General features: G+C 64.0%; 51 protein-coding genes, 5 tRNA genes and 2 pseudogenes (2 of these 58 running past the window's edge). 31 read left to right on the top strand and 27 right to left on the bottom strand.

From position 1 onward, the window contains the following. The 6 genes from tatB to AC07Y0_RS09635 all read left to right on the top strand — a co-directional run. Positions 1-323 carry the final stretch of a Sec-independent protein translocase protein TatB gene (gene tatB / locus AC07Y0_RS09660; RefSeq protein ID WP_498676731.1) on the top strand. Its footprint begins 328 nt before the window's first position, so the window shows 323 of its 651 coding nt (coding positions 329-651); its start codon lies beyond the left edge, outside the window; it ends in the stop codon at positions 321-323. Beyond that, positions 320-1,138, top strand: a complete 819-nt coding sequence (tatC, locus tag AC07Y0_RS09655) for a twin-arginine translocase subunit TatC (RefSeq protein WP_498676729.1) — start codon at positions 320-322, stop codon at positions 1,136-1,138. Before tatB ends, tatC begins: the two co-directional genes overlap by 4 nt. 105 nt (positions 1,139-1,243) lie before the next feature. After that, positions 1,244-2,527: a serine--tRNA ligase gene (serS, locus tag AC07Y0_RS09650; RefSeq protein WP_498676727.1), complete on the top strand. Its 1,284-nt coding sequence runs from the start codon at positions 1,244-1,246 to the stop codon at positions 2,525-2,527. A gap of 16 nt (positions 2,528-2,543) precedes the next feature. Further along, complete coding sequence (gene surE, locus AC07Y0_RS09645) at positions 2,544-3,317, top strand: 5'/3'-nucleotidase SurE (protein WP_498676726.1); 774 nt, start codon at positions 2,544-2,546, stop codon at positions 3,315-3,317. An 8-nt stretch (positions 3,318-3,325) separates the two neighbouring features. Then, the gene (locus AC07Y0_RS09640) at positions 3,326-3,967 is read left to right on the top strand and encodes a protein-L-isoaspartate(D-aspartate) O-methyltransferase (RefSeq protein ID WP_498680206.1); all 642 of its coding nucleotides are present in this window, start codon (positions 3,326-3,328) and stop codon (positions 3,965-3,967) included. 143 nt (positions 3,968-4,110) lie between these two features. Next, positions 4,111-5,655 (top strand): peptidoglycan DD-metalloendopeptidase family protein, encoded by a 1,545-nt coding sequence (locus AC07Y0_RS09635; RefSeq protein ID WP_498676725.1) that lies wholly within the window; start codon positions 4,111-4,113, stop codon positions 5,653-5,655. A 57-nt stretch (positions 5,656-5,712) separates the two neighbouring features. On the opposite strand, the gene AC07Y0_RS09630 is transcribed toward AC07Y0_RS09635, so the two are convergent. After that, a complete protein-coding gene (locus tag AC07Y0_RS09630) occupies positions 5,713-6,585 on the bottom strand; it encodes an ATP-binding protein (RefSeq protein WP_498676724.1) in 873 nt (290 codons plus the stop codon). A gap of 204 nt (positions 6,586-6,789) precedes the next feature. On the opposite strand from AC07Y0_RS09630, the gene yajC reads away from it, so the two are divergent. The 5 genes from yajC to AC07Y0_RS09605 all read left to right on the top strand — a co-directional run bounded on the left by yajC (position 6,790) and on the right by AC07Y0_RS09605 (position 11,588). Next, on the top strand, positions 6,790-7,137 hold the full coding sequence (gene yajC, locus AC07Y0_RS09625; RefSeq protein ID WP_028735792.1) for a preprotein translocase subunit YajC: 348 nt from the start codon (positions 6,790-6,792) through the stop codon (positions 7,135-7,137). Between the two features lie 75 nt (positions 7,138-7,212). After that, complete coding sequence (secDF, locus tag AC07Y0_RS09620) at positions 7,213-9,765, top strand: protein translocase subunit SecDF (protein ID WP_498676720.1); 2,553 nt, start codon at positions 7,213-7,215, stop codon at positions 9,763-9,765. Between the two features lie 5 nt (positions 9,766-9,770). After that, positions 9,771-10,175, top strand: coding sequence for an Mth938-like domain-containing protein (locus tag AC07Y0_RS09615; protein WP_498676717.1), 405 nt, complete (start codon positions 9,771-9,773; stop codon positions 10,173-10,175). A gap of 52 nt (positions 10,176-10,227) precedes the next feature. Continuing rightward, a complete protein-coding gene (locus tag AC07Y0_RS09610; RefSeq protein ID WP_498680205.1) occupies positions 10,228-11,046 on the top strand; it encodes a phytoene/squalene synthase family protein in 819 nt (272 codons plus the stop codon). A gap of 83 nt (positions 11,047-11,129) precedes the next feature. After that, complete coding sequence (locus AC07Y0_RS09605; protein WP_498676713.1) at positions 11,130-11,588, top strand: hypothetical protein; 459 nt, start codon at positions 11,130-11,132, stop codon at positions 11,586-11,588. Positions 11,589-11,594: 6 nt separating this feature from the next. On the opposite strand, the gene trmFO is transcribed toward AC07Y0_RS09605, so the two are convergent. The 3 genes from trmFO to AC07Y0_RS09590 all read right to left on the bottom strand — a co-directional run bounded on the left by trmFO (position 11,595) and on the right by AC07Y0_RS09590 (position 13,696). Then, complete coding sequence (gene trmFO / locus AC07Y0_RS09600; RefSeq protein WP_498676711.1) at positions 11,595-13,016, bottom strand: methylenetetrahydrofolate--tRNA-(uracil(54)-C(5))-methyltransferase (FADH(2)-oxidizing) TrmFO; 1,422 nt, start codon at positions 13,014-13,016, stop codon at positions 11,595-11,597. Between the two features lie 140 nt (positions 13,017-13,156). Continuing rightward, on the bottom strand, positions 13,157-13,300 hold the full coding sequence (locus AC07Y0_RS09595) for a DUF1127 domain-containing protein (RefSeq protein ID WP_084638459.1): 144 nt from the start codon (positions 13,298-13,300) through the stop codon (positions 13,157-13,159). A 249-nt stretch (positions 13,301-13,549) separates the two neighbouring features. Then, positions 13,550-13,696, bottom strand: coding sequence for a DUF1127 domain-containing protein (locus AC07Y0_RS09590; protein ID WP_454745683.1), 147 nt, complete (start codon positions 13,694-13,696; stop codon positions 13,550-13,552). 662 nt (positions 13,697-14,358) lie between these two features. On the opposite strand from AC07Y0_RS09590, the gene AC07Y0_RS09585 reads away from it, so the two are divergent. Together AC07Y0_RS09585 and AC07Y0_RS09580 are read left to right on the top strand one after the other, a co-directional pair. Further along, the gene (locus tag AC07Y0_RS09585) at positions 14,359-15,462 is read left to right on the top strand and encodes a DUF2157 domain-containing protein (RefSeq protein ID WP_498676708.1); all 1,104 of its coding nucleotides are present in this window, start codon (positions 14,359-14,361) and stop codon (positions 15,460-15,462) included. Then, on the top strand, positions 15,459-16,061 hold the full coding sequence (locus AC07Y0_RS09580) for a GDYXXLXY domain-containing protein (protein ID WP_498676706.1): 603 nt from the start codon (positions 15,459-15,461) through the stop codon (positions 16,059-16,061). Before AC07Y0_RS09585 ends, AC07Y0_RS09580 begins: the two co-directional genes overlap by 4 nt. A gap of 53 nt (positions 16,062-16,114) precedes the next feature. Here the strand turns inward: AC07Y0_RS09580 and AC07Y0_RS09575 are convergent, their stop codons facing one another. Together AC07Y0_RS09575 and AC07Y0_RS09570 are read right to left on the bottom strand one after the other, a co-directional pair. Then, positions 16,115-16,759, bottom strand: a complete 645-nt coding sequence (locus AC07Y0_RS09575; protein WP_498676705.1) for a hypothetical protein — start codon at positions 16,757-16,759, stop codon at positions 16,115-16,117. 212 nt (positions 16,760-16,971) lie between these two features. Beyond that, positions 16,972-17,099 (bottom strand): annotated as a pseudogene (locus AC07Y0_RS09570) (SDR family NAD(P)-dependent oxidoreductase); the annotation flags it as partial. 204 nt (positions 17,100-17,303) lie between these two features. On the opposite strand from AC07Y0_RS09570, the pseudogene dmeF reads away from it, so the two are divergent. Then, a pseudogene (gene dmeF, locus AC07Y0_RS09565) lies at positions 17,304-18,189 on the top strand (CDF family Co(II)/Ni(II) efflux transporter DmeF). 182 nt (positions 18,190-18,371) lie between these two features. On the opposite strand, the gene AC07Y0_RS09560 reads toward dmeF, so the two are convergent. Next, complete coding sequence (locus AC07Y0_RS09560; RefSeq protein ID WP_498676704.1) at positions 18,372-19,160, bottom strand: MauE/DoxX family redox-associated membrane protein; 789 nt, start codon at positions 19,158-19,160, stop codon at positions 18,372-18,374. A gap of 52 nt (positions 19,161-19,212) precedes the next feature. Here AC07Y0_RS09560 and AC07Y0_RS09555 point away from each other — a divergent pair, with 52 nt between their 5' ends. After that, positions 19,213-19,617, top strand: coding sequence for a MerR family transcriptional regulator (locus AC07Y0_RS09555; RefSeq protein WP_498676702.1), 405 nt, complete (start codon positions 19,213-19,215; stop codon positions 19,615-19,617). A gap of 73 nt (positions 19,618-19,690) precedes the next feature. Here AC07Y0_RS09555 and AC07Y0_RS09550 read toward each other — a convergent pair whose 3' ends face one another. From AC07Y0_RS09550 to AC07Y0_RS09505, 10 genes are all read right to left on the bottom strand, one after another. Beyond that, entirely contained in the window at positions 19,691-20,140 is a 450-nt protein-coding gene (locus tag AC07Y0_RS09550) for a DUF411 domain-containing protein (RefSeq protein WP_498676701.1), read from the bottom strand. A 119-nt stretch (positions 20,141-20,259) separates the two neighbouring features. Beyond that, positions 20,260-21,330: a copper-containing nitrite reductase gene (nirK, locus tag AC07Y0_RS09545; RefSeq protein ID WP_498676700.1), complete on the bottom strand. Its 1,071-nt coding sequence runs from the start codon at positions 21,328-21,330 to the stop codon at positions 20,260-20,262. Positions 21,331-21,566: 236 nt separating this feature from the next. Next, positions 21,567-21,941, bottom strand: coding sequence for a hypothetical protein (locus tag AC07Y0_RS09540; protein WP_498676698.1), 375 nt, complete (start codon positions 21,939-21,941; stop codon positions 21,567-21,569). A 19-nt stretch (positions 21,942-21,960) separates the two neighbouring features. Beyond that, positions 21,961-25,113 carry an efflux RND transporter permease subunit gene (locus tag AC07Y0_RS09535; protein ID WP_498676696.1) on the bottom strand — a complete coding sequence of 1,051 codons (3,153 nt, stop codon included), beginning with the start codon at positions 25,111-25,113 and terminating at the stop codon, positions 21,961-21,963. A gap of 7 nt (positions 25,114-25,120) precedes the next feature. Next, positions 25,121-26,800 (bottom strand): efflux RND transporter periplasmic adaptor subunit, encoded by a 1,680-nt coding sequence (locus AC07Y0_RS09530; RefSeq protein ID WP_498676695.1) that lies wholly within the window; start codon positions 26,798-26,800, stop codon positions 25,121-25,123. 82 nt (positions 26,801-26,882) lie between these two features. Further along, positions 26,883-28,250, bottom strand: coding sequence for an ATP-binding protein (locus AC07Y0_RS09525; RefSeq protein ID WP_498676693.1), 1,368 nt, complete (start codon positions 28,248-28,250; stop codon positions 26,883-26,885). Beyond that, on the bottom strand, positions 28,243-28,953 hold the full coding sequence (locus AC07Y0_RS09520; RefSeq protein WP_498676692.1) for a response regulator: 711 nt from the start codon (positions 28,951-28,953) through the stop codon (positions 28,243-28,245). The genes AC07Y0_RS09525 and AC07Y0_RS09520 overlap by 8 nt, the downstream gene beginning before the upstream one ends. A 144-nt stretch (positions 28,954-29,097) precedes the next feature. Next, complete coding sequence (locus AC07Y0_RS09515; protein ID WP_498676691.1) at positions 29,098-31,326, bottom strand: copper-transporting P-type ATPase; 2,229 nt, start codon at positions 31,324-31,326, stop codon at positions 29,098-29,100. A gap of 10 nt (positions 31,327-31,336) precedes the next feature. Beyond that, positions 31,337-32,794, bottom strand: coding sequence for a multicopper oxidase family protein (locus AC07Y0_RS09510; protein WP_498676689.1), 1,458 nt, complete (start codon positions 32,792-32,794; stop codon positions 31,337-31,339). A gap of 811 nt (positions 32,795-33,605) precedes the next feature. Further along, positions 33,606-33,688: transfer RNA gene (locus tag AC07Y0_RS09505), tRNA-Leu, on the bottom strand. Positions 33,689-33,703: 15 nt separating this feature from the next. On the opposite strand from AC07Y0_RS09505, the gene AC07Y0_RS09500 reads away from it, so the two are divergent. The 5 genes from AC07Y0_RS09500 to bioB all read left to right on the top strand — a co-directional run bounded on the left by AC07Y0_RS09500 (position 33,704) and on the right by bioB (position 38,602). Next, the gene (locus tag AC07Y0_RS09500) at positions 33,704-34,117 is read left to right on the top strand and encodes a tyrosine-type recombinase/integrase (RefSeq protein ID WP_498676687.1); all 414 of its coding nucleotides are present in this window, start codon (positions 33,704-33,706) and stop codon (positions 34,115-34,117) included. Positions 34,118-34,521: 404 nt separating this feature from the next. Next, a complete protein-coding gene (gene tig / locus AC07Y0_RS09495) occupies positions 34,522-36,003 on the top strand; it encodes a trigger factor (RefSeq protein WP_498676686.1) in 1,482 nt (493 codons plus the stop codon). Between the two features lie 277 nt (positions 36,004-36,280). Beyond that, on the top strand, positions 36,281-36,907 hold the full coding sequence (locus tag AC07Y0_RS09490; protein ID WP_498676685.1) for a GntR family transcriptional regulator: 627 nt from the start codon (positions 36,281-36,283) through the stop codon (positions 36,905-36,907). Positions 36,908-37,043: 136 nt separating this feature from the next. After that, complete coding sequence (locus AC07Y0_RS09485; RefSeq protein WP_498676683.1) at positions 37,044-37,619, top strand: biotin transporter BioY; 576 nt, start codon at positions 37,044-37,046, stop codon at positions 37,617-37,619. Then, positions 37,616-38,602, top strand: a complete 987-nt coding sequence (gene bioB / locus AC07Y0_RS09480) for a biotin synthase BioB (protein ID WP_498676680.1) — start codon at positions 37,616-37,618, stop codon at positions 38,600-38,602. Before AC07Y0_RS09485 ends, bioB begins: the two co-directional genes overlap by 4 nt. A 166-nt stretch (positions 38,603-38,768) precedes the next feature. On the opposite strand, the gene sthA is transcribed toward bioB, so the two are convergent. The 5 genes from sthA to AC07Y0_RS09455 form a co-directional block, all read right to left on the bottom strand. Beyond that, on the bottom strand, positions 38,769-40,172 hold the full coding sequence (gene sthA / locus AC07Y0_RS09475; protein ID WP_498676676.1) for a Si-specific NAD(P)(+) transhydrogenase: 1,404 nt from the start codon (positions 40,170-40,172) through the stop codon (positions 38,769-38,771). A gap of 156 nt (positions 40,173-40,328) precedes the next feature. Continuing rightward, on the bottom strand, positions 40,329-41,183 hold the full coding sequence (gene radC, locus AC07Y0_RS09470) for a RadC family protein (protein WP_498676674.1): 855 nt from the start codon (positions 41,181-41,183) through the stop codon (positions 40,329-40,331). Positions 41,184-41,185: 2 nt separating this feature from the next. Further along, positions 41,186-42,022 carry a type I methionyl aminopeptidase gene (map, locus tag AC07Y0_RS09465; protein WP_154720852.1) on the bottom strand — a complete coding sequence of 279 codons (837 nt, stop codon included), beginning with the start codon at positions 42,020-42,022 and terminating at the stop codon, positions 41,186-41,188. Further along, complete coding sequence (sfsA, locus tag AC07Y0_RS09460; RefSeq protein WP_498676672.1) at positions 42,023-42,781, bottom strand: DNA/RNA nuclease SfsA; 759 nt, start codon at positions 42,779-42,781, stop codon at positions 42,023-42,025. 78 nt (positions 42,782-42,859) lie between these two features. After that, positions 42,860-44,752, bottom strand: coding sequence for a PHA/PHB synthase family protein (locus AC07Y0_RS09455; protein WP_498676670.1), 1,893 nt, complete (start codon positions 44,750-44,752; stop codon positions 42,860-42,862). Positions 44,753-44,897: 145 nt separating this feature from the next. On the opposite strand from AC07Y0_RS09455, the gene AC07Y0_RS09450 reads away from it, so the two are divergent. The 5 genes from AC07Y0_RS09450 to recJ all read left to right on the top strand — a co-directional run bounded on the left by AC07Y0_RS09450 (position 44,898) and on the right by recJ (position 50,393). Beyond that, entirely contained in the window at positions 44,898-45,272 is a 375-nt protein-coding gene (locus AC07Y0_RS09450; protein WP_498676669.1) for an SHOCT domain-containing protein, read from the top strand. Between the two features lie 229 nt (positions 45,273-45,501). Further along, entirely contained in the window at positions 45,502-46,719 is a 1,218-nt protein-coding gene (locus AC07Y0_RS09445; protein WP_498676667.1) for an LL-diaminopimelate aminotransferase, read from the top strand. Between the two features lie 62 nt (positions 46,720-46,781). Further along, a complete protein-coding gene (locus tag AC07Y0_RS09440) occupies positions 46,782-48,101 on the top strand; it encodes a homoserine dehydrogenase (protein ID WP_498676666.1) in 1,320 nt (439 codons plus the stop codon). Positions 48,102-48,268: 167 nt separating this feature from the next. Then, the gene (locus AC07Y0_RS09435; RefSeq protein WP_498676663.1) at positions 48,269-48,439 is read left to right on the top strand and encodes a hypothetical protein; all 171 of its coding nucleotides are present in this window, start codon (positions 48,269-48,271) and stop codon (positions 48,437-48,439) included. Between the two features lie 151 nt (positions 48,440-48,590). Beyond that, positions 48,591-50,393, top strand: coding sequence for a single-stranded-DNA-specific exonuclease RecJ (recJ, locus tag AC07Y0_RS09430; protein WP_498676660.1), 1,803 nt, complete (start codon positions 48,591-48,593; stop codon positions 50,391-50,393). A gap of 39 nt (positions 50,394-50,432) precedes the next feature. Here the strand turns inward: recJ and AC07Y0_RS09425 are convergent. From AC07Y0_RS09425 to gloA, 4 genes are all read right to left on the bottom strand, one after another. Beyond that, positions 50,433-50,507: transfer RNA gene (locus tag AC07Y0_RS09425), tRNA-Glu, on the bottom strand. 193 nt (positions 50,508-50,700) lie between these two features. After that, positions 50,701-50,775: transfer RNA gene (locus AC07Y0_RS09420), tRNA-Glu, on the bottom strand. A 253-nt stretch (positions 50,776-51,028) separates the two neighbouring features. Then, positions 51,029-51,841, bottom strand: coding sequence for a hypothetical protein (locus AC07Y0_RS09415; protein ID WP_498676656.1), 813 nt, complete (start codon positions 51,839-51,841; stop codon positions 51,029-51,031). A 142-nt stretch (positions 51,842-51,983) separates the two neighbouring features. Further along, entirely contained in the window at positions 51,984-52,424 is a 441-nt protein-coding gene (gene gloA / locus AC07Y0_RS09410) for a lactoylglutathione lyase (protein ID WP_498676654.1), read from the bottom strand. A 184-nt stretch (positions 52,425-52,608) separates the two neighbouring features. Between gloA and AC07Y0_RS09405 the strand changes: the two genes are divergently transcribed. The 6 genes from AC07Y0_RS09405 (at position 52,609) to AC07Y0_RS09380 (ending at position 55,154) form a co-directional block, all read left to right on the top strand. Then, the gene (locus tag AC07Y0_RS09405) at positions 52,609-53,187 is read left to right on the top strand and encodes a cold-shock protein (RefSeq protein ID WP_454745704.1); all 579 of its coding nucleotides are present in this window, start codon (positions 52,609-52,611) and stop codon (positions 53,185-53,187) included. A 39-nt stretch (positions 53,188-53,226) separates the two neighbouring features. Then, the gene (locus tag AC07Y0_RS09400; RefSeq protein ID WP_498676652.1) at positions 53,227-53,673 is read left to right on the top strand and encodes a DUF192 domain-containing protein; all 447 of its coding nucleotides are present in this window, start codon (positions 53,227-53,229) and stop codon (positions 53,671-53,673) included. Positions 53,674-53,765: 92 nt separating this feature from the next. Beyond that, positions 53,766-53,842 (top strand) — tRNA-Pro (locus AC07Y0_RS09395). A 197-nt stretch (positions 53,843-54,039) separates the two neighbouring features. Beyond that, the gene (locus AC07Y0_RS09390; RefSeq protein WP_454745706.1) at positions 54,040-54,363 is read left to right on the top strand and encodes a hypothetical protein; all 324 of its coding nucleotides are present in this window, start codon (positions 54,040-54,042) and stop codon (positions 54,361-54,363) included. A 343-nt stretch (positions 54,364-54,706) separates the two neighbouring features. Further along, the gene (locus AC07Y0_RS09385) at positions 54,707-55,012 is read left to right on the top strand and encodes an ETC complex I subunit (RefSeq protein ID WP_498676649.1); all 306 of its coding nucleotides are present in this window, start codon (positions 54,707-54,709) and stop codon (positions 55,010-55,012) included. A gap of 65 nt (positions 55,013-55,077) precedes the next feature. Beyond that, a tRNA-Arg gene (locus tag AC07Y0_RS09380) sits at positions 55,078-55,154 on the top strand. A 61-nt stretch (positions 55,155-55,215) separates the two neighbouring features. Here the strand turns inward: AC07Y0_RS09380 and AC07Y0_RS09375 are convergent. Further along, positions 55,216-56,159 carry the 3' portion of a site-specific integrase gene (locus AC07Y0_RS09375; protein WP_498676647.1) on the bottom strand. It continues 91 nt past the right edge of the window, so 944 of the gene's 1,035 nt are visible here — the last part of the coding sequence; its start codon lies off the right edge, out of view — the gene reads right to left on this strand; the stop codon is at positions 55,216-55,218.

Raw genomic sequence — 56,159 nt, 5'->3', positions numbered from 1 at the left:
TCACGTCCGCCGAGCCCGCACCCGCCACGTCCTTCCCGGAAATGCCGTCGCCTCTGGTCGGTGTGCCGGGGGAGCTCGCCCAGCCGATGCCGGATCCTGCTCCGGCGCCCGCCGCAAAGCCCGCCAGGACGTCCACGCCGCGCAAGGCCAAGGCCGCCGCGGCCGCCGATGCGGCGGTCGAGAGCCCCAAGCCGGCCAAGTCGCCGGTCGCCGCCAAGCCGGTCAAGCCTAGCCGTTCCAAGCCCGCCGTCGTGGAGAGTGAGACCGCCAAGCCGTCCGCTCCGAAGAAGCCCCGCAAGCCGAAGACCGAGGAGCCCGCATGAGCGGCGACATTGAAGACAAGCCGCAGCCGCTCGTCGAGCATCTGATCGAACTGCGCTCCCGGCTGATCTGGGCGATCGGGGCGTTCTTCATCGCCTTCATCGGTTGTTTCGCCTTTGCCAAGCAGCTCTTCAACATCCTGGTCGTTCCCTACAAATGGGCCGTCCTGTGGGCCGGGCTCGATCTCACCAAGGCCGAGCTGATCTATACCGCGCCGCAGGAGTTCTTCTTCACCCAGGTGAAGGTGGCCATGTTCGGCGCCGTGGTGATCGCCTTCCCGGTGATTGCGGCACAGATCTACAAGTTCGTGGCGCCAGGCCTATACAAGAACGAGCGGGCGGCCTTCCTGCCGTTCCTGATCGCCTCGCCGATCCTCTTTCTGCTCGGCGGCGCGCTCGTCTATTTCTTCTTCACACCGATGGTGATGTGGTTCTTCCTCGCCATGCAGCAGGCGCCGGGCGAGGGCGAGGTGGCCATCTCGCTGATGCCGAAGGTCTCGGAATATCTGAGCCTGATCATGACGCTGGTGTTTTCCTTCGGCCTGGTGTTCCAGCTGCCGGTCATCACGACGCTTCTGGCTCGTGTCGGCATCCTCGAAAGCCAGTGGCTGGCCGACAAGCGCAAGTACTTCATCGTCGTCGCCTTCATCGTCGCGGCGGTGCTGACGCCGCCCGATCCGATCTCCCAGATCGGCCTTGCTTTGCCGACGATCCTTCTCTACGAGGTAGCCATCTATGCTGCGCGACTCGTGGAGCGTCGACGGGCCGCCGAGACTTCGGTTGTCGCGGACGAGGCGAGCGAGCAGGACAGCGCCTAAGCTGCGCCGTTCGTCCTCCTCCACTCCCGGGCATGCATCCATGGGGCCGGACAGGGCACCCGCCAGGTCCGATCCGACGATCACGAGAGATGACCTGGAACGACGATGCTTGATATCAAATGGATCCGTGACAATGCCGAAGCCCTCGATGCCGCGCTGGCCAAGCGCGGCGCCGAGCCTCTGGCCGCAGGCCTGATCGCCCTCGACGAGAAGCGCCGCTCCGTCGTCCAGTCGCTGCAGGACATGCAGTCGCGCCGCAACACCGCCTCCAAGGAGATCGGTGCGGCCATGGGCAAGAAGGACATGGAGCTTGCCGAGAAGCTGAAGGCCGAGATCGCTCACCTGAAGGACCTCATGCCGGCCGCGGAAGAGGAAGAGCGCCAGGTTTCCGCCGAACTCATCGACCAGCTGTCGCGCATTCCCAACATTCCGCTCCACGACGTTCCGGTCGGCAAGGACGAGCACGACAACGTGGTGAAGCGCGTCGTCGGCAGCAAGCCCGGCTGGAACCATGCTGCCAAGGAACACTACGAGCTCGGCGAAGCGCTGGGCTACATGGACTTCGAGCGCGCTGCCAAACTGTCGGGTTCGCGCTTCACGGTGCTGACCGGCCCGCTGGCCAGGCTGGAGCGGGCGATCGGCCAGTTCATGCTCGACCTGCACACCACCGAACATGGCTATACCGAAGTGTCCTCGCCGCTGATGGTGAAGGACGAGGCCATGTACGGCACGGGCCAGCTGCCGAAATTCGCCGAGGATCTGTTCCGCACCACCGATGGCCGCTGGCTGATCCCGACGGCGGAAGTGACGCTCACCAATCTGGTTTCGGGCGAAATCCTCGAGCAGGAAAAGCTGCCGCTCCGCTTTACCGCGCTCACCCCGTCCTTCCGCTCGGAAGCGGGCTCCGCCGGCCGCGACACGCGCGGCATGCTGCGCCAGCACCAGTTCTGGAAGTGCGAACTCGTGTCGATCACCGATGCCGAGAGCGCGATCGACGAGCATGAGCGCATGACCGCCTGCGCCGAGGAGGTGCTCAAGCGCCTCGGCCTGCATTTCCGCACCATGACGCTCTGCACCGGCGACATGGGCTTCGGTTCGCGCAAGACCTACGACCTCGAAGTCTGGCTGCCGGGCCAGGACACCTATCGCGAGATTTCCTCGTGCTCGGTCTGCGGCGACTTCCAGGGCCGGCGCATGAATGCCCGCTATCGCGGCAAGGACGGCAAGGGCACGACCTTCGTCCACACGCTGAACGGTTCGGGCACGGCCGTCGGCCGGGCGCTGATCGCCGTCATGGAGAATTACCAGAACGAGGACGGCTCGATCACCGTTCCCGACGCTCTGCTGCCCTATATGGGCGGCCTGAAGAAGATCGAAAAAGCGGCCTGAGGGGCAAGGAGACCGGATGCGCATTCTCCTGACCAATGACGACGGCATCCACGCCGAGGGCCTCGCGGTCCTCGAGCGTGTCGCCCGCACGCTGTCCGACGATGTCTGGATCGTGGCACCGGAGACCGACCAGAGCGGCCTTGCCCATTCGCTGACGCTGTCGGAGCCGCTCAGGCTGCGCAAGGTCGCCGACAGGCGTTTTGCGTTGCGCGGCACGCCGACCGACTGCGTCATCATGGCGATCCGCGAAATCCTGCCGGAGAAGCCCGACCTCGTCCTGTCCGGCATCAATGCCGGCGGCAATGTCGCAGACGACGTGACCTACTCCGGCACGGTCGCCGGCGCCATCGAGGGCACGTTGCAGGGCGTCCGTTCGATCTCGCTCAGCCAGCTCTACGAATATTCCAACGGCGGCCGGGTCATTCCCTGGGAAGTCGCCGAAGCCCTGGCGCCCAAGCTCTTGGCGCAACTCATCGAGATCGACCTTCCGCCCGGCACTTTCCTCAACATCAACTTCCCCCGCTGCGCGCCGGCCGAGGTCAAGGGTGTCGAGGTGACCTCGCAGGGCAAGCTCGATTTCGGCCTCGAAGTCGAGGAGCGGGCGGATGGTCGCGGATTCCCCTACTACTGGCTGCGCTTCGGCGATCGCGGCAGCAAGTTCCGCGACGGCACCGACCTGCAGGCGCTGAAGGAAGACAAGATCTCGGTCACGCCGCTCAAGCTCGACATGACCGACTACACCGTCCAGGACAGCATTGCCCGGGCACTGGGTTTCGGAGCAGCCGATTGAAACCGGGTATGGTCGAAAAGGAAGGCTTTGCCGCTCTGGTGCTCAGGCTCCGGGCGGAAGGGATTTCCGACCTCGATCTGCTGACCGCGGTCGAGCAGACGCCGCGTTCGCTGTTCGCGCCGCCGCAATATTCCGACCACGCCTATTCCAGCCGTTCCATCCCGATCGAATGCGGCGCCTTCATGGAGGGGGCCGATCTGGCGGTGCGGCTGCTCTCGCACCTGCATGTGAAGCCCGGCCAGCGCGTTCTGGAAATCGGCACCGGCAGCGGGTTCATGACGGCCGTGCTCGGGCGGCTTTCCGAGCGGGTCATGTCGATCGATCGCTACAAGACGCTGATCGCCGCCGCCCAGCGCCGCCTCGACGGCCTGGCCTTGCGCAATGTCGTTTTGCGGCAGGCCGATGGCAGCCACGGGCTGACGGGCGAGGGCACCTTCGACCGGATCCTGGCCACGGCATCCTTTCCCACCATGCCGCGCTTTCTGGCTGAACAGCTTGTCTCCGGCGGTGTCCTGCTTGCCCCGCTGATCACCGGGGAAGAGACGTGCATGATGGTTCGCCTGACCAAGACGGGCAGCCGTTTCGACCGCGAGGATCTGTTCGAGGTGCCTTATCTGCCGCTGGTGCCGAAGATCGCCTCCTATCTCTGAGGGCGTTTCCGATCTCCGCTGAAGCGTTCGAATGTGCGCCTTTTCGAAAATAGTTCACGGTGATTCCGTGTGATTAACCGGCCAGTAACACTAACACGCTTTAATCATACCCACATCAGGTTGCGTAATATGTGGGTCGAGTTATGCGTATGAGTGTATCGCCAAAAACCAGACTGCCGGTCGCCCGTCTCCTTGTGGCGATGTTGCTTGCCAGTGCTGCCACGGGCTGCAGCTCGGACGCTTCTCGGTTCAGTTCCGTATTCTCCACCGACAATCTGACGACCGCGTCCATTCCGCGGCGCAATGTCGTTGCCTCGCCCGTGCCCGCCGCCGAGGTTGGCGGCATGCAGTCGGCGGGTCAGGCGGATTACGCGAACCGCCAGCAGGCGGTGAACCAGCCCTATCCGAGCCAGCCTTCCTATGCTCCGGCATCGGCCGCCCGTGCCGCTTCGGCGCCGGTCGCCGTCCAGCGCGCCGAACTCGCGGCCCCGGCCGGCGCCGGCTCCAACCAGTCGGCCGAGCGCGCCGCCGCGCTCGCCCAGCCTTTCCCGGCTGCTCCTGCGCAGAGGCAGACCGCAATGCTCGCACCGCCGACGGCCGGCGATACGCTGACCACCGGCTCGACCAGGTCGACCGGAGGCTGGAGCAAGACCAATGCCGCCCGCGTGACGCTTCGCCCCGGTGAAAGCATCGCGACGCTATCCGCCCGCTACGGCGTGCCGGAACGGGAAATCCTCAAGGCGAACGGGCTTAGCCAGCCGAGCGATGCAGCGCCCGGCCAGCTGGTGCTGATCCCGACGCTTTCCGGCCAGGCCAATGCCGCACGCGCCGCAGCCGACGCCTCCGTTCTGCCCGACGGCAGCAAGAAGCCGACCCTGCCGCAGTCGCCAGAACAGAACGTCGCCGTCCTGCCGACGGTCCCGACCTCGCGCGACAAGTCGCAGGCAAACCCGTCGAGCGCCACCGGCAAGGCCGTGGCCGGCGCGGGCGAGGGGGCCGTTCCGGGGACCTATGTCGTCAAGCCGGGCGATTCGCTCAACAAGATCGCCAAGGCGACGGGAACGCCGATCGACAAGCTGAAGGCCGCCAACGGCCTGACCTCGGCCAATATCCGCATCGGCCAGTCGTTGAAGATCCCCGCCGGCGGTGCCGTCGCAGCGGCTCCTGCGACCGATCCGGTCAAGACTGCTACGATTCCGGCCGCAAACGGTGACGCCGGTGCGCCGGCTGCCTACAAGGCGCCGGTCGCCACCAAGTCCGTCAGCGAAGTGGCATCGGCCGATCCGAAGGAAACCGCGCCCGAGGCGACAGGCATCGGCAAGTATCGCTGGCCCGTTCGCGGCGCGGTGGTCGCCGGCTACGGCGCCAATGTCGACGGCAAGCGCAATGACGGCATCGACATCTCGGTTCCGGAAGGCACGCCGGTCAAGGCCGCCGAAAACGGCGTGGTCATCTATGCCGGCAACGGCCTGAAGGAACTGGGCAACACGGTTCTCGTGCGCCACGACGACGGCACCGTCACGGTCTACGGCCATGCCGATGCCCTGTCGGTCCAGCGTGGCCAGAAGGTCCAGCGCGGCCAACAGCTCGCCACCTCCGGCATGAGCGGCAATGTCAAGCGCCCGATGCTGCACTTCGAGGTTCGCAAGGATGCGAGCCCCGTCAACCCGATGACTTTCCTGGAATAGGTTTTGCGTCCCAGGCAAGCGGTGAAAAGGTCCGGTATCCCCGGGCCTTTTCTCGTTTCAGGCCCGGTCCGTGGCGATCCTGAGCCGGCCGGCGAGATCCTGGATATATTGCCAGGCGACGCGACCCGAGCGTCCGCCGCGGGTCGTCGCCCATTCGAGCGCCTCGCGGTGCAGGTCGGCCCGTTCGAGCGGCAGGCTGAAATGGGCGGCGTAGCCGTCGATCATCGTCAGGTAGTCGTCCTGGCTGCATTTGTGGAAGCCGAGCCAGAGGCCGAAACGGTCGGACAGCGACACCTTCTCCTCGACCGCCTCCGACGGATTGATCGCCGTCGACTGCTCGTTTTCCATCATGTGGCGCGGCAGGAGGTGACGGCGGTTGGAGGTCGCATAGAAGAGTACATTGTCCGGGCGTCCCTCGATGCCGCCGTCGAGTGCCGCCTTCAGCGACTTGTAGGCGGTGTCGTCGTGGTCGAAGGACAGGTCGTCACAGAACAGGATGATGCGGTGCGGCGTGTCCTTGAGCAGGTCGAGCAGGGCCGGCAGCGTGGCAATGTCCTCGCGGTGCACTTCGACCAGCTTGAGCGAGACGGCGGTCTGGGCGCGGATGTCGGCATGGACGGCCTTGACCAGCGAGGACTTGCCCATGCCGCGCGCGCCCCACAGCAGCACGTTGTTGGCCGGATAGCCCTCGGCGAAGCGCAGCGTGTTCTCGTGCAGGATGTCGCGTACATGGTCGACGCCGCGGATCAGCGACAGCGCCACGCGGTTGGGCTTCTTGATCGGCTGGAGATGGCTTCGCAGCGGCGACCACACGAAGCAGTCGGCCGCCGTCCAGTCGTTCTCCGCCGGCGGCGGCCCGGCAAGCCGTTCGACGGCCGCGGTGAGGCGGCGCAGTTCCGCGAGCAGCAACTGGTTTGCGTCTTCAGTCATCGGACCCTCCTCGGCGTGCTGCCGCCACGCGCGGCATTTTGCCCGGCGGTAGCATGGCCTTTTGCAGGCCGAAAGGGTAAGAGGCTGTAAAACGGTACTGGCCGGCGCTGTTTGTGTTGCATTCGACCGTCTCGGCACTATATTCCGGCAACCTGAAGCGGGGGCGAGGCTGCCCGCAAACATTGCAGTCTAGGGAGTTATTCCATGTTCTTTACGCAAGCCTTCGCCCAGGACGGCGCCGCCGCAGGTGGTGCATTCGGTTCTGGTCTCGAGATGCTCTTCCTCTTCGCGCCGCTGATGCTGATCTGGTACTTCCTGCTGATCCGTCCGCAGCGCCAGCAGCTGAAGAAGCGCACCGAGACGCTTGCTTCGATCCGCCGCGGCGACCAGGTCGTCATGGGCGGCGGCATCATCGCCAAGGTCAGCAAGGTCATCGACGACAACGAACTCGAAGTAGAGCTTGCCGACGGCGTCAAGGTTCGCGCGCTGCGCAGCTACATCGCCGAAGTCCGAGTCAAGGGCGAGCCGGTCAAGACCGACGCCGCGGCCTGATACCCACTCCCTACTGTGCGACCGGCGGTGCCGGTCGCTTTCTTCTGATGGCAACCATCTGAATTCGAGAGTTTGATGCTGTATTTTTCGCGCTGGAAGACATTCTTCATCTGGTTCACCGTTCTGGTGAGTGTCCTGGTGGCCTTGCCCAATCTCCTCAGCGATGAACAGCTCGAGGCTCTCCCATCGTGGATGCCGAGCAAGAAGGTCACCCTGGGTCTCGACCTGCAGGGCGGCTCGCACATCATGCTCAAGATCGAGAAGGCCGACATCGTCAAGGAACGGCTGGAAACGACGGTCGGCGACATCCGCGCCGCGCTGCGTGACGCGGGCATCCGCTATACCGGCCTTTCGGGCGTCGGCCAGCAGGTGCAGGTCCGCATCACCGATGCCGACAAGGTCGAGGCGGCCAAGGAAGCGCTTTCGGCGCTCACCGCCCCGGTGAGCGTCGGCGGCCTGACCGGCGGGTCCATCGAGGAAATCACCCTGCAGGAAGACGGCACGCTGTTGCGCTTCAACCTGACGGATGCCGGCATCGACTACCGTGCGGGTTCGGCGCTCACCCAGTCGATGGAGGTGGTGCGCCGCCGCGTCGACGAACTGGGCACGACCGAACCGATGATCCAGCGCCAGGGCAATGACCGCATCATCGTGCAGGTTCCGGGCCTTACCGATCCGCAGCGTCTGAAGTCGCTGCTCAATCAGACCGCCAAGCTGTCCTTCCACATGGTCGACATGAGCATGCCGGTGACGGAAGCGATCAACGGTCGCCCGCCGGCAAACGCCGAAGTGCTATATTCGCAGGACGATCCGGCCGTTCCCTATCTGGTCGAGAAGCGGGCGCTGGTCTCGGGTGAAAACCTGGTCGACGCGCAGGCCAGCTTCAACCAGCAGACCAACGAGCCGGTCGTCACCTTCCGCTTCGACAGCAAGGGCGCCCAGCGCTTCGCCCAGGCGACGCAGGAGAATGTCGGCCGTCCCTTCGCCATCGTTCTCGACGACCAGGTCATCTCCGCGCCGGTCATCCGCGAGCCGATCATCGGCGGTTCCGGCCAGATCTCGGGCAATTTCTCCGTCGAGGGGGCAAACGACCTGGCCGTGCTGTTGCGCGCCGGCGCACTTCCCGCGACGCTTACCGTTGTCGAAGAGCGTACCGTCGGTCCGGGCCTCGGCCAGGATTCGATCAATGCCGGCATCTTCGCCAGCGGCATCGGCGCCATCTTCGTCGTGCTCTTCATGCTCGGTTTCTACGGTTCCTTCGGCGTGATGGCCAACATCGCGCTCGCCGCGAACATTGTGATGATCCTCGCGCTTCTCTCGCTCATCGGTTCGACGCTGACGCTGCCCGGCATTGCCGGTATCGTGCTCACCATGGGCATGGCGGTCGACTCCAACGTTCTCGTCTACGAGCGCATACGAGAGGAGGCGAAGAGCGGCAGACCATTGGTCCAGGCGATCGAGATCGGCTTCAACAAGGCCTTTGCCACCATCGTCGACGCCAACCTGACGACGCTGATCGCCGCAGCCGTGCTGTTCTTCCTCGGCTCCGGCCCGGTCAAGGGCTTCGCGGTGACGCTGGCCATCGGTATCATCACCACCGTCTTCACCGCCTTCACCATGACCCGCTGGCTGATGGCCGTGTGGTTCCGCTGGCGCCGTCCCAAGCACCTGCCCAAGGGCATCCGCACCGGCATGTTCGACGCGCAGAACATCCGCTTCATGGCGATTCGCCGCTACACCTTCGGCATTGCCGGCGCTCTCGCGCTCGCCTCGATGGTCGGGTTCCTGACCGTCGGCCTCAATCTCGGCATCGACTTCCAGGGCGGCTCGATCATCGAGGTCAAGGCCCGTTCGGGTGCGGCCGACATCGGCGAGATCCGCGACCGCTTGAGCGAGCTCAATCTGGGCGAAGTCCAGGCCCAGGGCTTCGGCGATCCGGCGAGCGTACTCATCCGCATCCAGGCGCAGGAGGGCGGCGAAAATGCCGAGCAGTCGGCGATCACCCTGGTGCGCGGTGAACTGGAGGATGCCTATGAGTTCCGCCGGGTCGAGGTGGTGGGACCGGCAGTCTCCGGCGAACTGACGCAGACCGCGACGATCGGCGTTGCCGTCTCGCTGCTCTTCATTCTGATCTACATCTGGTTCCGCTTCGAATGGCAGTTCGCGGTCGGCTCGATCATCGCCACGCTGCACGACGTGATCCTGACGCTTGGCCTGTTCGTTTTGCTGGGGATCGAGTTCAACCTCACCAGTATCGCGGCGATCCTGACGATCATCGGCTATTCGCTCAACGACACCGTCGTGGTCTATGACCGAATGCGTGAAAACCTCAGGCGCTACAAGAAGATGCCGCTCGACGTGCTGATCGATACGTCGATCAACCAGACGCTGTCGCGTACCGTTCTGACGGGTTCGACGACGCTCTTGGCCCTGCTGGCGCTCTACCTGTTCGGCGGCGAGGTCATCGCGTCCTTCACGCTGGCCATGCTGTTCGGCGTTCTCGTCGGTACCTTCTCGTCGATCTACATCGCCGCACCGGTGCTGATCGCCTTCAAGCTGCGTCCGGAGACCTTCCAGGAGCAGGATGCCGAGAGCGCCCGGCCCGTGTCCGGCAAGGTCGAGGCCTGAGGCCGGTGTCGTCCTTCGGACCGACCGGCAAGGGCATCGTCATCCGCGAGGCGCATTTTCCGGGGCGGGCCCAGATCGACGCCTACGGCAATGGCGGCTTCCGCTTTGCCGACATGTCGCATCGCGGTTCGCTGCTGTTGTTGCCCTCGGGCATCTACGGCTGGGAGATGGACGAGACCATGCCGCTTTCGGTCGAGAATTTCCGCCGCGTCTTCGACGATGCGGCGGATATCGAGGTTCTTCTGGTCGGCACGGGCGCTAAGCTTCGCCCCCTTCCGGCCGAACTGAAGGCTGCCCTCAAGGCAAAGGGCATCGCCAGCGATCCGATGGGCACGGGTGCCGCCATACGGACCTTCAACATCATGCTCGCCGAGCAGCGGGCGGTGGCCGCCGCCCTGATCGCCGTCTGACAGCAGGATGAGTGCCGTGAGCGATGCCGAGACAGCAAACCGCATCCTTGAGATGGCGGGTCTGCGCGACAGCGATCGCGACCGCTATCTGGCGAGCCTGCTGACGCCGGCGGCGCAGCGCGGTGCGGTCGCCGCGCTCTATGCCTTCAATGCCGAGATCGCCCGCATCCGCGACGTGGTGCGCGATCCCCTGCCGGGCGAAGTGCGCCTGCAATACTGGCGCGACCTGCTGGAGGGCGCGGCGCACGGTTCGACCGAGGCCAATCCGATTGCGGCGGCGCTCCTGGAGACCATCCGCACCCACCGCCTGCCGACCGCCGCCCTGAGCGGCATGATCGAGGCGCGCGTCTTCGATCTCTATGACGACCCGATGGAAACCACCGCGATGTTCGAGGGCTATGCCGGCGAAACGGCCGCCGCCCTCGTGCAGCTGGCGAGCCTCGTGCTCGATCCGGACGCTGCGGCCCGGTCGGCTGACATGGCCGGCCATGCGGGCGTGGCCCAGGCGGTCGCCGGCGCTCTGCTGCTGATGCCGACGCACCGGGCGCGCGGCCAGCTCTACCTGCCGCTGGAGATCCTCTCCGCGGTCGGGCTCGATCGGGAAACCTTTCTCGCCGGCGACGACAAGGTCAGGGTTTCGGCCGCGATCGAGGCCTTTGCCGGGCTCGGACGTGACCATCTGCGTAAGGCGCGCGAGGCGGGCCGGTTGCCGAAAAGCCTCGTGCCTGCCTATCTGCCGGTATCGCTCAGCGAACCCGTTCTCCTTGCCGCCCAGCGGCGCGGCGCGGCGATCTTCGACGGTGTCCTGCGCCAGCCGCAATGGCGTCGCCAGTTGCGCTTGCTGCGCGCCGCGGTGACCGGCAGCTTCTGAACCACCAAATTCGCGCAAGCCTCGGCTGCTATCGACTCGCGGTGAAAGGTCGGACGACGTCCGGCCGCAGCGGGAGGCAACGCGTGGCTTCTATTACCTGGATTGTGATTTTGGGACTGGTGGCCCTGTTCGCCTACTATTCGACGCGGATTGCGAAGCGGACGAACGAGGACAGCCTGCACGATACGGGGCTGGCGCTTCTCGAATTCGGCCGGGCCTTTCCCAACGAAGCGATCCGCAGTCTCCACACGACCGAAGACGGCAATGCGGTCTTCGTGCGCCTGCACGACAACAAGGCCGGCTTCATGCGCAACATGCGCAGCCACTATGCCTGCCATCTGATCGAGCCGGGCACGGTGCGCGTGCGCGACCTGCGCAACGGCCGCGGCTTTGCCATCGAATTCCTCGACGCGCCGTTCCACAATGGTGAGTTTAGCTTCGCCTCGCCCCAGGAGGCGGCGGAAGTATCGCTTTGGCTGCTGGGCAATTATGTGAGCAGTGCCGAGCGGGATGCGCCGTCGGGCGCAATCCCGTCCGCCTGAACACCCTTAAGGTCTGGCCAGTTCCGTGGCGAGCCAGGTCCTGCAGTCGGCCAGTGCGCGCTCGGCCACCAGCTGACGCTTCATCACCGTCTTGTCCTTGCCGCGGAAGCGCTTGACGCCCTCCGGCTTGACGATTGAGCCCGGCGCCAGCTCCGGAAACAGGCCGAAATTGATGTTCATCGGCTGGAACGACCGCTTGCCGGGCTCCTCATGGCTGACCAGATGCCCGCCCGTGATATGGCGCAGCAGCGAACCCATGGCGGTCGTCTCCGGTGGCAGGGAGATGATCTCGCCCTTGCGGTCGGCGGCGGCGAAGCGTCCAGCCAGCAGGCCGATCGACGCGCTCTCGACATAACCCTCGCAGCCGGTGATCTGGCCGGCGAATCGAAGGCCCGGCCGGCTCTTGAGCTGCAGCGACGGATCGAGCAGCACCGGCGAATTGATGTAGGTGTTGCGGTGCAGGCCGCCGAGACGGGCGAATTCGGCGTTCTCGAGGCCCGGAATCATCCGGAAGATCTCGGATTGCGCGCCGTAGCGCAGCTTGGTCTGGAAGCCGACCATGTTGTAGAGCGTGCCGAGCGCATTGTCCTGGCGCAGCTGCACGACGGCATAGGCCTTGACGGTCGGATTGTGGGCATTGGTCAGCCCCATCGGCTTCATCGGCCCGTGACGCAGCGTTTCGCGGCCGCGTTCGGCCATGACTTCGATCGGCAGGCAGCCGTCGAAATAGGGCGTGCCTTCCCATTCCTTGAAGCCGACCGTGTCGCCGGCGATGAGCGCGTCGATGAAGGCATTGTACTGGGCTTCGTCGAGCGGGCAGTTGATGTAATCCTTGCCCGTGCCGCCCGGACCCACCTTGTCGTAGCGCGACTGGTACCAGCAGATGTCCATGTCGATGGAATCACGGTGAACGATCGGCGCGATGGCGTCGAAGAAGGCCAGCGCGTCCTCGCCGGTCTCGGTGCGGATCGCCTCGGCGAGGTCGGGCGAAGTCAGCGGGCCGGTGGCGATGATCGTCAGGCCCCAGTCCTTGGGTGGCAGGCCTGTGACCTCTTCGCGCACGACGGTGATCAGCGGATGGGCATGGATCGCCTGGCTGACGGCGTCGGAAAAGCCGTCGCGGTCGACGGCGAGCGCGCCGCCGGCGGGAACCTGGTGCTTGTCGGCGCAGGCCATGATCAGCGATCCGGCCATCCGCATCTCGGCATGGATGACGCCGACGGCATTGGCCGTCGCATCGTCGGAGCGGAAGGAATTGGAGCACACCAGCTCGGCAAGGCCGTCTGTGCGGTGCGCGTCCGTGCCGCGCACGCCGCGCATTTCGTGGAGAATGACCGGAACGCCGGCCTGCGCGGCCTGCCATGCGGCTTCCGAGCCGGCAAGTCCGCCACCGACGACATGAATGGGGGAGGGAGTGGTTTTCATCATGGCGTGCTGCTTATCACGGGACGGTTGGGCGGCCAATCCTTTCCCGTCTGCCGCGGGCCGCGCACGCAATGCGGCATGGGGCAGAATCGAAAACGGCACCCGAAGGTGCCGTCTTCCACTGCTCGGCTCAACCTGCGCGATTAGCGAAAGGAGCGGGCAGCAATGTTGCGGATTTCGTAGCGGGTGATGCCGATGTCGGACAGGGCCTGGTTGGACAGATTGCCCAGTTCGGCGATGGTGCGGCGGTAGCTCATCCAGTTCTTGGCGATGCGGATCGGGTTCATGGTCGTTTCCTCGGGTAAATCTTCTTCCGCTGAGCGTGTGGTCTGGTCCACATCAGCGATTGACCACTTTATACGCCCGTAAAACAATATTGTGCAGTGCAAATTCTAAGCGACTGCTATGCAAATGTGCATGGTGTGCTGCAATAAGCGGCAAAGAACGTAAGTCGGGCGTCCATGCCCGCAAAAGCGGCAACGAAAAAGGCCTCCCGCAAGGGGAGGCCTCCTGGCATGCCGAAAATGTCGTCAGGATCAGCCGGCGACGGCGTGACGTGCCACGCGGCGGATGTCCTCGCGGCCAATGCCGAGATCGCGCAGTTCGCGATCGGACATGCGGCCGAGTTCGTTGACGGTCTGACGATACTTGCGCCAGTTGTTGAGCGAGCGAGCGATGTTCATGGTCTTTCCTCTTTCCAATTGCGGCTCCCCGGGGGCGGGTGCCTGCCTGAATTCGATGGTCGTAATATATGCTGCACCGCGAAGAAGCGGAAGTGACATCGCCGTATGACTCCTATGCGGTGGGCGCATAGTGAGGTGGTTAACGGTCGGTAAACTGCCGTATTTTTCGGCGCATGGCGGCCACGGGAATGCGCGTGCGTGAAAAAAAGGGTGCGCCGCAGCATGGGAAGTCGGTCAAACGGGGGAGAGGGCAAAAAAATAACGCTCACCGGGGGAGGAGGATCCGGTGAGCGCCATTTTGAGAGACCGACGACTGGGAGGAGGAGTGTCGTCAGTCAGTTCGACGCTGCGCTGGGAGGAGGAGTGCGCAGGGTCGAAGGTCGTATCGGCGGAGAACCGCCGCATGAGTGAAGATGAACAAATTCCATCTGCGCTCTGTTGAGATAGACATTAGGCGGAATTTTTCAGTTTGTGCAGTGCAATATCGGCATGGAAGCCATGCGTCGGCTGCATGGTGCGTTTTTTGTGTCGGCGGGCCGGGCCGCGTTCGGTGCCCGATTGTCTTTTTCCGGCATTCGGCTCAAGAATGGCGCAAGGGATCGCAACGCATTCGCTCGGATGGGAGTCTTGCGCGGCGAACCGGGGCTTGGGACGGAGAGTTCATGTATCGCGGGCGATTGAAACGGGATCTCGGCATCTGGGTGGAGAAGGGCCTGATCGGGCAGGGCGTGGCCGACGCGCTGCTGCAGGAACATGATTCCCGACGCTCGTCTTTCAGCATCGGCGGCGTGCTGATGATACTCGCGGCCGTGCTGATCTCCGCCTCGATCCTGCTGCTGATCGCCGCCAACTGGGAGGAGATCCCCCGGCTGGTCAAGGTCGGCGGCATCGTCGCGCTGATCTGGGTCTTCCATCTGCTGGCGGCCCTTGCCTTCGGCCGCGGCGCCGACCGCCTGGGCGGCGCCCTGCTGGTCCTGGGAGCCGCCTGTTTCGGCGGAGCGATCGCGCTGATCGGCCAGCTCTATCACCTGTCGGGCGACGCCTTCGACGCCATGCTGCTGTGGTTCGCCATGACGGGCCTGTCGGCGGCCGCTTTCCGCTCCGGGGCATTGACGGCCATGGCCGGCATTCTGTCCTTTGCCGCCTTCGCTGCCCTGCTCGAGCAGTTCAATGCCGATTGGCACATGTTCTACGGCTGGTGGCCGGTGTTTTCCGGTCTCGTGATCGGCCTGCTGTCGTCGTGGACCGGCGCCGACCGGGCGCGGCATTTCATCTATTGGCTGCTGCTGGCCTGGTTCGTGTGGATCTACTCTCTGTCGAGCGAGGTCGAGACGGCAACCGCCTATGCGGCGGCCGGCACGATCGCCTTCCTGGTGGCCACCCTGCCGATCTCGCCGGTGGCGAATTTCCTGCGCCGGTTCGAACCGGCCTTTGCCTTCTATGCGCTGGTGCTGGCGCTTCTCGGCCTTGCCCTGCTGCATGCCGAATGGACCGAGGGAACGGCGCTCGCCCTGCTCGGCATTGCCACGATTGCCCTTGCGCTCGCCGCGCTGGCGCTTGAAGGGCGGGACAATGGCGCGGTGCGCTTCCTCGCCTACGCCGCCTTTGCCGGCGAAGTGCTGTACCTGTCCTATGTGACGATCGACTCCATGCTCGGCACCTCTGCCTTCTTCCTGCTCGCCGGTCTGGTCGTGGCGGTGCTGGCGGGTGTCGTGGTGAAGCTGGAGAAAGTGTTTGCCCGTCGTGCCGCGGAGATGAAGCCATGAGCATGGAGACAGCTAAACCCAGCGCGCTGCGCTATCTGGCCATCGCGCTGGGGCTCGCGGTGCTGCAGACCGCGGTGCTTGGCTGGATGATCGAGAGCCGGGCCGGGATCTTGCGCTCCGGCGAGGAGATCCTGCTGAAGACGGCGCCGGTCGACCCGCGCGACCTGCTGCGCGGCGACTACGTGATTCTCGCCTACGACATCTCGACGGTCCCCGTCGCGCTGATCACCGGCGATCGCCCGGCCGCCCCCGGCTGGCAGGTGATGCAGGTACGGCTGAAGCCCGGCGTGGACGGTTTCTGGACGGTCGCAGAGGCGTCCTTCAGCGCTTTGGCGCGGGAGGCCGGCAGCGTCGTGCTCGAGACGCAACGCTTTTACTATTACGGCAGCGCCGATCTCGCCGCCGACGCGGGCGCCAGCCTCAGGGTCGACTACGGCATCGAGCGCTTCTACGTGCCGGAAGGCGAGGGGCGTGAGATCGAGACGGGCCGCAATGCCGGCGCGGTCACCGTAGTCGTCCGCGTGGGCAAGTCTGGCCGGGGCCAGATCCGCGAACTGCGCATGGATGGCGCGGCGCTGTACCAGGAACCGTTGTACTAGCCGAACGGCGGGGGGCTGGATCGGGTTCGCGCCGGCGCCCGGACGACACCGCATCAACCCGCGCCGTTGCCCGCGAGCAGGCCGTCGATATGCCCGGCCAGCGCACCGATCTCGTCGTCGGCGTCGATCGGTACGACGCCGACGACGGAACAGAGGTCCGAGACATAGCCGTTGATCGTCTGCCGCACGCAGCTCAGATAGCGGTCGGGCCTGACACCGGCGGCGATCATCTCCTCCTGCGTCACCGGATCGCGCGGCAAAAGCAACCTGGCGTTTTCGATCTGCAGTCCGGCGGTCGGACCATAGGAGCGGAAATTGCGCTTGTAGTTGCGCGCGACGATCAGCGCGCCCGGCCTCGGTCCCAGGCCGGCGGCGTGCAGCCGCTCGCTGGCGATCCAGATCTCGGCGAGCCGTCGCGCGATCGGCGTGGCCAGCGCTTCCTTCCACACGGATATCGGGTAGCGTCCGCTGAACTCGGTTTCGTCCATCTGTGACAGCTGATGGTCCGTCGGGCGGCTTCGGGCAGTCGAATCGATCTTGCCGCACCGCACATGGAAGTATTTCTCCTGTCGCGCCGGATTGTAGAACATCCATTTGCCTAGATGAATGTCGTAAAGCCTGCCGTCGATACGACAGCGCTTCGTCAAGGTGTTGAGGGACAGGGTCGAATAGACCACGCAAGGAGGGGGAGATGCCATTGGCGACGTTCCCGATGGTTGCTTGTGACGGTTTTGTGACGAAAATGCCGATATACTCACCGATGTAAAGACCGAAATTGAGCGCTGCAGGGTTGCAGTCCGCCGCCGCGCCTTTCCGCGCGTGGGCGGCGACAAGGGCGTCATTTCTCCTTTGCGCGTGGAAAAACGGGTGACATAGAGACGCGCGCTCCGGAGGGGCCGTGCGCAAGGGCTGCGTGCTTGCTGCTAGCGCAGACGCCCATGAAAGGCGCGAGCAAGAAGCCAAGAACGGAACTGATGTTGATGATCAGGCCGTCGCGTGGTTGCGCATGGCGGGCAGAACGGCCCGGATCATGCGAAGTGCCCAACCTCGTCGCTTCCATTCGACGTGCCGTGTCGGGCCTAACCGCAGAGCTCGTCGAGGATCACATCCGGGAACACGTTTCCAACCCTGACAGGATGGGGACAGGGCACGCGCGAGGGGCGCCGCGGAACTGATCGACGTCGTGAGGACTTATCTGAAACGACCACCGTAACCGCCCGCCTCGCTACCCCGCACGAGCATGTGTTCCTTGGCGACCATCACGGCCGCAATGAACGGCGAACCGGGATCGTCATCGCCATCACGGCCACGATGATGGTGGTGGAGATCGCGGCCGGCTCGCTCTATGGCTCGATGGCCCTGGCCGACGATGGCTGGCACATGTCGACGCATGCCGCCGCGATGCTGACCGCCGCCTTGGCCTGTCTGTTTGCTCGCAAGAATGCGCGCAATCCACGCTTTACCTTTGGAACGGGAAAACTTGGCGATCTGGCCGGCTTTGCCAGCGCGGTTGTCCTCGCCCTCATCGCCCTTCTCATCGGCTGGGAGAGCCTGAGGCTGTCCACAGCCCGATCGCGAGCGACTTTCCGCAGGCCGTCACGATCGCTGTGACCGGCCTTGGGGGCAACTTCTTGTGCGCCTGGCTGCGACGCGACGACCGTGCCCACCACGATCATGGGCATGACGAACATCACGGTTCCCAGCATGCGGGCGACAACAATCTGCGCGCTGCCTATCTGCATGTCCTGCCGACGCACTGACATCGGTGCCGGCAATTGTCGCGCTGGTGTTTGGCAGCCTGTACGGCTGGAACGGGTTGGACCCTGCCGTGGGCATTATCGGCGGGATCGTGATCGCTCGCTGGTCCTGGGGTCTGATCCGGGATGCCGGAGGCGTGCTTCTGGACTATGTGCCGGCCGACGAAGGCCTGCCGGCGGAAATCCGCGGTGCCATCGAGGTCGGAGGTGATGCCACCATCGATCTTCACATCTGGCGATTGGGGCAAGGCCACCACGGAGCGATCATATCAGTTCAGACGCCCGACCCCAGGCCGGCAGGGTTCTACAAGGCGAAGCCGGCCGATAACCACGATCTGTCCCACGTCACGGTCGACGTGCAGGCGGCCTGACGAGCGAGGCTGGCTCCCAGCCTGCAACGTTTGGGTTTTGAGCCGACGGCAGCAAGCACTTCGCCTCACCTCGGGCCGCACTTCAGCTGTCCTGTCGGGTCGGCAGTCCCCGACTCCGTTGCCGGCATCTCACACCCGCACTGTGTGAGATGCCCTGCAACGGCTCGCGTCCCCCTTCAGGGCTACATCGCGTGGCCAGGTGCAAGCCCGGTCGAGGCGAGTGCCATCCATACCGCCATGGCAATCATCATCAGATTTTCCGTCAGCGAGATGAACCCCAAGGGTACGTTGCTTGATCCGCCAACGCACGCGCATCTCAGTTCGCGCCTTTCGATGTAGACGGCCTTGAAGACGGAGACGGCGCCTATGGTGCCGATGATCAGTGCCAGCGGGACGGAGAGCCAGTTTGCCACGCCCGCCACCATCAACACCCCGGCCAACCCCTCTGCATAGGGATAGATGTAGCTATAGGGCACCCAACGCTTGGCGAGCAGGTCATAGTTCAGGAACATGGTGGCGAAGCTTTCGACGTTCTGGAGCTTCAGCATCGCCAGCACGACCATCGAAAAGGCAATGAACCATTCGGCAGAGCGCATTGTGAACGGGCTGCCGAGGACCGCGTGGCTCGCGGCCATGGCCATCATCGCCGTCATGATGAACAGGACGATGACCGGGCGGTAGGTCGTGCTCTTGGGATCCGCAACGGGCCTTCCGAGGAACCGCCGCAGATCATCATAGCCACCCACGCGAGTGCCGCCGATGAACACTTGTGGCGTCGTCTGTACGCCATGCTTCGCCTTGAAGGCGTCGGTTTCTTCACGCGTTTTCAGGTGATGATCCTCGACCTCGTACCCCGAGCGCCGAAGCAGGTCCTTGGCTTTGAGGCCGTAGGGGCAGGTATGCTCCTCGGTGACCATCCGGTAGAGAATGGCCTTCTTTTCGTGCGATGCGCGGTTTGTCTTCTCCAACATTTCACGTCTCCTTGTCTTGTGAAACCGTTGGCAAGACCATACGTTCTGTACCATGGTACAGAGTCAAGCGCCCTTGGACATGACGATCGGAAAATTTGCCGCGGCGGGAAGCGTCGGGGTGGAGACCATCCGGTTCTATCAACGCAAGGGCCTTCTGAAGACCCCGAAGCGGCTGGAAGGGGGCCGGCGATATGGGCGTGAAGATGTTCGGCGGCTCCTCTTCATCAGACAGGCCCAGACCGCGGGGTTTACGCTCGAAGAGATCCGGGAGCTGCTCGATCTCGATGCCGGACAAGACAGGGAGCGTGCCCGCGAGGCAGCTGGAAGGCGCCTCAGCGCCTTGAACGCGCGGATCGCGGAACTCCATCGCACGCGCGAGGCTCTGGAAAGGCTGATCGAGGAATGTTCCGCCGGCAGCAGGGGGCCTTGTCCGATCCTGGCATCGTTCGGGCTATAGAGTCCCAATATCCATTCGCCTCATGACGAATGGCCCGAGCGCAATTGTCTGTGCGTGGAACCTGATCAATTTCTCAATCGGGACTCACGGCAAGATAGACAAAAGGCTCCGATCCGTCGCGAGGGACGGCGATGACCTCGTAATCCGCGCCGGGATCATTGCCCATGCCCAGCGAGCCGGACGGCATTCCCGCCACGGCGAGACCGGCGAGCGGAGGACGCTCGCGCAGCAGTCGTTCGGCAGCCTCCAGCGGCACATGACCTTCCAGATAATATCCCTCGATCTCGGCCGTGTGGCATCCCCAAAGTTCCGGCGGAACGTCAAAACTGTTTTTGACAGCCTCCATATCCGGTTCGTTTACGGTGCTGACCGCATATCCGGCCTTGTTGAAGGCAGACGCCCACGCCGCGCAGCATCCGCAGTTTGCATCCTTGTGGACCGTCATGGCGTAACTTGCCGCAAGGCCGGTCCCTGGAACGACTGCCACCGAGGCAACGAGGCAAAGGAATGTCCTGCGTTTCATGCCCAACTCCCTGTCTGTTCTGCCGCAACCGCCTCTATTTTGTGCCCACCGAAGGCGGGTGTCACGTCGGTCGCAAGCATGGCGGCCAGGCTTGCCGGACCCCGCATCGCCTGGACCGATCAGTGCGAGCCGTGATCGTCGTGCCCTTCCTGGGCGGTCTTTATCGACGCGCCGTCGAATATCTCCGTCCGTTGCGGCCCTTCGGCCACGAGCTTGCCGACCAGCCCACGCGCCGCCCGCGACAAGGCGTGGTCCACCAGGACGTATTCGCCTGGAACGTCGAGGGTCAGGTCGACCACCGCCGCCCCGCCCGGCGGCACCGAAATCGTCTGCACATCGGTCAGCGGATCGCTTGTCAGGGACGCCAGTTGGTAGGCTTTGTCGAAGATCTCGCCGATCACATGAAAGCTCGAGGTCTTGTTGGGGCCGCCGACGCCGAAATAGATGCGAACGGTTTCGCCGACCCTGGCCGTCAGCGCATTGTCGCCGGTCAGCGCGTTGGCCGCGCCGTTGAACACGTAGTATTCCGGCGTCTCGTCCATCAGCCTGTCCGGGCTCCCGGTCAGCTTGCCCTTCGTACCGTAAGGCTGCGAGGTGTAGATTTCGCCCTGCATCACATAGAATTCCCGGTCGACAGGCGGAAGGCCTTGCTCGGGCTCGACGAGGATCAAGCCGTACATGCCGTTGGCGATGTGTTGCGCGGCAAGCGGGACGGCGCAGTGATAGACGTAAAGCCCCGGTTTCAAGGCCTTGAAGGTGAAGCCTTTCGTTTCCCCGGGTGCGGCGTCGGTCGCGACGGCTCCGCCGCCCGGGCCGGTGACGGCATGGAAGTCGACGCTGTGGCGTTCACCGCTGTCGGACGGGTTCTGGAGCTCGACCTCGACGGTATCGCCCACTCTGGCACGAACGAAGGGGCCGGGCACTTTTCTGTTGAAGGTCCAGTAGTGATAGGTCGCGCCGTCGGCAAGCCTGCCCGTCACTTCGACTGTGTCCAGCCTCACCTTGATCGTTTCCGGGCCGGCCCGCTTCACCGGCGCGACAAGATCGGTCGCCTTGCGCACGATGTCGAGCGGAGCCACCGTAGTTCCGTTTGCCGCCGGGTGATTATGGGTCCCGTCGGCCCATGCCGGCGCCGTTGCCGACAACAGGAAAAGCGCGAAGGCTATGGGGAAAATCGTGCGTCGGGTCATCTGAATGTCCTGGGTTGAGGAGCCTCATCATCACGTCCATTCAAGACCACGCTCGTCGGCTCATCCTTGCTGTGTCGCAAAGAGAAGACCCGCTCGCGCTATTGTGATCGCCTCTCGTAAGAAGAGGCCGCGCCGATGATCGCCGGCGCGGAGGCGCGACACCAACGATCGCGCGCATGGAGCATAGGCCGTCCAAACGCCTCGCGCGTCGACCAGCCTGGCTTCTCCAGCGTGACTCAAAACTTGGCCTGCGCCGTGGTGCCATCGGGGGCGGCAACCTGGACGGCGCCCTTGACTCCTTGTGGGACGGGGGCGGGCGAGGTGCCGATGAGACGATTGCCCTCGCTTGGCGTAAGCGCGAAGCGCTGCGGGCTTCCGTCGATCAGCAGGATGGCGTTTCCGCTGTAACCGGCCGCCGGCACCGGCTGATCAGCCGCGTCGAAGAGGTAGACGCTCACCTGCTCCGTGCCAGCGACGACCAGCTCGATATGGTGATTGGCTCCCGCATCGACCTTGAGACCGCCATTGGGTCCGGGACTAGGAGCGTGGGCATGGACGGGCAGGGCGCCCATCGAGACAATCAGGGAGAGGGCAAGAAGGCTGCGACGCATGGGAAATCTCCTTGTGGGATCAAAAGGCTTCGATTGCGCTGGCGGGCGTGCCGCGTGGCGAATGGGTCTGCTCGATCTGGCTGCGGGCCTGTTCCACGAGGCGCTCCAGGGGCTTGCGCCCGTATCGCAGGAACAGGGTTGGCGTGAGCAGGGTGTCGAGGACGGTCGCCGTTACCAGACCGCCGAAGATGGTGATGGCGACCGGATGGAGGATCTCCTTGCCCGGTGCCGTCGCGTCGATCATCAACGGAACCAAGGCGACGCCGGCGGACAGGGCGGTCATCAGGACGGGGGTGAGACGTTCCAGCGACCCGCGCATCACCAGTTCGCGCCCGAACGGCATGTCTTCCTGGATTGCGAGATTGATGTAGTGGCTGATCTTCAGGATGCCGTTGCGTGTCGATATGCCGGTCAGCGTAATGAAGCCGATCATGGACGCGACGGAGAGCGGCTGTCCCGCGATCCAGAGTGCCGTTACCGACCCGATCAGTGCCAGCGGCACGCTCGCCATGATGATCGAGACGAACAGTACCGAGCGATAGCGGGAGAAGAGGATCGCGAACACCATCGAGAGCGACAGGATCGACAGGAGCCCGATTGTTCGCATCGATTCCTCCTGTGCCTGGAACGTGCCCTCCAGGTTCACGAAAAAGCCGGGAGGCAGGGTCGACGCGGCGATCACGCTTCGGATTTCGGCGATGACGGTCGCCATGTCCGCTTCGCCATCCGTGTTGGCGAGCACCACCACACGGCGCTTGCCGTTCTCCCGAAGGATCTGGTTCGGGCCATCCGTCTCCCTTACCTCGGCAATCTGGCTGATGGGGATCCAGCCAACGGGGGTTTCGATCAGAAGATCCGCGAGACCCTTCGTGCTGCGTGTCTCGTCCTCAAGCCGGAGCACGACATCGAAACGCTTGTTGCCGTCGACGATGCGGGAGACGATGGTTCCGTTGGACAGGCGTTCGAGCTGTTCGGTCACGCTGGCGGGTTGGACGCCGTAAAGGGCGGCGCGCCGATAGTCGACGATCACTTCGAGATGCGGAATGCGAACCTGCTTTTCGACCTGAAGGTCAACGATCCCCGGAATCTCGTCGAGCTTGCCACGAAACTCCTCGGCAAAGCCACGAATGGCATCCAGATCCTCGCCGTAGATCTTCAGCGCGATCTGGGCGCGGACCCCGGAGAGCATGTGGTCCAGACGATGCGAGATGGGCTGCCCGACATTCGTCGCGACGGGAAGCACGGAAAGCCGCGATCGGATATCCGCGATGATCTCGTCCTTGGAGCGTCCATCGGCCATCAGCGCGACCTCGATCTCTGAGGAATGGACGCCTTCGGCATGCTCGTCGAGTTCCGCTCTTCCGGTGCGTCGCCCGACCTGCTCGACTTCCGGGACCTCCATGATCAACCGTTCTGCGATCAGGCCGACGCGATGGCTCTCCGCGAGCGAGATCCCCGGATTGAAGAGCATGTTGATGGTCAGCGTGCCCTCGTTGAAGGGCGGTAGAAACGACCTTGGCAATTGGGTCGCGAACATGACGGCGGCAATGACACCTGCCAGTACAGTCGTCATCAGGATCTTCGGGTGACCGAAGGACCAGGCCAGAAGTCGCCGGTTTGCCTTCTTCAGCACGCGGACGATGACGCCCTCGTGCTCGTCCAGGCGCTTGAGACCCGGCAGCAGGTAGTAGGCCATCACGGGCGTGAGGGTGATCGAGACGACCAGGGATGCCAGGATGGAGATGATGTAGGCCTGGCCGAGGGGAGCAAACAGCCTGCCTTCGATCCCGGACAGGGCGAAGAGCGGCACGAAGACGAGAACGATGATCATCGTGGCATAGACAATGCCGGAACGGACCTCCTGGCTCGCGGAAACCACGACCGCAAAGACGGTGCGGGGACTGCCTTTCTCCCGGTTCTCCCGAAGGCGACGGAAGATGTTCTCGACATCGACGACCGCATCGTCGACCAGTTCGCCGATCGCGATCGCCAGCCCTCCGAGCGTCATGGTGTTGATCGACAGCCCGAGCATATGGAAGACGATTGCCGTGACGAGAATGGAGACGGGAATGGCCGTGAGCGAGATCGCGGTGGTGCGCGTGTTCAGGAGAAATGCGAACAGGATGATGGCGACCACGACGATCGCTTCAGCCAGGACCTTCTGGACGTTGCCGATCGACGTTTCGATGAAGTTGGCCTGTCTGAAGAGCACCTGGTCGGCTCGCACGCCCTCGGGCAAAGTCGCGCCAATCTCGCTCAGGGCAGCTTCAACCTCACGCGTCAGTTGGACCGTGTCGACGTTCGGCTGCTTCTCCACCGAGACGATCACGGCGGACTGGCCTTGATAGCCCGCATCGCCTCGCTTCAGGCGCGCTGCGAAGGACACATCCGCGACCTGGCGCAACAGGACCGGCTGGCCCTCGACAGTCGCCACCACGATACCTGCCAGGTCCTCGATTTTTTGCGTGCGACCCACGTTGCGGATCAGGAACTCGCGACTGTACTGGTCGGTGAAGCCTCCGCCTGTGTTCGATCCGAACTGGGCGAGAGCCTGCTCGATCTGTTCGAAGGAGACGCCCAGTGCACGCATGGCGGCCGAATTCGGAGAGACCCTGTATTGCCGAACCTCGCCGCCGATCGGAATGACCTGGGCAACGCCGGGAATGCTCAGGATTCGCGGGCGGACCGTGAAATCCGCCAGCTCCCGCAGCTCCATCGGCGAGACACCTTCCGGACCCGTCACGGCGATCAGCATGACCTGGCCCATGATGGAGTTTATCGGCCCCATCTGCGGAACGACATTGGTGGGAAGCTGCGGCTGGACGAGGGAAAGACGCTCGGCGATCTGCTGCCGATTGCGATAGATGTCGGTATCCCAGTCGAATTCGACATAGATGATCGACAGGCCGACGCCGGATGTCGAGCGGACGCGGCTCACGCCCGGCAGGCCGTTCATCTGGGCCTCGAGAGGATAGGTGACCAGTTGTTCGACCTCCTCCGGCGCAAGACCTTCGGCTTCCGTCATGATGGTGACGGTGGGGCGGTTGAGATCCGGGAAAACGTCGACCGGCAAGCGGGTAGCCGTGAATGCGCCGTAGATCATCAAGACGGCGGCGATGGCCAGCACGAACAGGCGGTTCTTCAGGGATTGCGTGACAAGAAAGTTGAACATCTGCGTCTCAACGGATCTGGTTCAGGAGTTCGGCGCCCTGCGTGACGATGCGCTTGTCCGGCTCGATTCCGGACACGATCAGAAGCCGGTCGCCGTCCAGCGGCTCCGTGCGGACCTCCCTCGGAACGAAGCGCTCCGCATTGGTGTGCTCGTAGACGAGGGACTGGCCGTTCGATCCCCGCAGGACGCTGGTACGCGGAACGGCGATGCCGGCGCGTTCATCGGTCGTAGAGGACAGCACCGTCAGCAATTGTCCTGCCCGGACTCCCTCCGGCTTTTCGTCGACGCTGAAGTGGATCGGGATCGCCTGGTTGCGATCGGCAAGGCCACTGCCGCGATAGGTGAGCGAGGCCGTCCGGCCGTCCATGAACTTGCCTCTGGCGGGTCCCGTGACCGAGTGCGCTTCGAAGCTCAGTGCCTCCACCCAGTATCGCGAAGGGTCGATGATCTGGAAAATGACCGTGCTGGGCTCTGCAATCTGACCCGCGACGGCCTGTGCGGCCGCAATGACGCCCGAGACCGGGGCGGTAAGTTTCTCCGCCGCCGTCGGTGCTTGTTTGAGATTGGCACGCCGCGCGCGAAGGCCCTGCAACTCCAACGAGGCGTCCTCGATTTCGCCCCGCGCGATCACGGATTGCAGTCGTTCGAAGCGTTGCAGCTTTCGCTCGACCAACATGATCTCCTGATCGAGCTCGTGGGCCTGCTGCTGCTGGCTGGTGAAATCCGCGGCACCAATGGACGGCTGCACGAGCGCCAGCACATCACCCGCCGAAACGCGGGCGCCAAGTTGAGGAAAGCCGCCGGGCGGTGGTGTAAGCCGTCCCGAAACCGAAGCCTGCACGTAGCCCGAAGTGGTCGGATCGGGGATGACCCGTGCTGGTAGCTCGACCGTTCCCCGATGCGTTACGTTTTCGGTGAAGGTCGTCCGTATGGCAAGGATGCGCTGCGTGGTCTTCGGTACGAAGATGGAGCCATCGGCGAACCGCTGGGCGACGTCGCGTTCGTTGGCGCGCGTGGTGGTGCCCACGGAGCCTGCCGCATCGGCCTGAGGTGAACCGGCCAAAAGCAGGACGGCCGCCGTCATGACAGCCGGAATCGCGGTCTTGCGACGCCGAAACACGCCGGAGAGCACCAGGCCGATCACGACGCCGCCGCCGCCAATGGTCCAGAGCGTCAGGTCTTGCCGCTGGAGCCTGGAGCCGAGTTCCTGAGCCCAGGCCGTGCCGATCAGAAGTCCGCCCCCGTCGGCGACAGGGGTCGATCCGCCGGATGCCTGCGGGATGACAAGTGTTACCGTCAACACGTCGAACAGGTCCCCGGCGATGACAGTGATGGCAAGATCATGGGTGCCGGGCTGCGACAGCCAGGGGGCGGCCGCCATGTACGTGCCATCGCCGTTCGGCTCTGCCTTTGTCGTGCCGCCCGGGCCGTCGATTTCAAGCGTCGCACCGTCGATCGCGTCATTGCCCTTGAAACTGTCGAGGAAGATCTCGAGCCGTTCTCCGCGAGCCACGGCGACCAGCTCGAGATCGGCCGTGGAGGCCTCGGCGCGCGGCGCGATCGTCGTGGAGACGGGCGGAGGCGGAGCGCCGTGATCATGGCCTTCATGGGCCGCGAGCGGCGACGCAATGAGCCCGATCAGAAGAAGGGTGAAGCCAGCGAAGAAGGGGGCGAATCGGTCGACCATCGGAAATCCGGCGAATGAGTTGATTTGCCCCGGTGTAACCCGGCCACTATGTCGGTCGATGTCGTGATTGTTACAGTATGTTTCAGGATGTCGGCGGGCTCTTCGGGAGCGTTACGGTGACGACCAGCCCGCCCTTGGCCCCGTTGTCGAACGCCAGCTTTCCCGCGTGGCCGTCGATGATGGCTTTGGCGATCGGCAAGCCCAGGCCGAAGCCGCCCGTTTGAAGGTTTCTGGAAGGCTCCAGCCGAACGAAGGGGGAAAGGGCGCGGTCGACATCGCCAGAGGCAATGCCTGGCCCGGAGTCATGAATGGTGACGACGACGTTCGTCTCCTGATCCGAGACGTTTATCGCGGCCCTCTCGCCATACTTGATGGCATTCTCGACCAGGTTTGCGAAGGCCCGCTTCAGCGCGAGACGCCGTCCGGCAACGATCGCGTGAGCAGCCCCTGCCAGCTCCACTGAGGCGCCTCGATCGGCAGCGTCGTCCGCAAGTGTTTCCAGGATCGCCACGACATCGATCGGCTTGAGTTCCTCATCGCTACGGTCGCCGCGAAGGAAAGAGAGGGTCTGGTCCAGCATCCGCTCCATTTCGGTGAGATCCTCCGCCATCGCGGCCCGTGCCGAGACGTCGGAGAGGTCCTCGGCCCTGAACCTCAGTCGTGTGATGGGTGTCTTGAGATCGTGCGAGACCGCCGCAAGAGCCTGAGTCCGGTCTTCGATCAGGCGCTCGATCCGCCGCTGCATGTCGTTGAACGCCGAGGCCAGTTCGACCACCTCCCGAGGTCCGGTTTCAGGAACCGGAACGACCGTCTTGCCGCGATAGAAATCCTTCGCGGCTTCTGCGACCGCTGTAAGGGGGCGGGTGAACCACCGCACCAGAAGCATGGACACGATGATGGCTCCGACCGCCATGAGCGTCGTTGAAAACAGCATGCCCGCGGGAGGAGGCACCCGCCGGTCCCAGGAGACGAGGTTGATGTTGATCCAGGTGGTGTCAGGCAGCTGGATTGAAACAACGGCGAGATGCGGATCGTTACCGGCATGCGTGTCCGGGCCGATGATCAGTCCGTCCTCGGCGATTTCGGGTGCCAGGGCCCGCAGGTTTCGCTTCAGTGGCTCCCAGTTGTCAGCGTCTGCTCCCGTTGAAACGGCATAGGGCGTGGTGCCCCAGTGCGCGTCGATCGACCCTCCGGAAAAATCGTGGGCTATGTTCTCCCGCTCGTTTGCAGGGGCTCGCATGACCGATCTCTTGATGGTCAGCAACTGTTCCGCCAGCCGGGCTTCGTTGGCGAGGTCGAGCTCCTGCTCGAGACTGTGGTGGTAGGTGAACAGGCTCCCGAAATGCACGACCGAGATGCCGAAGAGGACCACGATCGCGGTTCTCAGTCGCAGGCTGTCGATCGAGCGCCACCAGCGCCGCAGGACGGTTTCGGTGCTTGGATCAGACACGGACGACGTCCGTCGCAAACAGGTATCCAGCCCCTCTGACCGTCTTGATCAGGTCTTCGGGCCCGTCGAGTTTTCTGCGCAGTCTGCTGACCTGGACGTCGATCGAACGATCATAGCCCTCGATGGCCCGATTGCGGGCTGAATCCAGCAGGAACTCGCGGGACAGGACACGCTGGGGCGCTTCGAGAAAGGCGATCAGCAGATCATACTCTCCCGTCGACAGGTCGACGACCACTCCGTTCGGGCCTGTCAGCTCGCGTTTCATCGTGTCCAGCGACCAGCCGGAAAACTGGAAACTGCGCCCACCCCGTTCCCTCGAAGCCGTCGCATCCCCACGTGTACGGCGCAGAACGGCGCTGATGCGCGCCAGCAGTTCGCGTGGATTGAAGGGCTTTGGCAGGTAGTCGTCCGCACCGACCTCCAGGCCGATGATGCGGTCGGTCTCATCGCCCTTGGCCGTGAGCATGATGATCGGCACCGAGGAGGAACGCCGGAGGTCGCGGCAAAGCTCCAGTCCGTTCTTGCCCGGCAGCATCAGGTCCAGAACGATCAGATCGACCGGCGCGCGCCTCAGGACCTCGAACATTTCGACGCCGTTTCGGGCCGTGTGGACACGAAAGCCATTCGCCCTCAGGAACTTGGCGACCAGGATCAGGATCTGACCATCGTCGTCAACAATCAGGATTTCGACCGGGACGTCCAAGAGGCTTCTTCTCCACCACTCCGAAAGCGAGGCATCCGTATTCTACTCGAGAAAACCGCGCCATGTATTTCTGGAAGGTAACAGATTGCGTCGGCGGCAGAAGCCCCGGTCATCGACCGGGGCGGGATGCCTATGTCTCGAGGTTCATATCCGGGTCGTTCTCAGGCGCAACGCGTTGCCGATCACGCTGACGGATGACAAGGCCATCGCTGCCGCGGCAATGATCGGCGACAGCAAGATCCCGAAGGACGGATAGAGCAGCCCGGCTGCGATGGGGACGCCCGCGGCATTGTAGACGAAGGCGAAGAACAGGTTCTGGCGAATGTTGGCCATCGTGGCGCGGCTGAGTTGTCGCGCCCGCACGATACCCATCAGGTCTCCCTTCAACAGCGTGACCCCGGCGCTTTCCATCGCGACGTCGGTGCCCGTGCCCATGGCGATCCCGACGTCGGCGGCGGCGAGAGCCGGCGCGTCGTTTACGCCATCCCCTGCCATGGCGACGATCCGTCCTTCACCTCTCAGGCGCGACACGATCTTGCTCTTGTCTTCCGGAAGGACCTCCGCCTCGACCTCCGCGATCCCGAGGCGTCGGGCGACGGCTTCCGCGGTCGTCCGGTTGTCGCCCGTCAGCATGACGATGCGAATGCCTTCATCCACCAGCGTTCTCAGCGCTTCCGGCGTCGTCTGCTTCACCGGGTCCGCGATCGCAAACAGGCTTTCGACCTTTCCATCGGCCGCCATGAAGATCACGGTTGCTCCGTCATTGCGCAGGCTTTCGGCCTTGGAGAGGAAGGCAGTCAGGTCGATTGCGTGTTCCTCCATGATCCGGTGGCTTCCCAAGACGACCCTTCGTCCCTCGAAAACGCCCGTGACGCCCTTTCCGACAGGGCTGTCAAAGTCCTGGACGTCCCCGAGCGACAGGCGCCTCTCGACCGCCGCATTGACGATTGCCAGCGCCAGCGGATGTTCGCTCGATCGTTCCAGGCTGGCGGCGGTTCTCAGCACGTCCGCTTCGGGCAAACCGGGGGCGGGAACGACTGCCGTGAGCCGAGGTTGGCCCTCGGTGAGCGTGCCCGTCTTGTCCAGCACCAGCGTGTCGACCTTCTCGAACCTCTCCAGCGCTTCCGCGTTCTTGATGAGGACACCGACGCTCGCGCCTTTTCCGACGCCGACCATGATCGACATGGGCGTGGCCAATCCCAGCGCGCAAGGACACGCGATGATGAGAACCGCAACGGCGGCAACAAGCCCGTGGGCGAAGCGCGGTTCCGGACCGAGGAAAACCCAGAGAAAGAACGAGGCCAGGGCAATCAGGACGACGATCGGAACAAACCAGCCAGAAACCTGGTCTGCGAGACGCTGGATGGGTGCGCGGGACCTCTGTGCCTCGGCCACCATCTTGACGATCTGTGACAGCATGGTGTCTGCGCCGACGCGGCCGGCCTCCATGACGAAGCCGCCGGTCCGGTTCATGGTGCCGCCTATCAACCGTGCTCCGGGCTCCTTGGTCACGGGCATGGATTCCCCCGTGATCATGGACTCGTCGACTGAGCTTCGCCCCTCTTTCAGCACCCCGTCGACCGGCACTTTCTCGCCGGGACGAACACGCAGCATGTCGCCGACGCTGACGGCCTCAAGGGCTATGTCCTCGTCGGCGCCATCGGCCCGCACCCGCCTGGCGATCTTGGGCGCGAGATCGAGAAGCGCGCGAATGGCACCGCCGGTCTGCTCCCGTGCACGCAGTTCCAGGACCTGGCCCAGCAGAACGAGAACCGTAATGACGGCGGCGGCCTCGAAGTAGACCGCAACCGCTCCCTCGGTCGAACGGAAGGTCTCGGGAAATATGCCGGGCAGCAGGGTGGCAACGACGCTGAAGAGCCAGGCCACTCCGACGCCCATGGCGATAAGCGTGAACATGTTGAGGTGGCGACTGAGGATCGACCGCCAGCCGCGCTCGAAGAACGGCCAGCCCGCCCAGAGCACGACAGGTGTTGCCAGCACCAGCTGGATCCAGTTCGATGTCTGCGGCATCAGTACGCCGTGAAGATTCGTCAGATGTCCGCCCATCTCCAGCGCCAGCACGGGAAGGCTGAGGATCAAACCGATCCAGAAGCGCCGGGACATGTCGGCGTACTCGTCGCTGCCATGCTCAGCGGCAACGGGCATCTCTGGCTCGAGGGTCATGCCGCAGATGGGGCAGTTGCCAGGGCCGTTCTGCCGGATCTGCGGATGCATCGGGCAGGTGTAGATCGTCGCCTTCGACATTTCCCCGCCGGCCGGGGCCGGTGGAGCTGACGGGCGCGGGGCATGACCATCATGGTGATGCGCATGTTCGTGCTGGTCTTGGCGATGCGTGTGATGTTGGTCGTTCATGGGAACCTCCTCACCCTGCCTTGCCATAGTCGACGAAGGTCATCATGCCGGTCGCCATGTGATAGAGATGGTGACAGTGCAGCGGCCAGCGTCCCGGATTGTCGGCGTCGAATTCGATCGCAACTTGTGCCATCGGCGGAAGCATCACGGTGTCCCGCATGGCGCCGTTGAGCGCCATTCCGTTGATCGCCACGACCTGGAAATGATGGCCATGGAGATGCATGGGGTGGGCCATCATCGACATGTTGTGCATCGATATCCGGACCCGCTGGCCCTCGACCATGTCGAGCGGGCCGTCGGCAGTGAATCCCCACTTGTAGGTGGCCATGTCACCGCCGAGCATCAGTTCGAACCGCTGGTCTGCCGGGCGCACCGGAAGGGGCGAGAGGCTCTGCAGCCTCTGCTCCAGCAAGAGGTCCAGAACCGGTCCCTTGTTGGCGCCCGATGTTTCGAGCTTCTCGACACGCGCCGCCGGCGTCGCCAGGACGATGCCCGTCCTCTCGACCGCGCCCTCGCGAAGAGCGAGGATAGGGAAGGCTCCTTCCTCCGCCGGCAGGTTCACTCGTATGTCGGCACGCTGCCCCATCGACAAGGGAAACCGGCGACCGCGGACCGGCATGACGTCCTGCCCATCGACCGCGATGAGCTCGCCTTCGATCGAGCCGGTATCGATCGTGAACCCGGTCGCCGTCGCGCCATTGATGATGCGCAGCCTGACACGTCCGCCTCGCTCGACGCGGACGATCTCCGGATCCTCCAAAGTGCGGTCATTCGCGAGATAGGCGTCGTACTCGATATCGTTGAGGTCCATGGCCGGCATGGCCATCATCGGCATGCCCGCAGCCGTTCCGCCACCGCCCATCTGGTGCCCGCCATGCATGTTCATCATCGATGTCATGCCGCCATGGCCCGAAGGCATGGCGTGGCCACCCTCGCCGGACTGGAGCTCGGCCAGCAGTTCCTCTGGCGATTTGAAGGAGAAGTCGTGCAGGAGAACCACGACCTCCTGCTCGTCGCGGGCCCGGTCCTCGGCCGTGCGCACGATCAGGGGCGCCGCCAGCAGGTTCTGCTCCTGCAAGGTGTGGGCATGCATCCAGTGGGTTCCGCCCCTGCCGACCGGAAAGTCATAGGCTCGCGTTTCGTTCGATGGCAGCAGGGTCGACGGATTGCCGGGCACGCCGTCCATCTCCCAGGGGGGCGTCAGCCCGTGCCAGTGGATCAGCGTTTCCTCGCCGCTCTGGTTTTTCAGGAGAACGTCGAACCTGGTGTCGGCATCCAGAACCAGTCCGGCTGTGCCCGCTCGGTTGGTCAGTCCGAAGACGGAGGCCGGCTTGCCGTTCACCTCCAGCGTGCGTTTGCCGATGACCAGCTCGTTGGTGCTCGTTGTGGCTCTTGCCACGGCGCTCGCCAATGGTGAAAGGGCCGTCGCACCGACGGCGAGCGTCTTCAGGAAATCTCTTCTAAACATGATATCTCTCTCGATCCCGGTCGCTTCACGACCATGCTGTTGACAGGTGAAGTCCGCGCGATGCGCGCTTCGTCAGCCAGCCGATCGGGGAGGGTGCCATCCCGGAGAGGGAGCCTGCCCGGATAGCCGGCTGGATCGCCACAGGGGAGCAATGGTCGGGGCAACGGTCTTCAGGATCGTCCCGGGCCCAAGGATCGGCGCCACGCAGAGAACGCACGCGCTGAGACAACAGTCTCCCTGATCCTCATCCTGATGGTTCGAGTCTGGATGAGGATTGTGATGGTGCGCGTCCGCCAGTTCAGCAGATCTGGCGCACAGGTCCGGTGAGGCGTGCGATTGGACAGCGGCGAAGACCAGCGCGATCGCCAGCGCGGTCGCCACCACTCTCAACCAGCTCTGAATCCCGCGGGCCGAACTCATACACGTCTCTCATCATCACCGACGGCGCCAACTCTAGCGCCTTCCAGTCTGCCGGGATTGATCTCCGTCAATCGAGGCATCAGGGAAACAGTGCACCTTCCCATGAGGGGAAGGTCAAGGGGGTTCTGCAGGCGCTCTACGTTTCTGGCTATGGGCTGGCGGTGTCCGAGGAAAAAATCAGGAAGTTTGCAGGCCTAAGCAGACAGGCTTCGAGCAGTCGAGCTGTCTATCAAGCTCGGCAAGCGGGTTAAGGCGACTATTCGCCGGTTGGGCTATCCCACCAAGAATGCCCTGCGGGGCTGGCACCGTGAGTACGAGCAGCATCGCGATCTGAGCGTTCGCAGCGCGGCTCGAGCGCATTCGTCTCTGCGAAGGAGTATCTGAGGAACTCTGGTGCCCGGTGAGGGACTCGAACCCCCATGCTCTCGCGCTTGGACCTAAACCAAGTGTGTCTACCAATTCCACCAACCGGGCTGAAAGGAGCAGCGCATGTCTGTTAAACAACGCGGCGACTGCTGGCAAGTGTCTATCACCTGCAAGGGGAAGAGACACCGGAAGGACCTCCCGGATGAGCGGCAAGCCCTAGACTGGCAAGCCCAGATGAAGGCTGACCAGCTGTCCGGTCGCCTGGAAGCCCCGGCCGGCTTCACCAATCCGGACGACAAGGTCTTCACGCTGAAGCCGAGAGTGATCCGAGATCGGGGGCTGTCTATGAAGGCGGCGCCTGGCATGGACGGGCATGCGGAGTTCACGCCTCCGGTTCTGAGGCACATCTTCGCTACGCAGGTGTTTGGCGCGGGTGTGGATATCCGCACCGTGCAAGAGCTGCCGGGTCACAAGCGGGTCGATACGATGCAGCAAAATTCCCACACTACGACCGAGCGGAAACGGCTTGCAATCTAGCGCCTTTCAGGTGTATCAGCGCCCGTGACCGTGTGACCGAGATGTGACCGGTCACATGAAAAAGTGACCGAAAAGCCGGTCACACGGGATAAGTACAAAGCATTCGGGAAGCTCTAAGTCTCTGAACTAATAAGAGAATTAGGGAAAAGTAAAGCGCAGGGGACAGATTTACATTCTGGTGCCGCAAGGCGTGGGAGTTCAAGTCTCTCTACCCGCACCAGATTGCCGAGCGGGCGGTGCGAGACGGACCGGGTGACGATCCCGCTGCTGTTATCACCGTTTTGCCTGGCAGGAATGCTTGAAGACTGCGCCGCAGCCACGTCCGGGAACATAGGATTCCGGCGTCGTGCTCAGGGAAACAACCGGCTGTCCGAGCACGGCCGCCACGACATGAAGGTAAGAACATGCAGGTTATCGAAACGCTCGCTGAAGGGCTGAAGCGCGAAATCAAGGTCGTCATTCCGGCCAAGGACATGGAAGCTCGCATGAACGAGCGCCTGGCCGAGACCAAGGACAAGGTCCGCATCAACGGCTTCCGCCCGGGCAAGGTTCCGGTCGGTCACCTGAAGAAGATGTACGGCAAGTCGATCATGGCCGAACTGGTCAACGAGATCATCCGCGAACAGCCCTCCGCCATCCTGTCGGAGCGCGGCGAAAAGTCGGCGACCCAGCCGGAAATCGCCATGACCGAGGACGAGGCCGAAGCCGACAAGATCCTGTCGGCCCAGGCCGACCTCGAGTTCACGCTCTCCTACGAGATCATCCCGCCGATCGAACTGAAGCCGGTCGACGGCCTCAAGGTTACCCGCGAAGTGGTCGAGGTCTCGGATGCGGAAGTGATCGAGCAGATCGAGAAGATCGCCGAGAACGCCCGCACCTTCGAAACCAAGAAGGGCAAGGCCGCCGAAGGCGACCGCGTCACCATGGACTACCTCGGCAAGGTCGACGGCGTTGCCTTCGACGGCGGCAAGGACGAGGATGCCGAACTGGTCATCGGTTCGAACCGCTTCATCCCGGGTTTCGAAGACCAGCTCGTCGGCCTGAAGGCTGGCGATGAAAAGGTCATCACCGTCAACTTCCCGGCCGACTATCCGGCCGCCAACCTCGCCGGCAAGGAAGCCACCTTCGACATCACCGTCAAGGAAGTGGCCAGCCCCGCCGCCATCGAACTGAACGACGAACTCGCCTCCAAGCTCGGCATCGAATCGCTCGACAAGCTGAAGGAAATCGTCCGCGGCCAGATCGAGAGCCAGTACGGCAACGTCACCCGCCAGAAGGTCAAGCGTCAGATCCTCGACCAGCTGGACGAACTCTACCAGTTCGACACGCCCTCCAAGCTCGTCGACGCCGAGTTCGAGAACATCTGGCGCCAGATCAACACCGATCTCGCCCAGTCCGGCAAGACCTTCGCCGACGAAGACACGACCGAAGAAGAAGCCCGTACCGAATACCGCACGCTCGCCGAGCGCCGCGTTCGTCTCGGCCTCGTTCTCTCGGAAATCGGTGAAAAGGGCGGCGTCGAAGTCTCCGAGGACGAAATGCAGCGGGCGCTGTTCGCCCAGCTTCAGCAGTTCCCGGGCCAGGAAAAGCAGATCCTCGACTTCTTCCGCAACACGCCCGGCGCCTCCGCTTCGCTGCGCGCCCCGATCTTCGAAGAGAAGGTCATCGACAAGCTGCTGGCTGAAATCGACGTGACCGACAAGAAGGTCTCCAAGGAAGAGCTGCTGGCCGACGACGAGGCCGAAGAAGGCGACAAGCCGGCCAAGAAGGCAGCCCCGAAGAAGAAGGCCGCTGCCAAGGCTGACGACGCCGCCGAAGGCGAAGAAGCCGCTCCGAAGAAGAAGGCTGCTCCGAAGAAGAAGGCCGCCGAAGGCGACGCCGAGTAAGCTTCGGGTTGTTGAACGGACATGTGGAAAGGCCGCCCGGTGGGCGGCCTTTTTTGCTGTGTGGGGGGCGGGAGCGGGTTGAGTTGTTATGGCGGTATTCGACCCGAAGCGGTCATGAAAGTTGGTCGACTAAACTCGCACAATGGTGGAAAACCTGACGGTCTGTCTTCGACAGGGAGACGGCAAAGGCAGCCTTTCGCCGTCTTTTCCAATAGCGGTTCACTTTCGAGCACATCGCGGATCGACAGCTGGCTCCATCCGAATTATCTATAAAACCATGACGACCGCCAAATCAGACACGATTGCCGCACAGATCAGCAGGACGCTCGCCAGTCGCATCATCGCGGGCGAGATCGAAGCCGGTGCAAAGCTGCGGCAAGATCACATCGCCGATGAGTTCGGCGCGAGCCATGTTCCGGTGCGCGAGGCATTCAGACGATTGGAGTCGCAAGGACTGGTCGTCAGCGAACCTCGCCGGGGTGTCCGGGTTGCCGGCTTCAGCCTCGAAGAGGTGCGCGAAGTCGCGGAGATGCGTGCCGCGCTGGAGACCCTGGCGCTGCGCAATGCCGTTCCACATCTGACCAGAGCCATTCTCGACCAGGCAGAGGAAGCGAACAGGGCGGGCGATCGCGCACGCGACGTTCAGGCGTGGGAGGAAGCCAATCGCGCGTTCCACCGCATCATATTGACCCCCTGCGGGATGCCCCGGCTGCTCAACGCGATCGATGATCTGCATACGGCGAGCGCCCGGTTCCTGTTTTCCGGATGGCGGGCCGAGTGGGAGGCGCCGACCGACCGGGATCACCGCGCGATCCTCGATGCCCTGAGGGCCGGACACGTCGAAACGGCCGCATCCGCGCTCGCACGCCACGTTCAGACGATCGAGCCGAAAAAGCCGAAATAGGCTGATGTAACGCATCAAATCTACGATCAAAAAGTCACGTCGCGAGCGTGGCTATTGCCATGACTGTATTTCTGTGGATTCATTTAGCGATAGATTCTCAATATTATCTATAATTTTAAGCTGAAGGAGATACAGAATGAGCGACACCGCCACGAAACCCATCGAAAGCCGATTAGCCCTGGCAACGCGGACTGCGTTGACCATCATTGCCGGAACGGCTCTGATGACGCTTGCCGCCAAGGTGCAGATTCCGTTCTGGCCCGTGCCGATGACACTCCACACGATGGCCGTCATGGCATTCGCCGTCGCATTCGGGCCGCGTCTGGCCGTGTCGGTCTTCCTTGCCTATCTTGCGGCCGGCGCCTTGGGTCTGCCGGTCTTCTCCGGTTCCCCGGAACGGGGCATCGGCCTAGCCTATATGGTCGGCCCGACCGGCGGCTATCTTCTCGGCTATCTCATTGCATCATGGCTCGTCGGCGTGCTGGCGGCCGGCAAGAGCATGCCTGGCCGCGCCGGCGCGATGCTAGCAGGCATGGTCCCGATCTATGGGATCGGCATCGCATGGCTTGCGGTCTATGTCCCGGCCGGCCAGCTTCTCGCGGTTGGCGTTCTTCCCTTCCTGCTCGGCGATCTGGTCAAGATCGGCGTCGTGGCGGTGGGCAGCCTTATGCTTCCGGCCTCCATCGCCCGGCTTTGGAGCAAGGGCGAATGACGGCGCGCGATGGAACGATCAGGCATGACTGGACTATCGACCAGATCGTCGGCCTTCACGAATTGCCGTTGCTGGAACTGGTCGGCCGGGCCAACGCCGTGCACCGGCAGCACCACGATCCGAACAAGGTCCAGAAGGCGAGCCTTTTGTCGATCAAGACCGGCGGCTGCCCGGAGAACTGTGCTTACTGCCCGCAGTCGGCCCATCACCGCGAGGTCGATCTGACCCGCGACCGGCTGATGGAGCCGGCAAAGGTCATCGCCATGGCAGAAACCGCCAAGGCAGCGGGAGCCGAGCGCTTTTGCATGGGTGCTGCATGGCGGCAGGTGCGCGACGGCAAGGAGTTCGATGCTGTTCTCGAAATGGTCGAGGGCGTTCGTGCCCTCGGCATGGAAGCCTGCGTCACGCTGGGAATGCTGAAACCGCACCAGGCCGAACGCCTCGCGGCCGCCGGCCTGACCGCCTACAACCACAACCTCGACACGAGCCCCGAGTTCTACGGCCAGATCATCACCACCCGGACTTACGAGGACAGGCTGGATACGCTCGCGACCGTGCGCTCCTTTGGCATAGACCTGTGCTGCGGCGGCATTATCGGCATGGGTGAGTCGATCCGCGACAGGGCCTCGATGCTGCATGTTCTGGCGTCGATGGACCCGCATCCGGAAAGCGTCCCCATCAACGCGCTCGTGCCGGTCGAGGGCACGCCACTGGCGAACCGGCCGCGCGTCGATCCCCTGGCGCTGGTGCGGATGGTGGCGACGGCCCGCCTCGTCATGCCCACTTCGACGGTGCGGCTTTCGGCCGGCCGTTCAGCGCTCAACCGCGAGGCGCAAGTGCTCTGTCTCGTGGCGGGCGCCAATTCGGTGTTCTACGGTGATACGCTGCTCACCACGCCGAATGCCGGGATCGGCGAGGATGCCGAGCTGTTCGCCGCAATAGGGCAACAGCAACGCCTCGGCATGTCCGTCCCCGCGCCGTGAGGACGGCAGAAAGACGCCGCGCACCCGCTATTTGGGATCCTTTACGCTCTGATAGCTGCAGCGAAATGGCAGCTTTCGGGCTGGAACGACTTATATGGAGATCGAAAACTGCCATGTCCGAGCGCTGTTCTGACGACCGCTTGTGGCGCAAACCAGCCCCCACAGCTCACGCCCCCTGCAATTCCCCCATGCGGTTCCAGGCATCCAGGCCGGCGATCTTGTAAGCTTCGGCGAGCGTCGGATAGTTGAAGGTGTTCTCGACGAAATATTCGACCGTGCCCTTGAGGTTCAGCACCGCCTGGCCGATGTGGACGAGTTCGGTGGCGCCTTCGCCGACGATGTGGACGCCGAGCAGGCGGCGGGTCTTCAGCGAGAAGATCATCTTCAGCAAACCGCTGTCGAGGCCCATGATGTGGCCGCGCGAGGTCTCGCGGAAATGCGCGACGCCGCATTCGTAAGGGATGCCGCGCTGCTGCACTTCCTCTTCGGTGAGCCCGCAGGTCGAGATTTCCGGCACGGCATAGATGCCGTAGGGGAAGAATTGCGGCGGCTCCTGCGCCGGCGCGCCGACCGCGTGGCGTGCCGCGATGCGGCCCTGTTCCATCGAGGTCGAGGCGAGCGAGGGGAAGCCGACCACGTCGCCGGCGGCATAGATGCCGGGAACGGCGGTCTGGAACGTGTCCGGATCGACCTTGATGCGGCCGCGGCTGTCGGCCTCGAGCCCGCAGGCGGCAAGGTCGAGGCCGTCGGTGGCGCCGACCCGGCCGGCGGCGAACAGCACCATTTCGGCGATCATCGAGCGGCCGTTCTGCAGTGTCACGCGACACTTGCCGGTCGTGTCCTTCTCGACCTTTTCCACCGTCTGGCCGAAGACCAGCTTCATGTTGCGGTCGCGCAGCTGGTAGGCGAAATCCTCGACGATCTCCTTGTCGAGGAATTCCAGCATGCTGTCGCGCGGTTCGATCACGGTGACGGCGGTGTCGAGGGCGGAGAAGATCGTCGCATATTCGATGCCGATGACGCCGGCGCCGATGACGATCATCGAGCGCGGCAGGTCCTTGATCTCGAGGATCTCGTCGCTGTCGATGATCTTCTCGCCGTCGAAGGGCATATGGGCGGGGCGATAGGGCCTTGTGCCGACGGCCAGCAGCACGGCTCCCGCATGGATGCGGATGATCTCGCCGTCCTCTTTTTCGACCTCCAGCGTGTTCCTGTCGATGAAGCGGGCATGGCCGCGAAGCTGGGAGACCCGGTTGCGGGCGAACTGATGTTCCAGCACGTCGACCTCGTGGTCGAGCGTGATCAGCAGGCGGCGGCGCAGGTCCTCCGCCGAGATCTCCTGCTTGACGCGGTAGGAGCGGCCGTAGAAGCCGCGCTCGCGCCAGCCGGTGAGGTTGAGTGCCGTCTCGCGCAGGGTCTTGGACGGGATCGTGCCGGTATGCACGGAGACGCCGCCGACGCGCGTGCCCTTCTCGATCACCAGGACCTTCTTGCCGAGCTTGGCGGCCTGGATCGCCGCCCGGCGTCCGGCCGGTCCGCTGCCGATGACGACGAAATCATATTGGTTCATGCCTGGTGTCCCCGAATGTCGGGCGCAAGTCTGGTCGTCCCGCGCGATCTGTCCCGGCGGCACGATAGCAGGCCATCCTAACCGTTTGGTTATCGCTTTTCGCATTGCGGCAAGACGGAGGGCGCGGGCGCCGAAGGCGGGACGGACGGGCCGACCTCAGATCAGCCTGAGCCCCTTGAGGCTCGCATGACCGTCGCGGCCGATGATGATGTGGTCGTGCACGGCGATGCCGAGCGGCCTTGCCGTGTCGACGATCATCTTCGTCATGTCGATGTCGGCGCGCGACGGGGTGGGGTCGCCGGAGGGGTGGTTGTGGACGAGGATGATGGCGGTGGCCGAGAGTTCCAGCGCCCGCTTGACCACTTCGCGCGGATAGACCGGCGTGTGGTCGACCGTGCCGCGGCCCTGCACCTCGTCGGCGATCAGCGCATTGCGCTTGTCGAGGAAGAGGATGCGGAACTGTTCGGTCGATTCGTAGGCCATCGCCGTGTGGCAGTAGTCGATGACCGAGGACCAGGAGGAGAGCACCTGGCGGCCACGGATCTCGCTTTTCAGCATGCGCTGGGCGGCGCTGGCGATCAGTTTCAGATCGAGCGCGACGGTTTCGCCGACGCCGTTGACCTCCTGCAGCAGCGCCGGCTGGGCACCGAAGACGCCGGCGAGCGTGCCGAAGCGGGCGATCAGCGCCTTGGCGATCGGCTTGGTGTCGCGCCGCGGGATGAGGCGAAACAGCAGGAGTTCGAGGATCTCGTAGTCGGCCAGCGCGGTATCGCCGCTCTCGCGGAAGCGCGCCCGCAGCCGGTCGCGATGGCCGTGATAATGGGCGTCCGTGGCCTCAGCCGTCCCGGTGATGGCGGAACGCTTCTTCAGACCGCCGGATTTCGCCGCCTGCTCGGCGAAGAAGCCCCGTTCGTCGCCGGCCTCGCCCTCTGCCCCTCTGTCCGCCCCCCGCAGGTCGAAGGCGGGTTCGTCTTCGGTGTCGAGGGGGCCGGGAGGAGGGGGCTTGGCCATCGTCAGCCCTTGAGCGGTGGAAGGCCCGGCCGGTCGAAGCCGCCCGGCGACAGGGTGAATATCTCGCAACCCGTCGCGGTGACGCCGACGGCGTGCTCGTACTGCGCGGTCAGCGAGCGGTCGCGGGTGACCGCCGTCCAGCCGTCGGACAGCACCTTCACATGCGGCCGGCCGAGATTGATCATCGGCTCGATGGTGAAGATCATGCCTTCCTTCAGTTCCGGCCCCTCGTTGGCCCGGCCGTAATGCAGGATGTTCGGGCTGTCGTGGAACAGGCGGCCGACGCCGTGGCCGCAGAAATCGCGCACCACGGAGCAGCGCTCGGCCTCGGCATAGGTCTGGATCGCCTCGCCGATGGCGCCGGTGCGGGCGCCGGGGCGCACGGCGGCGATGCCGCGCATCAGGCATTCATAGGTGACTTCGAGCAGGCGTTCGGCGGCGCGCTTGATCTCGCCCACCGGATACATGCGGCTCGAATCGCCGTGCCAGCCGTCGAGAACGTAGGTCACGTCGATATTGACGATGTCACCTTCGCGCAGCGGCTTGTCATTGGGAATGCCGTGGCAGACGACGTGGTTGATCGAGGTGCAGACCGATTTGGTGTACCCGCGATAGTTGAGCGTCGCCGGCAGCGCGCCGTTGTCCATGCCGAATTCGAAGACGAAGCGGTCGATGGCGTCGGTCGTCACCCCGGGCTTGACCATCGGCACGAGTTCGTCGAGGCAGCGTGCCGTCAGCTGGCAGGCCTTGCGCATGCCGGCGAAGTCCTCAGGTCCGTAGAGCCTGATCGCGCCGGTGTTCTTGAGCGGGGCGGTCGCCGCTTCGATATAGGTTACCATTCATCCGCTTTCGGTCGTGGAAAGTGCTGTATTCGTCGTACATAATGCAGCAAGGCCGGGTTCGTCCATGGCGATCGGGCCGAGCGGCACGATTTCCGTGGGCGTGACCCTGCATTTCACCGCATGAGCCTCGACGCCGGCCTCGATCGCGCGGGCAAAGGTCCGTGCATAGAGCGGGTCGAGATCGGCGCAGATGCGCAAGGACCGGCAATCCTCGCGCTGGACGAGGTAGAGCATGACGGCCCTCTGTCCGCCGCGGACGATCTCGATCAGCTCTTCCAGGTGCCGCGCGCCGCGGGCGGTCACCGTGTCGGGAAATTCGGCAAGGCCCGCCTGGCGGATGAAATGCACGTTCTTCACCTCGACATAGGCCGACGGTCGATCCGGTGCGGAGAGCAGGAAATCGATGCGCGACCGCGTGCCGTAGCGCTGTTCCCGGGCAAGGACCGGATAACGGGCGAGATCCGATACCAGCCCTCTGCGGATCGCCTCTTCGGCCAGCCGGTTGGCGATGGCCGCATGCACGCCGACCACGGTGCCCTCGGCCTCGATCAGCTCGAAGGCATGGGCATATTTGCGGTTGGGACTGTCGTGCTGCGAGAGCCAGATGCGCGAGCCCGGTGCCGTCAGCCCCTGCATCGACCCGGTATTGGGGCAAAACCCGGTGATCTCGCGGCCGTCCTCGAGCACGGCATCGAACAGGAAGCGCTTGTAGCGGCGGACGAGGCGGGCAGGAACGAGAGGCGGGTCAAATTTCATGGCGACCGATTTAGCGTGTCTGCTGCGTGGCCGCAAAGGATAGGCGGATGCGGGACGAAACGGGCGGCCGCGCTGCCGCTACACCCTTGCCAGGACATAGGAACCCGGCGCATCGGCGATGGCGTTGAGCGCGCCGCCGCCGGGAACGCGGGCGGGAACGCGTTCGTCGTCCATCGCCTCAATCCAGCGCTGCCAGTGCGGCCACCAGGAGCCCGGCGTCTCCTTGGCCCCGGCCACCCAGTCCTCGTAGGCGCCCTTGACCGCGCCATTGGTCCAGTACTGGTATTTCTGCTTGTCGGGCGGATTGACGACCCCGGCGATATGGCCCGAGCCGGACAGCACGTATTCGACAGGTCCGCCGAACAAGCTGGAGCCGACGAAGACCGATTTTGCCGGGGCGATATGGTCCTCGCGGGTGGCGAGGTTGTAGATCGGGATCCTGATGTCCTTGAGCGACAGCGTCTTGCCGGCGAGCTCCATCTTGCCCTGGCTCAGCGTGTTGCTGAGGTAGCAGTTGCGCAAATAGAAAGAGTGGTTGGCGGCCGCCATTCGGGTCGAATCGGAATTCCAGTAGAGCAGGTCGAAGGGCATCGGATCCTGGCCCTTCAGGTAGTTGTTGACGAAATAGGGCCAGATCAGCTCGGAAGCGCGCAGCATGTTGAAGGCCGAAGCCATCTTCGAGCCGTCGAGAAAGCCGGAGGACTTCATCCGGTCCTCGATGCTGCCGATCTGCCCCTCGTCGACGAAGACCTTCAAATCGCCGGCATAGGTGAAATCGACCTGCGTGGTGAACAGCGTCGCGCTGGCGATCCGCTTGTTGCCCTCCTGCGCATGCAGCGCGAGGGCTGCGGCGAGCAGCGTGCCGCCGACGCAGTAGCCGATGGCGTTGACCTGGGTCTCGCCGGTCGCCTTCTCGACCGTGTCGAGGGCGAAATCGACGCCTTCGCGGATATAGGATTCCCAGTCCTTCTTCGCATGGCGCTCGTCCGGATTGACCCAGGAGATGACGAACACGGTGTGGCCCTGCTCGACGCACCACTTGATGAACGACTTCTGCGGATTGAGGTCGAGAATGTAGAATTTGTTGATCCACGGCGGGCAGATCAGAAGCGGCCGCTTCAGCACGGTATCGGTTGCCGCCTCGTACTGGATGACCTCGCAGATCTCGCTCTGGGCGATCACCTTGCCGGGCGTCACCGCCATGTTCTCGCCGACCTTGAACTTGCTGGTGTCGGTCTGGCGGATCCGCAGATCGCCGCCGCCGGCGGCGATGTCCTCGGCGAGCATCTGCATGCCCTTGACGAGGTTCGCGCCGTGGCTCGACACCGTCTCGCGATAGAGCTGCGGATTGGTGATGACGAAATTGGTGGGCGACAGCGCAGCGGTGATCTGCCGCATGTAGAATTCGGCCTTGTGGCGGGTATGCTCGTCGAGCCCTTCCGCCTGCGTGACCATTTTCTCGGCCCAGTCCGACAGGATGACATAGGCCTGCCGCAGGAAGTCGAAGAACGGATTGCGCTGCCAGTCCTCGTCGGCGAAGCGTTTGTCCTTGATCGGCTGGAGCGGCTGGGCCTCGCCCTCGCTCGAGAATCGCGACAGCGTCTGGGTCCACATGCCGAACAGGCCGGCCATCAGCTGCGTCTGCGCCTCCAGCGTGCGCTTGGGGTCGGACATCCAGTATTCCGCCACCTTCGACATGGTCTTGACCAGCTCGGCCATCGGTTCGGAAACGGGATCGACGACTTCGCCGCGCTCGCGCGGCCCGAGCCAGCTCGAGGCTGCCTTGCCCAGGTTTTCCAGCGCTTTCGCCACGTTGAGCGTCAGGGCTTGCGGGTCCTTGACGACATAGGGTTCGATCAGTTTCGGATCGAAGCCCGCCGCCTTTGCGCCCCCCTGTCCGGCCTCTTCGCGTGTGCTGGTCAAACCGTCCTCCCCAGGATCATTTTCTCGGCGTCTTTTGCAATTGCGCATCCTGCCTGAAAACGACTACAAGTTCCATACTTACGAAAGCATAGTGTGACATACGCTGTGTGACGAACTTAAGGCTTGAGCGTGCCGAGCAGACTGCCGGCGTCTGGATTCGATAATGATCGCTGATACTTGGGCAATTGGGACAATGCGTGGCGCAAGGCACCTGACCGTGCTTGGCCTCCTGGCCGTGCTTTCGGCCTGCACGACGCCGGCCGGACCGCCTGCCGAAGCGCCCGGCCGCGCGGCGAGCCTCGATGTCACCGTCGCCGATCCCGACGCTCCGGCCGCAGAGCTTTCGCGCTCGCCGGACGGCTATCCGGACTTTTCCGGCTCTCTGACCGCCGCCAATGTGCAGATGGGCAACGAGGAGGCGGCCGAATTGCAGGCCAAGCTCTCGGCTCTCGGCCATGCGCGCAAGTCCGGTGCCATTTCCGAAGCCGAATATCAGCGCCGGCTTCTGCTGTTGCGCAAACTCGCGGCCGAACACGGGGCGGACGCGCAGGCGCAAATCGCCAAATAGCGCTTGCCTTTGCCCGGCTTTTTACGCAAAGCAACATATTGGGGGCAGGAGGGTTCCGCTTCGGATCGACCTGGCCTTCGGGCGCAATTGCGTCAAGATTGGCGGCGATCATGCCGCGGGCATCTTAACTTCACCCGTCCCGGTTATGCGGTTCGTTGCGGGACGGGCTTAACTCGGCAAAACGAACCCGCCTGCCGCGGTCCAGGCCGTGCGGTCTCAGGGGTTGAAGATGGAAGAATTTCATAAGGTCCGGCGTCTGCCGCCATACGTTTTCGAACAGGTCAATCGTTTGAAGGCGAGCGCGCGAGCCGCGGGCGCCGACATCATCGACCTCGGCATGGGCAATCCGGACCTGCCGACGCCGCAGGCGATCGTCGACAAGCTTTGCGAAGTGGTTCAGGACCCGCGCACCCATCGTTACTCCTCGTCGCGCGGCATTCCCGGCCTGCGCCGTGCCCAGGCGGCCTATTATGCCCGCCGCTTCAACGTCAAGCTCAACCCCGACACCCAGGTCGTGGCGACGCTCGGCTCGAAGGAAGGCTTTGCCAACATGGCCCAGGCGATCACCGCGCCGGGCGACGTGGTTCTCTGCCCGAACCCGACCTATCCGATCCATGCCTTTGGCTTCCTGATGACCGGCGGCGTCATCCGTTCGATCCCGGTCGAACCGGACGAGACCTTCTTCCCGCCGCTCGAGCGCGCGGTGCGCCATTCGATCCCCAAGCCGATCGCGCTGATCATCAACTACCCGTCCAACCCGACGGCCCGCGTCGCCAGCCTCGATTTCTACAAGGACGTCATCGCCTTCGCCAAGAAGCATGACCTCATCGTGCTGTCCGATCTCGCCTATTCGGAAATCTACTTCGACGACAATCCGCCGCCGTCCGTGCTCGAAGTGCCGGGCGCGATCGATATAGCGGTCGAGTTCACCTCGATGTCCAAGACCTTTTCCATGCCCGGCTGGCGCATGGGCTTTGCCGTCGGCAACGAGCGGCTGATCGCGGCGCTGGCCCGCGTGAAGTCCTACCTCGATTACGGCGCCTTCACACCGATCCAGGTGGCCGCCACCCACGCGCTGAACGGCGACGGCTCGGACATCGCCGAGGTCCGCTCCATCTACAAGCGTCGCCGCGACGTGATGGTCGAAAGCTTCGGCAAGGCCGGCTTCGAAGTGCCGCCGCCGGCGGCGACCATGTTCGCCTGGGCCAAGATCCCGGAAAAGTTCCGCTCGCTCGGTTCGCTGGAATTCTCCAAGCTTCTGGTCGAGAAGGCCGACGTGGCGGTCGCCCCGGGCATCGGCTTCGGCGAGATGGGCGACGAATACGTCCGTCTGGCTCTCGTCGAGAACGAGCACCGCATCCGTCAGGCGGCGCGCAGCATCAAGAAGTTCCTGTCGACCGCCGACGAGACGATGCACAACGTCATCCCGCTCAACGTCCATCGCTGAATTCCTGGCGGCCCGTTTCGCGGCCGCCATTTCCCACGTTTTTGAATTGTCAGGATTTATTTATGGCTGATGCCCTTAAAATTGGCATTGCGGGTCTCGGCACCGTTGGTGCCTCGCTGGTCCGCATCCTTCAACAGCGCAGCAATGAACTGGCCGTCTCCTGCGGCCGCGCCATCCAGATCACCGCCGTGTCGGCGCGCGATCGCAGCAAGGATCGCGGCGTCGACATCAGCGGCATCACCTGGTTCGACGATCCGGTCGAAATGGCCGAAAAGGGTGACATCGACGTTCTGGTCGAGCTGGTCGGCGGCGCCGAAGGCACGGCCGACAAGTCGGTGCGCGCAGCGCTTGCGCGCGGTCTGCATGTCGTGACCGCCAACAAGGCGCTGCTCGCCCGCCACGGCGTGGAACTGGCGATCATGGCGGAGGAAAAGGGCCTGCTGCTCAACTACGAAGCGGCCGTGGCCGGCGGCATCCCCGTCATCAAGGCCATGCGCGAGAGCCTGACGGGCAACCATTTCTCCCGCGTCTACGGCATCATGAACGGCACCTGCAACTACATCCTGACCCGGATGGAGAAGGAAGGCCTGTCCTTCGAGGCCTGCCTCAAGGAAGCACAGCGTCTGGGTTATGCCGAGGCCGATCCGACCTTCGACATCGAGGGCAACGATACGGCGCACAAGCTGTCGATCCTGACCACGCTTGCCTTCGGCAGCCAGATCTCGGCCGACGACATCTATCTCGAGGGCATCAGCAATATCTCGATCGAGGACATCCACGCCGCCCGCGACCTCGGCTTCCGCATCAAGCTGCTCGGCGTCGCCCAGCGCACCGAGACCGGCATCGAACAGCGCGTGCACCCGACCATGGTGCCGCTCGAGTCGGTGATCGCCCAGGTCGACGGCGTGACCAATGCGGTTGCGCTCGAATCCGACATTCTCGGCGAACTGCTGATGGTCGGCCCTGGCGCCGGCGGCAATGCCACGGCGTCGGCCGTGCTCGGTGACATCACCGACATCGCCAAGAGCCGTCCCGGCACCCAGCAGGTTCCCGTGCTCGGCCGCCCGGCGCATCTGCTCGAGCCCTATCGCCAGGCGCAGATGCGCAGCCATGAGGGCGGCTATTTCATCCGCCTGACGGTGGTCGACCGCACCGGCGTCTTTGCCAGCATCGCCACCAAGATGGCGCATAATAACATTTCGCTGGAATCGATCGTGCAGCGGTCGGAGCATGCCGCGGCCGACGCGCCGGTCACGATCATTCTCGTCACCCATGCGACGATGGAAGACGCGGTGCGCAAGGCCGTCGCCGCCATCAAGAGCGAAGGTTATCTCGTCGGCGAGCCGCAGGTGATTCGCATCGAGCGCCCGAAGACGGCCTGACAAGTGGTTCGAGCGGGTGCCGGCTTGTGGGCCGGCATCCGCCCATTCCGGCCCGTGCGGCCCTGTTTTTCCCCCTCTCCGATCCTTCTTGGAACTATCCTCTCGCATCTTTTGCGCGAGCCGGTTACTCTGTGCCTTCTGTGAAATCGAGTTCGGGGAGGGGCTTGATGATCTCGATCGACAAACGCGACTACGGCGGGAGACAAGGCCGTTCGCGGCAGGAGCGCTGGCGGCTGGAGGACGACGATTTCGAAGGCGCGCGGAATTGGGCCGTGATCCTGCTCTACGTGTCGTTGATGACGATTCCTTTCATGGCCGTTGCCTGGCTCCTGTCCTGAGGAAGCGGATTCGGTCCTCCCGGAACGATTGATCCGCAAGCCTCCCATCCACATTGATCCTGCGGCCGGTTCGGTGCGCGACATGGCCAGGGCTGGTCATTTGCTGCCGGACCTGTAGAAAGGGCGCAGGCTCAAAGGACAGCATTCAGGCATGGAAGAACCCGTCGATCCCGTTCCGCGTGCATTTCTCGGCGTTGACCGCTCAGTCTCCGGGCAGCGATGGGTCTCGCGCCTCGATCAGGCCGGCCAGAACCGCGCGCTTGCGATGAGCCAGCTGCACGGCATGCCCGAGCTCGTCGCGCGGGTGCTGGCCGGACGCGGCGTGGCCGTCGACGAGGCGCCGGGCTTCCTGGAGCCGAGCATTCGCAACCTGATGCCGGATCCCTATCGTCTCACCGATTGCGAAGCGGCGGCAGAACGGCTGGTCCAGGCGATCGGCCGCGGCGAACGCGTAGCGATCTTCGGCGATTATGACGTCGACGGGGCGGCGTCCTCGGCGCTTCTCTCCCGCTTCCTGCACCATTTCGGCATCGATGCGGAGATCTACATTCCCGACCGCATCTTCGAGGGCTACGGGCCGAACCCGGCGGCGATCGGCCAACTGATCGATCGCGGCGCGCGGCTGATCGTCACCGTCGACTGCGGCTCGACCAGCCTCGACGCGCTGGCGGTGGCGAAAGAGCGCGGCGTCGACGTGGTGGTGATCGACCACCACCAGATGGGGCACGAAATGCCGCCTTGTCTCGCCCTGGTCAATCCGAACCGCGAGGACGATCTGTCGGGGCAGGGGCATCTCTGTGCCGCCGGCGTGGTCTTCCTCGTCCTGGTCGCCACCCTGCGCGTGCTGCGCCAGAATGGCCATCCGCAGGCCCGCTCGCTCGATCTGCTCGCCTGGCTCGATCTCGTGGCGCTGGCGACGGTGTGCGACGTCGTGCCGTTGAAGGGCCTGAACCGCGCCTATGTCACCAAGGGGCTGATCGCGGCGCGCCACCAGAACAATGCCGGGCTTGCCGCGCTGCTGCGCGTCGCCGGCATCGGCGGACCGGTCACGCCCTATCATTTCGGTTTTCTCGTCGGCCCGCGCATCAATGCCGGCGGGCGCATCGGCGACGCCGCACTCGGCAGCCGCCTGCTGACGCTCGACGACCCGGGCGAAGCCGATCAGATCGCCGTCAAGCTCGACGAGCTGAACCGCGAGCGCCAGGCCATGGAACAGGTCATGCTGGCCGAAGCGGAAGCCGAGGCGCTGGCGGAATACGGCGACGGGCAGGCGGCCTCGGTCATCGTCACGGCGCGCGACAACTGGCATCCCGGCATCGTCGGCCTGCTCGCCGCCCGGCTCAAGGAAAAGTTCAAGCGCCCGGCCTTTGCCATCGCCTTTGACCTCAACGGCAAGGGCACGGGCTCCGGCCGCTCCATCAACGGCTTCGACATCGGCCGCATGGTGCGTGCCGCCGTCGATTCGGGCCTGCTGGTGAAGGGTGGGGGGCATGCCATGGCGGCGGGCCTGACCGTCGAGCGTGCCAATCTCGGTCGCCTGCGCACCTTCTTCGACGAGGCCTCCGCCGAACAGGTGGGGGCACTTGCCGCCAACCAGACGCTGAAGATCGACGGCGCGCTCGGCGCCTCGGGCGCCACCATCGCGCTGATCGACCAGTTGGAGACAGCGGGTCCCTTCGGCTCCGGCCATCCGCAGCCGATCTTCGCCGTGCCCGCCCATCGCCTGCGCGACGCACGGCCGGTCGGCACCACCCATGTGAAGATTACCCTTGAAGCGGCCGACGGCACGCGGCTGGAGGGCATCGCCTTTCGCGCCGCCGAGACGGCGCTCGGCGACTTCCTGCTCAACGGACGGGGCACGCAGGTCCATGTGGCGGGCACGCTCAGCGCCGATCACTGGCAGGGAACGCGCCGCGTGCAGATGCGCGTGCTGGATGCCGCCAAGGCGTTCTGATGTCGTGCAAATGATGGGGGAGGGTCACGTAAGGTGAAGTGGCACGCCCTAGGGGAGTCGAACCCCTCTTCCCAGAATGAAAATCTGGTGTCCTAACCGATAGACGAAGGGCGCCTGCGCTTCGTGGTGGCGCCCTTATAGTCAGGGCCCGGGCAAGCCGCAAGCGGAATCTTGCTGTTTTTCCATTCCAATTTTGAAAAAGATCGGCCTGTGGAAAACCGTAGCCGAACGCGGCAATCGCGCGTCGCAAAGCGCGCGCCGGCGTTCAAATTCGAGCATTTTCGGGGGAGGGAAATGGAAGCAGGAGTGGCACGCCCTAGGGGAGTCGAACCCCTCTTCCCAGAATGAAAATCTGGTGTCCTAACCGATAGACGAAGGGCGCGTGCGCTCCGTGGCGCCCTTATAGTCAGGTGATTTTATTCCCGCAAGCGGCAAATTTCGTTTTTTGCAAAAAATATGACAGCGTCTTTCCAGGCAGCGGCAAAGACGCGATTGGGCAACAAATCCAGCAGCTTGCAGCGAAGTGCAAAATGGCTTTCCTAGCCTTCGCCCAGGTGAGGCAAGGGGAACGAGGCTGGGTGGCCGGTCGCCGGACATGCCCGCGCCGACAAGGCGCCAGACGGCTCGGGTCGGCCCTAGTCCTTCTTCTTGCCGAACATCGCCTTGAGGGATGCCAGCCATTTGCGCTTCTTCGGCTGTTCGGGCTCCGCGGCGTCGGCCGCGGCCGCCGGCGCTGCCTGGGCGACCTGCCGCTCGGCCTCGGCTGCAGGCTCGGCTGTCGAGGCCGAATCTTCATAGATCGGTGTTTCATCGGCCGCATAGACCGGCGTTTCGCCCGCCGTCTCGGGCGGAAGATAGGCTTGCTCCACGACGGGTGGCTGGGGCTGGCGCAATTCGGCGCTGAACAGGCTCTTGCGCATCGGATTGACCTCGCGCGTCGGGAGCTCGGACGGCACGACGATGCTGGTCGACGTGCCGCTTCCGCTGTTGGCCAGGGCCACGGCCTGCGTGTCTGCGGGCGCTGTGGTCTCCGCCGCGGCGGGCGTCGGCGATTCGGTTGCCGTGGCCGGCACCTGCGAAAACAGGCTGTTGCGGCTCGCATTGACCGCGGTCGGCTGCAGGGTCAGGTCGCCAAGGTCGGCGGGCGCCGGGGCGGGGGCATAGGCGACGATCGCGCCGTCACCGGCGGGGGCCGCCGAAGGCCGAGCGGCCGGATCGGTCCCGGGCGCGGCGACGCTCACCAGCGGATCGGTGTAACCATTGGCGGTCTTCTTAGCCGATGCCGGTTTCGCCATCGCGGCGCTTGCCGTCTCCATCGGCACAGCATCGCCCTGGGCAGCGCTGTCCTGCGCCGTGGTCTGGCAGGAGGCGAGCATGAGGGCTGCGGCCGCCGGAGCGGCGATGCGGCCGAACAGACCGCCGGCGATGGATGGGATGTTGCGCGACACTGGCTGACCTCTGCACACGATCGGGTGACGCACACAACGCCGGCGTCGTCGCCGGGCCGCGTGTGCCGTCCGCCGGATGCCGGCGGACTCTTGGTGCATCGAGGTCTAGCGCTTCAATCTTGCGCGAAGCGGGAAGCCGGGCTTACCAGGCGCCGGTATTCGGCATGGAAAGCCAGGGCTCCGCCGGAGCGAGGCTTTCGCCCTTCTGCAAGATTTCGATCGAAATGCCGTCCGGCGAGCGCACGAAGGCCATGTGGCCGTCGCGCGGCGGGCGGTTGATGGTAACGCCATGGTCCATCAGCCGCTGGCAGATCGCATAGATGTCGTCGACCTCGTAGGCGAGATGGCCGAAATTGCGCCCGCCCGTATAGTCTTCCGTATCCCAGTTGTAGGTCAGTTCCAGGCAGGGCGCCTTTTCCGTGCGCGCCCGATCCAGATCGTCGCGTGCGGCGAGAAAGACCAGCGTGAATCGGCCCTTTTCGCTGTCGATCCGGCGGATTTCGGTCAGTCCGAAAATGGTGCAGTAAAAGGCGAGCGACGCGTCGAGATCTTTGACGCGAACCATGGTGTGAAGATAGCGCATGAAGGTCCTCCAGAGAATTGCAGGGATATGGGGCGCACGACAGTTTCGAGCAAGGCTGCAAGGGCAAAAAGCATTTGGGTATATGTGAAACTAGGACTTGCGTAGATCCATTGCTCGAATGTTAATCTTAAGTTCAAGAATCAATTAACTCTGCGATGTGACGCGTTTCGAGGGGCTTTGGGAAATGGCGGACAGGATTTCACCGAATGGGCTCGCTGGGTTCGAAGAACTGTCCAGTGAAGCCGTCGACCTGATCGAGATCACCGGCGTCGTCAAGTGGTTCGACGTTGCCAAGGGTTTCGGTTTCATCGTTCCGGACAATGGCATGCAGGACGTCCTGCTGCACGTCACCTGTCTTCGCCGTGACGGCTACCAGACCATCCTCGAAGGCACGCGCATCGTCGCCCTCGTGCAGAAGCGCGACCGCGGCTACCAGACCTTCCGCATTCTCTCCATGGACCAGTCGACCGCCGTTCACCCCTCTCTGCTCCCGCCGGTGCGCACCCATGTGCAGGTCACCGCGACCAGCGGCCTGGAGCGGGCGCTGGTGAAATGGTTCAACCGCACCAAGGGCTTCGGCTTCCTGACGCGCGGCGAAGGCACCGAGGACATCTTCGTCCATATGGAAACGCTGCGCCGCTTCGGCCTGACCGAGCTTCGCCCCGGCCAGACCGTTCTGGTCCGCTTCGGACCGGGCGACAAGGGCCTGATGGCGGCCGAGATCCATCCCGACAATCCCGGCCCGTCGGTCCGGGCACACTGAGGCTCCGCGATGATGGGCAGACTGATGAAAAGCGCTTTCGTGGCGCTTTTTTTGTGGGCGATCGCCGGACCGCTTGCGGCTGAGGCGCCGCATTTCGACCGCGCGCCGCTGTCGATCCGCACGACAGAGGGCAAGGAGATCACCCTCGACGTCGAATGGGCGATCACGCCCGAGCAGCGCGAGCACGGCCTGATGTTCCGCAAGGAGCTGGACGACGACCAGGGCATGATCTTCGACTTCGGCACCGTGCGCGACGTGATGATGTGGATGAAGAACACGCCGCTGTCGCTCGACATGGTCTTCATCGGCGAGGACGGGCGGGTGAAACGCGTCGCCAGCCGCACCACGCCCTTTTCCGAGGCGATCGTCGGATCGGGCACGCCGGTGCGCTATGTGCTGGAGATCCGCGGCGGGCGCGCCGCAGCACTCGGCATCGGCGAAGGAGCGGCGGTCACGCTGACCCCGCCGACCGGCGCCTCCGACTAGCCGCAGGCCAAGATTTCTCTGCCCGGACCGAAAGCGGCTTTTTGCTGTTGCGGCTCCGGGGTGAACCGTGTATTCCGCTCCCATTGCTGGAACGGAGTGTAGCGCAGCCTGGTAGCGCATCTGGTTTGGGACCAGAGGGTCGGGAGTTCGAATCTCTCCACTCCGACCATTGCAAGACGTGCCGATGTCCCATTCCGGCACAGCAAAACATCCCATTGAGATTGCAGCTGGACGACCCGTTGCCATGCGGTTGCCGCGCCCGCCCGGGCAGGCCTGGCGGCTTCAGCGCCTCTCTGTGCCCGCGTTTTCCAGGAACCGATCGCCGTCCCGTCGCGTTCCCTGTGATCCAACAGGGAGGATAGCATCATGACGAAGCTTACAACCATCATCGCTGCCGTGGGCATGGCGGCTTTCGTATCGGGCCCGAGCCTTGCGGCCTGTCCCGAGGTGACCGGCTCGGTCGACGGCAAGGCCGCGGCAGGCATTTCCAAGGACGGAACCCACGTTCCGCTCGAAGGCTCGGCCGATACCCAGGCCAACGCCTCCGGCGGCGTGCAGAAGGACGGCAACACCATGCCGCTCGCGACCGACAAGAATCTCGCGACCTCCAGCCAGGATGTCGCCGCCCAGCAGCAGGGCGAGGAGACCGCGGCCGCTTCCGCGGCGAACAAGGACAAGTGCACCGACTGACGGGAGCTCGGGCTCGACCGCGCCGGCCGTGACGGAAAACTCCGTGGGTGGCCGGGTGGGTCGAGTTCGTCCCACATTCATGGCATCGCCATATTGACAGAGCGCTTCGCCGGCAAGGCGCGGCGCTCTTGCTCTTTGCGCCGCAGAGCGGGAGGTTCCGCTTGAAAATGATCGCAATCGTCGCTACGACGGGAACGGTCATCCGGCATCGCGCCGGTGCCTCCGAAGCCGGTTGTTTGTGAGGCTCGGAAACAGGATTTCGCTACGGCGCTCTGCCGTGGCTGGTACCATGAACAGACGGGGCAGGGCGAAGCCTGTCCGTCCCTTTGGAGTTGGATGCGACATGTCTGCCAAGATCTACCGCCCCGCAAAGACCGCGATGCAGTCCGGCAAGGCGAAGACGCATGTGTGGATACTCGAGTTCGACCAGGCCATTCCGAAGAAGATCGACCCGATGATGGGCTACACGACTTCGGCCGACACCCGCCAGCAACTCAAGCTGATGTTCGAGACGCAGGAACAGGCCGAAGCCTATGCACAGCGCGAAGGCATCGACTACCGCGTCATCCCGCCGAAGGAAGCCAAGCGCCAGGTCGTCTCCTACACGGACAATTTCAAGTACAGCCGCCTGCAGCCCTGGACGCATTGACCATCGCTCGCGGCGGACCGCCCGGTGCGCCGCGCCTTGCCCGTCGATCGGTCCTTCATCGACAAGGCCCCTTAGCTCAGCTGGATAGAGCACCTGCCTTCTAAGCAGGTTGTCGCAGGTTCGAGTCCTGCAGGGGTCGCCAAACCTACACCTAAACCTTTGAAGTTATTCAAGGTGCGACCAAGCGGGGTCGGAGGTGCGACCTATAGTCTGTTCGACAGACGTTCCGATGCGCCGCGGGCGAGCTTCTTCTTGTCGGCCTCGCGCGTGTAGAGTTCGGCCATTCCGAGACGAGACCAACCGTACATGGCCATCAGTTCGTGTGCGGTGGCGCCCTGGTCGGCGGCGATCGTCGCGCCGGCCTTTCTCAGGCCATGGGCACGGCAGACATCAGGCAGCAAAGCTGCCTGGCACTGTTTGGCAAACCAGTTGCCGAAGGATGCCGCCGAGCTGAAGGGCTTTCCCTTTTCCGTCGTCAGGAAGGTGAGGTCGCCGGTCTGCGTCGCTTCAATCGATTCCCGCAGCTGCGCGAAAACCGGCAGATAGACCCATTGTCCGGTCTTCTGGGTACGCAGTGCGATCACGCCGTCCTTCAGGTGCTGCCGGCCAACGACGACCGCATCGGAGCGGCGCAGGCCGAGAAAGAGCAGGATGTCGATCGCCAGCCGCGCCTTCGTGCCGAGCTTGTGGTGCTCCCTGTATTGTTCCACCTGGTCGACGGTCCATGGGTGAAATCCGTCCGACTTCACATTGACCTTCGAGACGCCCATGCATGGATTGATTTCCACATGCTCGGCCTCGGCCGCCCATCTGAACAGGTGGCTCATGGTCTTGAGGAAATTGTTGGCGGCGTTCGGGGTTGCGGCGCGCTTGTCCATGCCCTTCTTGATCGCCGACCGGGTGACGGCCGAGAACGGACCATTGGCGTTCTTCGGATCGGCCAGCACCTGCAACAGGATGTTCTCCCGGGCGCGGCGCGTGGCCGGCGCGAGCTGGGCGAAGACGGCGCTGCGCTTGTATTGGTCGACCAGCCACTTCAACGAACCAGCCGGTGCCTTCCCCCTGGCCGGTATCGTGACAAGGCCCGTCAACGCCTGCTCATAGGCCGCGTTGAAAGCCTCGCCGCCATAGGGCTCGGGCAGGCGGA

It is taken from the genome of Allorhizobium sp. GW101-3B10 (assembly GCF_059424725.1).
This window is presented reverse-complemented; position numbering and strand designations above follow the sequence as displayed.

What these genes read in the sequence shown, in the direction of transcription:
- yajC (WP_028735792.1), top strand. Translation starts at nt 6,790, where the DNA reads ATGTTCTTTACGCAAGCCTTCGCCCAGGACGGCGCCGCCGCAGGTGGT.
- AC07Y0_RS09630 (WP_498676724.1), bottom strand. Translation starts at nt 6,585, where the DNA reads ATGACTGAAGACGCAAACCAGTTGCTGCTCGCGGAACTGCGCCGCCTC.
- AC07Y0_RS09530 (WP_498676695.1), bottom strand. Translation starts at nt 26,800, where the DNA reads ATGGTCGACCGATTCGCCCCCTTCTTCGCTGGCTTCACCCTTCTTCTG.
- AC07Y0_RS09595 (WP_084638459.1), bottom strand. Translation starts at nt 13,300, where the DNA reads ATGAACCCGATCCGCATCGCCAAGAACTGGATGAGCTACCGCCGCACC.
- AC07Y0_RS09635 (WP_498676725.1), top strand. Translation starts at nt 4,111, where the DNA reads ATGCGTATGAGTGTATCGCCAAAAACCAGACTGCCGGTCGCCCGTCTC.
- AC07Y0_RS09535 (WP_498676696.1), bottom strand. Translation starts at nt 25,113, where the DNA reads ATGTTCAACTTTCTTGTCACGCAATCCCTGAAGAACCGCCTGTTCGTG.
- AC07Y0_RS09640 (WP_498680206.1), top strand. Translation starts at nt 3,326, where the DNA reads ATGGTCGAAAAGGAAGGCTTTGCCGCTCTGGTGCTCAGGCTCCGGGCG.
- AC07Y0_RS09585 (WP_498676708.1), top strand. Translation starts at nt 14,359, where the DNA reads ATGTATCGCGGGCGATTGAAACGGGATCTCGGCATCTGGGTGGAGAAG.
- trmFO (WP_498676711.1), bottom strand. Translation starts at nt 13,016, where the DNA reads ATGATGAAAACCACTCCCTCCCCCATTCATGTCGTCGGTGGCGGACTT.
- AC07Y0_RS09610 (WP_498680205.1), top strand. Translation starts at nt 10,228, where the DNA reads ATGGCGGGTCTGCGCGACAGCGATCGCGACCGCTATCTGGCGAGCCTG.
- AC07Y0_RS09560 (WP_498676704.1), bottom strand. Translation starts at nt 19,160, where the DNA reads ATGTTGGAGAAGACAAACCGCGCATCGCACGAAAAGAAGGCCATTCTC.
- bioB (WP_498676680.1), top strand. Translation starts at nt 37,616, where the DNA reads ATGACGGCGCGCGATGGAACGATCAGGCATGACTGGACTATCGACCAG.
- AC07Y0_RS09580 (WP_498676706.1), top strand. Translation starts at nt 15,459, where the DNA reads ATGAGCATGGAGACAGCTAAACCCAGCGCGCTGCGCTATCTGGCCATC.
- map (WP_154720852.1), bottom strand. Translation starts at nt 42,022, where the DNA reads ATGGTAACCTATATCGAAGCGGCGACCGCCCCGCTCAAGAACACCGGC.
- AC07Y0_RS09590 (WP_454745683.1), bottom strand. Translation starts at nt 13,696, where the DNA reads ATGAACATCGCTCGCTCGCTCAACAACTGGCGCAAGTATCGTCAGACC.
- gloA (WP_498676654.1), bottom strand. Translation starts at nt 52,424, where the DNA reads ATGCGCTATCTTCACACCATGGTTCGCGTCAAAGATCTCGACGCGTCG.
- sfsA (WP_498676672.1), bottom strand. Translation starts at nt 42,781, where the DNA reads ATGAAATTTGACCCGCCTCTCGTTCCTGCCCGCCTCGTCCGCCGCTAC.
- AC07Y0_RS09555 (WP_498676702.1), top strand. Translation starts at nt 19,213, where the DNA reads ATGGTACAGAGTCAAGCGCCCTTGGACATGACGATCGGAAAATTTGCC.
- tatC (WP_498676729.1), top strand. Translation starts at nt 320, where the DNA reads ATGAGCGGCGACATTGAAGACAAGCCGCAGCCGCTCGTCGAGCATCTG.
- AC07Y0_RS09450 (WP_498676669.1), top strand. Translation starts at nt 44,898, where the DNA reads ATGCGTGGCGCAAGGCACCTGACCGTGCTTGGCCTCCTGGCCGTGCTT.
- nirK (WP_498676700.1), bottom strand. Translation starts at nt 21,330, where the DNA reads ATGACCCGACGCACGATTTTCCCCATAGCCTTCGCGCTTTTCCTGTTG.
- radC (WP_498676674.1), bottom strand. Translation starts at nt 41,183, where the DNA reads ATGGCCAAGCCCCCTCCTCCCGGCCCCCTCGACACCGAAGACGAACCC.
- AC07Y0_RS09540 (WP_498676698.1), bottom strand. Translation starts at nt 21,941, where the DNA reads ATGCGTCGCAGCCTTCTTGCCCTCTCCCTGATTGTCTCGATGGGCGCC.
- AC07Y0_RS09500 (WP_498676687.1), top strand. Translation starts at nt 33,704, where the DNA reads ATGTCTGTTAAACAACGCGGCGACTGCTGGCAAGTGTCTATCACCTGC.
- AC07Y0_RS09435 (WP_498676663.1), top strand. Translation starts at nt 48,269, where the DNA reads ATGATCTCGATCGACAAACGCGACTACGGCGGGAGACAAGGCCGTTCG.
- AC07Y0_RS09510 (WP_498676689.1), bottom strand. Translation starts at nt 32,794, where the DNA reads ATGTTTAGAAGAGATTTCCTGAAGACGCTCGCCGTCGGTGCGACGGCC.
- tig (WP_498676686.1), top strand. Translation starts at nt 34,522, where the DNA reads ATGCAGGTTATCGAAACGCTCGCTGAAGGGCTGAAGCGCGAAATCAAG.
- AC07Y0_RS09455 (WP_498676670.1), bottom strand. Translation starts at nt 44,752, where the DNA reads ATGCGCAATTGCAAAAGACGCCGAGAAAATGATCCTGGGGAGGACGGT.
- AC07Y0_RS09485 (WP_498676683.1), top strand. Translation starts at nt 37,044, where the DNA reads ATGAGCGACACCGCCACGAAACCCATCGAAAGCCGATTAGCCCTGGCA.
- AC07Y0_RS09490 (WP_498676685.1), top strand. Translation starts at nt 36,281, where the DNA reads ATGACGACCGCCAAATCAGACACGATTGCCGCACAGATCAGCAGGACG.
- recJ (WP_498676660.1), top strand. Translation starts at nt 48,591, where the DNA reads ATGGAAGAACCCGTCGATCCCGTTCCGCGTGCATTTCTCGGCGTTGAC.
- AC07Y0_RS09390 (WP_454745706.1), top strand. Translation starts at nt 54,040, where the DNA reads ATGACGAAGCTTACAACCATCATCGCTGCCGTGGGCATGGCGGCTTTC.
- AC07Y0_RS09445 (WP_498676667.1), top strand. Translation starts at nt 45,502, where the DNA reads ATGGAAGAATTTCATAAGGTCCGGCGTCTGCCGCCATACGTTTTCGAA.
- AC07Y0_RS09405 (WP_454745704.1), top strand. Translation starts at nt 52,609, where the DNA reads ATGGCGGACAGGATTTCACCGAATGGGCTCGCTGGGTTCGAAGAACTG.
- AC07Y0_RS09440 (WP_498676666.1), top strand. Translation starts at nt 46,782, where the DNA reads ATGGCTGATGCCCTTAAAATTGGCATTGCGGGTCTCGGCACCGTTGGT.
- surE (WP_498676726.1), top strand. Translation starts at nt 2,544, where the DNA reads ATGCGCATTCTCCTGACCAATGACGACGGCATCCACGCCGAGGGCCTC.
- AC07Y0_RS09385 (WP_498676649.1), top strand. Translation starts at nt 54,707, where the DNA reads ATGTCTGCCAAGATCTACCGCCCCGCAAAGACCGCGATGCAGTCCGGC.
- AC07Y0_RS09515 (WP_498676691.1), bottom strand. Translation starts at nt 31,326, where the DNA reads ATGAACGACCAACATCACACGCATCGCCAAGACCAGCACGAACATGCG.
- sthA (WP_498676676.1), bottom strand. Translation starts at nt 40,172, where the DNA reads ATGAACCAATATGATTTCGTCGTCATCGGCAGCGGACCGGCCGGACGC.
- AC07Y0_RS09550 (WP_498676701.1), bottom strand. Translation starts at nt 20,140, where the DNA reads ATGAAACGCAGGACATTCCTTTGCCTCGTTGCCTCGGTGGCAGTCGTT.
- AC07Y0_RS09575 (WP_498676705.1), bottom strand. Translation starts at nt 16,759, where the DNA reads ATGGCATCTCCCCCTCCTTGCGTGGTCTATTCGACCCTGTCCCTCAAC.
- serS (WP_498676727.1), top strand. Translation starts at nt 1,244, where the DNA reads ATGCTTGATATCAAATGGATCCGTGACAATGCCGAAGCCCTCGATGCC.
- secDF (WP_498676720.1), top strand. Translation starts at nt 7,213, where the DNA reads ATGCTGTATTTTTCGCGCTGGAAGACATTCTTCATCTGGTTCACCGTT.